We start from the raw sequence: 56,852 nt of genomic DNA, 5'->3' as shown, positions 1-56,852 counted from the left end.
CGGCGCTCATTTCCACGGCCGGTTGTAGGCGCCCAGCGTCTGCTGTTGCCCTTCCGACACTTTGTTCAGCGCCTGGTGCCAGGCCGGACGCGGCTGGAAGCGCGCGCCGTCGCGGGCGGCGGCATCCAGCGCTTCGCGCAGCGCGCGCGTCACCTGGGCCACGTAGGCCGGGCTGCGCTGGCGGCCTTCCACCTTGATCGCGGCCACGCCGCTGGCGATGATTTGCGGCAGCATGTCCAGCACATTGAGGCTGGTGGGTTCTTCCAGCGCGTAATAGGTTTCGTCGCGCACCTGGAAGCGGCCCTTGCACAGCGTCGGGTAGCCGGCGGGTTCGTCGTCGCGGTAGCTGTCGATCAGGATGTGGTTGAGGCGGGCGTTCATGCTTCGCTCGCCCGGTTCCCAGCGCACGAATTTGGCCGGCGAGCACACGCCGTGGGTGTTGGGCGATTCGCCGGTGGCGTAGCTGGACAGCTGGCAGCGGCCTTCCACCATCACGCACAGGCTGCCGAAGCCGAAGACTTCGATCTCGACGTCGGTGTGCTCGATCACATGGCGCACCTGGTCCAGGGTCAGCACCCGCGGCAGCACCGCGCGGCGGATGCCGAACATGTCGCGCGCCAGGTTGATGGCTTCGTAATTGGTGGCCGAGCTTTGCACCGACATGTGCAGGCGCAGCTGCGGATGGCGCTCGGCGGCGTAGGCCATCAGGCCCAGGTCGGCCAGGATCAGCGCGTCGGCGCCCAGCGCCGCGCCCTGGTCCACCGCCGCGCGCCAGCGGCTGGAGTCGCCGCCCTGGGCGAAGGTGTTGATCGCCATCAGCACTTTGCGGCCGTGGCGGTGCGCGTAGGCGATGCCTTCGCGCGCGCTGGTGTCGTCGAAATTCAGCCCGGCGAAGTTGCGGGCGTTGGTCTGGTTTTTAAGGCCTAGGTAAACGGTGTCGGCGCCGTTGTCCACCGCGGCCTTGAGCGCCGGCAGGCTGCCGGCGGGGCAGACCAGCTCGGGCAGGAATGTGTGCAGAGCCATCTTGGTCGGTCCGGTTCAAAACCCGCCGACGATAACAAGCCCCGCGTCGCGGGGCCTTGTTCTGGGTCAAGCGCAGGCGGAGGGCCTAGAAGAAAGGGAAGACCAGCTTGGTCTTGGCCACCAGCACAATGTAGAACACCGTCGCCAGCGCGCAGAGGAAGGCGATCAAGCGGGTTTGCGGGGTTTTGCCGCGGCGCAGCGCGATGGTGCCCAGCGCCACGTACAGCACCAGGCCGACGATCTTGGCCAGCAGCCAGGGGCTTTGCAGAATGGGCCAGCCGCCCATGACCACCAGGGCGATGGCACAGCCCAGCAGCAGGGTGTCGACGACATGGGGCAGGATGCGCACCGGTTTCAGCGCCAGGATGTGCTGCTTGCCGCCCAGCATCAGGCCGCCGCGCACGGCGAACAGCAGGATCGATAGATAGGCGAAGCCCATATGGGCGTGTTTGACGATCAGATAAGGGTACATAGGCGTCCAAAGTTGAGGAGTGAGAACGGGTTTACGCTCTGGCAAGGCATGGCGGATCGTAAACAGGCTCTTAGACGGCGCTTAACGATAGCGCGCCCATAATACCCGGGCCGCGCCCGTTTGCGGGTTCGGCGTGCCGCCGCCGCCTTCGCCCGGCAATCCGTTCTGACCGCTGATGTCGATCACGGTTTCCGCGCCCAGGCTGTTCAGCGGCCGGGAGGGCGGCGGCGCGCCGGGCGGGCGGCTTTGCAGCCCCGCGCTGACCGGGCCGAAGATATGGGTGCTGCCGGCGGTGTCCAGGGTGTCGCCGGCCAGCACCGCGCCGTGGATGCGGTTGCTGGCGCCCAGCCGGATCTTGCCGCCGCCGAAGGCCTGGGCGGCGTCGTAGCCGCCGGCCAGCAGGGCGATGCCGAGCAGCGGGGATTCGCGCAGCGAGTTCCGGTCCGCGGCGCAGTGGTTCAGCGGATAGACGTCCGGGAAGTCCGGGCTGCGGCACACGCGCGCCGCGCCGGCCTGGCGCAGGCTCCACAGTTCCACATTGCTGCTGGTTTCAATGTGGCCGGTGGCGAGAATGGCGTTGTCCAGCCGGCCGTACAGCGACAGATTGCCTTCGAACAGCGCCACGCCGGGCAGCATGCCTTGCGGCGGCTTGAGGCGCAGCAGCCATTGCTGCGCGGTGCTGCCGGACAAGCAGCTCTCCGCGTCGCTCTCGCACAGCCGCAAGGCCGGCTGGCCGGCCACCGGGGCGCAGCGCCTGCCGTCGGCCTGCAAGGCCGGGCACAGATCGTTGCGCTGCCAGTCGTCGGCCCGCTGCCGGCCCAGCCGGTAGACCGCGCCGTCCGGCACGCCGGCCACATGTTGCAGCCGGACGCGGATGCGCTGCAGCGCGTCGGCGGAACGGTCCGCCGCATCCCAGTAGACGATGAGGTTGGCGGCGTCGCGGTAATCGTTGGCGTTGACGCGGGTCGCGCCCAGGCGGAACTCCGGCACCGGCTCCAGCGGCACTTTCAGCCCGGTCTGATGGCGCACCCGCACGGTGTTCGGCGGCGGCTGGCGCGCTTGGCCGGCGGCGTCGAAGATCTGCGCGCCGTTGTGGGTGAAGGCGCCGCCGATGAGGCCGTCGTCGATATTGGCGTTGCCGCGACTGTCCAGCAGGCCCTGAGCGCGCAAGGCGTTCAGCCGGTTGCTGCTGCTGGTGCGCACATCGCCCTGGCTCAGCAATTGCGCGGAAACGGCGACGTTGCCGGCCAGGGTCACGTCGCCGATGGCGGACAGCCGGCCCACTCGTTCGCCGCTGCTGCCGACCGAGCCGTTGGCGGCGGCGGTCTCCACGTCGCTGCCGCTGCCCATGACGATGTTGCCGCGCGCTTTCAGCGTCAGGAACTGGCCGCTGTTGACGCGGATGTCGCCGTTGCTCCACAGGCTGAGCGGGGCCTGGCCGTCGCCGCGGGCCGGATTGCCCTGGAACAGGATGTCGCCGGTGGCCTGGATCGCGCTGACGCCGCTCAGGCTGCCGCTGGTGTCCACCGCGCCTTCCACTTGCAAGAGCGCGTCCTTGGCGCCGGTGACCACAATATTGCCGCTGGTGGACAGGCCGCCGCGGATTTGCGCCGCGGCGTTGGCGGCCGGCGGCGTCGGCGCGCCGTTCAATTGGTAGACCACCTCCAGCGTCACCGTGGCGTCGCCGCTGCGGGCGGTGATCCAGGCGGCGACCTTGTCGTCCTCTATCACGGCGCCGGCGGCGCGCGGCGCCGGCAGCAGCTTGATCTGGAGGGCGTCGGCCAGCGCCTGGCTTTCCGGCGGCAAGCTGGCGCGCTCCAGATTCAGCGCCGCGCCGTCCAGCTCCAGCGCCTTGATTTGCGCCGGTGTCAGCGCCGACAGGTATTGCCGCGCCAGTTCCGCGCCGGTCCAGGCGCGCCATTGCGCCTCGCTATTGCCGCGCAGCGAGCGGGTCAGTTCCTGCTGGCCTCGCAGATGATGCATGCCGCCCAGCGCCAGCGCGGTCAGGGCCATGCCGGTGAGCAGTACCATCAGCACCGCGGCGACGCCGCGCTGCCGGCGCGGCGGGAGGGAACGGGCCTTCATGCGGGGGCCGCCAGATTGGTCAGACAGCTGGCGAAGCTGCGGCTCTCGCCTTGCAGCGTGTTGTCGTAGTTGAGCAGCAGCTGCGGAAAGGTCTGGCTCGCCGCCGCGGCGACGGCGTAGGGCCAGCAGGCTTGTTCCAGCCGCAAGGCCATGCCGAGCTTGTGCCGCGGTGGCAGCGGGCCGGTCAGCGTCCGCGCCCGCCATTGCGAGGGCTGGGTCAGCGCGTCGGCGATGGCCGCGCAGTCGTCCGCCTGCAACTGGTACAACACGCTGCTCTGGCCGGCGCCGTCCACGCTGGCTACGCCGCGGCAGGCGTAAGCGCCGGCGTCCAATTGCGGACGGTAACGCCAGACCGCCGCGTTGGCGGCGCCGGAAGCCGCCGGCGCGGCGCTAAGCGCGGAGACGGCGCCGTCGGCGTCGACGCTCAAATCGCTTATCGACAGCAGTTGCAGGTTTTGTTCGCGGCCGCCGGCGGCGCCGAAACCGGCTTCCTGCGCCTGCTGCTGCACGCTGAGCAGCGCCGCCATCAATTGGCCGTCCCGTTGCGCCAGCTTGGCGCTGCCCTGGTCCGGATCGAACACGCTGCGCGCGGTCTGGCGGTACAGGGTCAGCATCGCCAGCGTGGTGATCAGCGCCAGCAGCATGCCGATCAAGAGCTCCAGCAGACTGAAGCCGGCGGCGCGCTTATTCATGATTGCTCAGACTGAGGGTGGAGGAGGCCGCGTCCCGCAGCTGCAAGGTTCGGCCGCTCAGCGCGGCCTTGGCGCTGATGTCCGCGCCGCCGTTCTGCGGCTGTCCGCGCAGGGTCACCGCGGGCGCGGAACTGCAGCTCAGCCGCGCGGTGGCGCTGACGCCGCTGGCCAGCGGCCAGTCGTTGGCGCTGTCGCAGGGCAGGCCGCCCTGTTGCAGTTGTTCCCGCGCCTTGCTCAGGGCCAGCGCGTGCTGTTGCAGCTGCTGTTGACTGCCCAGGCTGCGCGCGTTGACGAAAACAATGCCGAGGCCGGTCAGCATCAGCAGCAACATGGCGATCAGGCTTTCCAGCAGGCTGACACCGCTTTGCGTTTTACAAATCACCGCTGAGCTCCTGCTGCGCGCCGCGGATGCAGTAGGCCGGCCGCGTGCCGCAGGCGACGCCGGCCGCCTGCGCCGCCAGCGGCTGGCCCTGGTTGTTCAGGGCCAGGCATTGCGCGGCCGGGGTCGCCAGGCAGCTTTTTCCCAGGCTCACCGGACGCGGCGCGGCGGCGCGCCACAGCGCCGCGCCGTGGCAACGCTCGCCCTGGCTGCCGCTGGCCGGCGCGCCGGCGAAGACGCACAGCTGGCCTTCAGCGCTGGACATCAGCACCGCGGCGGGCTGGTCCGGCGCGGCCGCCAGCGGATTGCTCAGCGCCGCGGCCTGGGTTTGGGCGTAGGCCCGCGCCAGTTGGCTGCGGCCCAGCGCCAGTTTGTGGGCGTCGCTCCAGCCTTGCGCCAGCGGCACGCTGAGCAGCGCCAACAGGCCGATCAGCGCCAGCGTCGCGCACAGCTCCATCAGGGTCAGGCCGCGCTGGCGGCGGGGCGGGGTCACCATTGGGTCCGGCAGTCGGCGCTGCTGGTGTTGGCGCTTTGATCCGCGCCGTCGAGCTTCAGCACGCAGCCGGACAGCTGCGGGCTGACGCCGCTGGCGGTGAGCAGGAAGCTGCCGCCTTGCGGCTGGTAGCGATAGTTGAATTCAGGCTGCGCCGGCTGCCAGCTGTTATTGCCCAAAGCGGCGCGGATGGCGCTGGCGTTGTCCGCGCTGGCGGCGGGATAGGCCAGGTGCAGCAGTTTGTGGTTTTCCAGCGCCAGGCTCAGGGCCATCAGATCGCTCTTGGCGGTATTGGCCTTGGCCGCCTGCACATGGCGCTGATAAGACGGCACCGCCACCAAGAGCAGGATGCCGACGATGGCGGCCACCACCATCATCTCGATCAGGGTGAAGCCGGAATGGCCTTGCGGCCGGACGGATGCGCTCACGACATCGCCTTGCTAAATAAACGTCATATTTTAGCGTTATTGGACTCACATTGGTATTGATTGGCATCAATATGCTTTGTAAATATCTTGGCGAGAAGCAAGCCGCCGTCTGAGCGTCGCCTCGCGGCATAATCTGCCGCGCGCGGCGTATGCGGCCGATCCGGGCCGCGGATGCTACACTTGGGCTGATTTCACCTACCGCCTATCCCCGCATGCTGCTTCTTTACCAGTCCAACCGCTTGGAGCAATTGGGTCAGCTGTTTTGCGGCATGAGCCAGAGCCTGCCGCTGTCCGACTCGTTCGCGCCGGAAACCGTGATCGTGCAGAGCCGCGGCATGGGGCGCTGGATCACGCTGGACCTGGCCCGCAGCAACGGCGTGGCCGCCAATCTGGACTTCGTGCTGCCGGCCGCCTTCGCCTGGCGGCTGATGCAGCGGGTGATGCCGGATCTGCCGCGCAAATCCTCGTTCGCGCCGGAAGTGCTGTGCTGGCGGCTGATGGAGCTGCTGCCCACGCTGGAGGGCGAGCCTTTTCTCGCTTTGTCGCGCTATCTGGAGGGCGGCGAGGCCGCCTGTTTCGAGCTGGCCGGCAAGGTGGCCGACATCTTCGACCAATATCTGGTGTTCCGGCCGGATTGGATCCGCGCCTGGGAGGCCGGCCAGTTGCTGGGCCTGGGCGACGACGAGGCCTGGCAGGCCGCCTTGTGGCGGCGGCTGGCCGACAGCGATCCCAGCCGCCACCGCGTGCGCATGCTGGACGAGTTCTTCGCCGAACTCAGGGCCGAGCATCTGCCGGAGCGGGTGACGCTGTTCGGCATCGCCAGCTTGGCGCCGATGTATCTGGCCCTGGTCAAGCGCCTGTCCCAGCTTACCGACGTCTGCCTGTTCACCCTCAATCCCTGCGAAGCTTACTGGGGCGACATCGTCGACGCCCGCCGCAAGCTCAAGCTGCAGCAGAAGGGGGATTTGTTCGCCACCGAGGGCCATCCCTTGTTGGCCTCGCTGGGCAAGCAGGGCCGCGATTTCTTCGAACTGATCGCCGAAGACAGCGAGCTGGACGCGCGGCCCCTATTCGACATTCCCCGCGGCGACGCGCTGCTGGCGCGCTTGCAGCGCGACATCCTGCAATTGAACGATCCCAAGGACGCGCCGCGTCCGCTGGCGGCGGACGACGATTCGGTGCAGATCCACGCCGCCCACGGGCCGATGCGCGAACTGGAAGTATTGAAAGACCGCTTGCTGACGATGTTCCGCGAGGACCCCGGCCTCAATCCCGCCGACGTGGCCGTGCTGACCCCGGACATCAATAGCTACGCGCCTTATATCGACGCGGTGTTCGGCGCTCGTCCGCAGGAGGACGCGGCGCCGGACATTCCCTACAGCATCGCCGACCGCCGCATCGCGCGCGAAGAACCGCTGCTGGCCAGCTACGCGGCCTTGCTGGACCTGGCCGACTCCCGCTTCGCCGCCGATCAGGTGCTGGCCTTGTTGGACGCGCCGGCCTTGTTGCGCCGCTTCGGCCTGGACGACGCCGACGTGCCCTTTGTGCAGCAATGGGTGCGCGAGGCCGGCATCCGCTGGGGACGGGACGCCGCGCACAAGGCGGCGCTGGGTTTGCCGGCGGACCCGCTGTTCACCTGGCGTTGGGGCCTGGACCGGCTGTTGCTGGGTGCGGTGCTGCCGCCGGCCTTGGCCGGCGACGACAGCGGCCTGTACGCCGGCCTGCTGCCGCACAGCAGCGCTCAGGGCCAGTTGGCGGAAGCGCTGGGGCGCTTTTCCGCCTGCTATCGCGAACTGGAGCGCGTGGCGGAGGAGTGGGCGCGTCCGGCTGCTCCGGCCCTGTGGGCGGAGCGCTTGCAACAGGCTTGCGAGCGGCTGTTCGACGCGGACGCCGACGACGAGAAAGCGCTGGAGGTATTGCGCGCCGCGTTGGCGGAACTGGCGGAGGACGCCGCGCTGGCCGGCTTCGAGCAAGAGGTGGGCCTGCCGGCGGTGCGGGATTGGCTCAAACGCAAACTGACCCTGGCCTCGCCGCTGGGCTTTCTGTCCGGCGGCGTCACCTTCTGCGCGATGGTGCCGATGCGCTCCATTCCCTTCCGCGTGTTGTGCCTGATCGGCATGAACGACGGCGCTTATCCGCGCGACGAACGCCCGGTCAGCTTCGACCTGGTGGCGCGCCATCCGCGCCGCGGCGACCGCTCGCGCCGTTTCGACGACCGCTATCTCTTCCTGGAGGCCATTCTCTCCGCGCGGGAAAAGCTCTATCTGTCCTATGTGGGCCAGTCCGCCCGCAGCGGCGAAACCCTGCCGCCCTCGCCGCTGATCGCCGAATTGCTGGATTGCTTCTCCGCCATGTGCGGCCAGGATCTTGGCCGGGCGCTGACGGTGCGCCACCCGCTGCAGCCGTTCTCGCCCGCCGCCTACGACGGCGCGGACCCGCGGCTGGCCAGCTTCGAGCCCACTTTCGCCGCCGCCCTGTCGCAGCCGGAGGCCGCGCCGCGGCCGTTCGCCGAAGCCTTGCCGCCGGCGGCGCTCAGCGGCGTGGTCAATCTGCACGACTTCATCCGTTTCTGGCGCAATCCGGTGCGCGCCTGGCTGGCGGACCGGCTCGCCATCCGCCTGTTCGGCGGCGACGAGGAGCTGCCGGTGCGCGAGCCTTTCGCCGTGGACGGCGACGCCAGCCAGGCGGTGCGCAGGCAGTTGGTGGACGCCATGTTGCATCGCCGTCCGCAAGCGCCGGTGCGCGAGCGCGTCGCCGCCGCCGGCCTGCTGCCGCCGGCCGCGCTGGGCCGGGCCTGGCTGGTGGAGGAGGCGCGTTCCAGCGTCAAGCTGGCGGCGCGGCTGCCGGCCGCGCTGAGCCGGGACGTTCTGCCGCCGCAGCCAGTCCATCTGCATGCGGCCGGCCTCACCCTGGTGGGCGAGCTCACTGGGCTGCGCCCCGAAGGCCAGCTGGATTTCGTCGTCGGCAAGATCAACGCCGCCCAGCGCGTGGCCCTGTGGCTGAGCCATCTGATTCTGTGCGCGGCGCGGCCGCCGGGCGTGGTCTGCCGCACCGCCTGCTACGACGACACGGGCAGCCTGCTGCTGGAGGACGAGCCGGAGGCCTTGGCCTTGCTGGAGCCGTGGCTGGCGCGCTGGCGTCAGGGCCAGGACCAAGCCTTGCCCTGGTTCGGCCGCACCAGCTGGGCGTATGCCGAAGCTTTGGCAGCGGAGCCGGAGCGGCGCGACAAGGCGATGCGGAAAGCGCTGGAAAAATGGGACCCCGGCTTTGTCCGCGAAGGCGGCATGGCGCAAAAGGACGAGGCGGCGATCGCGCTGGCCTTCCGCAATCAACAGCCTCTGGACGATCCTCTGTTCGCGCAACTGGCGGAAACCCTGCTGTCGCCGCTGGCGGAGCGGCTGCAGGGCGGCGGCGCGGAGTGAGGCGGCCGGCGCCGGCTCATTCCTCCGGATACGGCGCTTCGAAGTAGCGCTGATACAGCGTCTGGATCGAGCCGTCGCGCCGCATGCCGGTCAGGGCCTGCTGGAAGGCGTCCACTACCGGCTGCGGCACGCTGCTTTTGCTGAAGATGAAATAAGCGCCGCCGATATTCCAGACCGGCGCGAGCGGTACGATCTCCGCTTCCGCCGGCTGGGCCTGCAGCGCCGTGCGCATGGTGATGCTATTGGCCAGCAGCAGGTCCAGCCTCCTTGCCCGCAGTTTTTGGATATTGATGTCCTGAGTCGGCCCGCTGTCCACGCTGACACTTGGCGGCGGGAGTTTCAGCCAAGCGTCGATAATGGTTCCGTAGCTGTCGCCGCGGGTGACGCCGAGCACCAGCTTGCCATATTTGTCCAGATCGGCCAGGCGGTGTATCGGCCAGCGTGCGGCGTTGCTGCTAAGGCTCCAGATCCGCACCGTGGTTGGGTTGTAGGCCCAGACAAAGTGGGCAAACTGCTCGCGCTCGGGGGTTTTCAGCGCGTTCATAGCCATGTCCACTTGCCCATTTTTCAAGTTCAGCAAATTACGGGCCCAGGGCATTTGCTGGTAGTTGAGAGGGCAGCCGGCGCGGCGCGCGGCCTCGTTGAGCACGGCGATGGAATAGCCGTCCAGCTGTTGGTGCGCGGACTGGTAATGGTAAGGAGGCCTGGTGTCCCAGCCTACGCTCAATTCCCGGTTACAGGCGCCGACGACCGGCGGAGACGAAGCTTGACCCGGGCCGGCATACAGTGCTGCGGCGCAGATCAGGCCGTGGACGGCGAGGCGGAAAAGTCGGCGCATGAGGAGGCTCCGGCGGGGGATGCTTTACTATAGCCGGGCGGAGGCTGGGGATAACTTCGCGTAGCCGTGCGGATCTGTGGATAAACGGGAAGGGGCCGAAGGCGGCGGGAATGCGAAAAGGGTCAGCTTGCGCTGACCCTTTTCATTTTGGTGGCGAATCAGGGACTCGAACCCCGGACCTGCGGATTATGATTCCGTCGCTCTAACCGACTGAGCTAATTCGCCGTGAAGACTTGTCGAAAACAACTCTTCGCAAACTGTGGTGGCGAATCAGGGACTCGAACCCCGGACCTGCGGATTATGATTCCGTCGCTCTAACCGACTGAGCTAATTCGCCACGTTTTTCGATGCACGAGTGCACCGAGACGCGAAATATACGCAGCCGAAAGCCGGCTGTCAACAAGATTCTCGCGGCCGCCGGCTTACAGGGTGTAGCAGCGGTCGCCGCGCAGGAAACCGCTCCAGTCTATGCTTACCCCCTTGCCGAAGCCTATGGCCTTGAACAACTCGCCCATTTCCGACGGCGACAGCAGCTTCTGCACCGCGGCGGCCTGCGGCAGATAGCCGGCGGCGTCGGCCGGGTCCAGCTGCTCCAGCAACTGGGTGATGCCGGCGTTGATCAGGAATTGAGCCTGGGTGGTGTAGCCGATCAGGTCCAGGCCGGCGTCTATGCCGGCCTGGGCCACCGTGCTGAAATCGACGTGGCAGGTCAAGTCCATCAGGCCGGGCAGGAAGAAGGGGTCGTCCACGGTGTGGTGGCGGTAATGACCGATCAGCGTGCCCATATGGCGCTGCGGGTGATAGTACTCGGCGGCGGGGAAGCCGTAGTCCAGCAGCAGCACGGCGCCGCGATCCAGTTTTTGCGCCAGGGTGTGGAGGAAGCCGATATTGGCCGGGCTGATTTCGGAAACATAGTCGTCGTGCCGCGGCTGGATGGCCTGGGCCAGTTGCAGCAGCCGCGGGTCCTGAATGGCGCGGTCTTCCCAGACGAAGCGCTCGCCGTCCAGCGCCACGCCGCGCCGTTGGGCTTCGGGGGTCCAGCGGATCAGCTCGCAGGGCATGGCGTCCAGCACTTCGTTGCCGATGATCACGCCGTCCAGCCGCTCCGGCAGCTGGCTCAGCCACTGCACGCGCTCGGCCAGTTGCGGCAGCGCCTGGCGGATATTGCTTTGCTGGCGTTCGATCAGGTCTGGCGACAGATCGACGATGCAATAGCGTTCCGGCAGCGCGTCCAGCGCTTGCAGTTCGCTGAGAATGTCGATGGCCAGCTTGCCGGTGCCGGCGCCGAACTCATAGACCACATTGGCGGTTTGCGGCAGCAGTTCCGCCAGCTGGCGCGCCAGCGCGCGGCCGAACAAGGCGCTCATTTCCGGCGCGGTGGTGAAGTCGCCGGCCGCGCCCAGTTTGCGGCTGCCGGCGGCGTAATAGCCCAGGCCGGGCGCGTACAGCGCCAGCTCCATGTAGCGGGAGAACGGCATCCAGCCGCCCTGCTGGCGGATTTCCGCCTGAATGGCGTGGACAAGGCTTTGGCTGGTGGCCAGCGCGTCGGCGCTGGCGGCGGGTAAGGTGGTCATGGCGGTCATCCTGCTACAATGTGCCGCGATTGTGGTGGAAACTGAGGGACAGGAGAAGAGGGTGAGCGGATTTTACCGTTGGATGGCCGGCTGCGCGGGCGGCCTGTTGCTGGGGCCGGCGCTGGCGGTGCCGCAGTGGGCGGTGTCGAAGCCGTATCCGGACAATCCTTTGCAAGTGGCCAGCCTGGACGGCGAGGCGACGGTGGGACGCAGCCGCTTTCCGGCGCGTTTGGACGTGGCTTGCCGCGCGGACAGCCCGCCCTTGCGGCTGTCCTTGCACGTGTCGGATCAATTGGGCGGCTGGGACGTGCGTCCGTACGAGGGGCCGGGCGGCCTGGGCGAGCGGCGCAAGCTCAAGCTGAACCTGGCCGGTTTGCGCCGCGGCGTGGACAGTCATTTCGCCGGCTGGTACGAGGAGAGCGGCCGCTTCGTGTTCGAGTGGCCGTCGCGGGGCGAGTTCTTCGCCTGGCAGTCCGCCGCGCACAAGGAACTGCTGGTGACGATAGACGGCGCCAGCCGCAAGCACGGCAAGCTGGTGGCGCGTTTCGTCTTGCCGCCGTCCAGCCAGGCGGCCTTGGCGGCGGCCCAGCCGTGCATGGGCAAGAAATAGAGCGCGCGGCCGGCGTCATCGCGGCGTAAGGCGCGTGTGGGAGCCTGCGGCGGCGGGCGAAGATTCAGAGGAGCGGAAATGGCGGATCAGGGGACGACAGGAGAGCAGCGGGTGGCGCTGATCAGCGGCGCGGCGCGGCGCGTGGGCGCGGGCATCGCCCGGCATTTGCACGCGCGGGGCCTGCGGGTGGTGTTGCACTATCGCGGTTCGCGCGGCGAGGCGGAGGCCTTGGCGGCGGAACTGAACGCGGCGCGGTCGGATTCCGCGCGCTTGCTGCAGGGCGATTTGCTGGACACGGCGGCGTTGCCGGCGCTGGCGGCGCGGGCGGTGGCGGCGTTCGGCCGGCTGGACGGCCTGGTCAACAACGCGTCCAGCTTCTTCCCCACCGAGGTGGGTCGGATCGACGAGGCGGCCTGGCACGATCTGATGGGCAGCAATCTGAAGGCGCCGCTATTCCTGTCCCAGGCGCTGGCGCCTGAGCTGGCCAAGCGTCGCGGCGCCATTGTCGGCATCGCCGACATCCACGTGGAGCGGCCGATGGCCCGCCATGTGGTGTACAACCTGGCCAAGGCCGGCCACGCGCAGCTGATCCGCAGCCTGGCGATAGAGCTGGCGCCGGCGGTGCGGGTCAACGGGGTCTCGCCCGGAGTGAATCTGTGGCCGGAGGACGACGCGTCATTCGACGCGGCGGAGCGCGCGGCGATCGAGGCCAGCATTCCCTTGCGCCGCACCGGAGTGCCGGAGGACATCGCCCGGGCGGTGGCCTTTCTGCTGCTGGACGCCGGCTACGTCACCGGTCAGATTCTGGCGGTGGACGGCGGCCGCAGCGTGGTGTTGTAGCCGCTGCGCGCGCGCGCCTTGTTCGCCGTCGTGGATTTCGCCGCGGAAAAAAAGTAAAATCGCCTGTTTTTCAATTTCTTAGCCGTACTCCATGTCCGAAGCAAGCAGCGTCCTCGACGACAAGGCCAAAAAGGCCGTGTTTGAAGGCAATAAACTGGCCAAGCGCCTGCGCCACCATGTGGGTGACGCCATCAATGACTTCAATATGATAGAAGAGGGCGACCGCGTGATGGTCTGCCTGTCCGGCGGCAAGGACAGCTACACCTTGCTGGACATTCTGCGCGGCTTGCAGAAGTCCGCGCCTATCGATTTCTCCATCGTGGCGGTCAATCTGGACCAGAAACAGCCGGGCTTCCCCGAGCACGTGCTGCCGGAATACCTGGATTCCATCGGCGTCGAATACCGCATCGTCGAAGAAGACACCTATTCCATCGTCAAGCGCCTGGTGCCGGAAGGCAAGACCACTTGCAGCCTGTGTTCGCGGCTGCGCCGCGGCATTCTCTACCGCGTGGCCGACGAACTGGGCGCGACCAAGATCGCGCTGGGCCACCACCGCGACGACATTCTGCACACCCTGTTCCTGAATATGTTCTACGGCGGCAAGCTGAAGTCCATGCCGCCCAAGCTGGTGTCCGACGACGGCCGCCACATGGTGATACGCCCGCTGGCTTACTGCCGCGAAAAGGATATCGAGCGCTACGCCGCGCTGCGCGAATTCCCCATCATTCCTTGCAATCTGTGCGGCTCGCAACCCAATTTGCAGCGCCAGGTGGTCAAGGACATGGTCAATGACTGGGACCGCCGCTTCCCCGGCCGTTTGGAGAGCATGTTCCGCGCGTTGCAGAACGTGGTGCCGTCCCATCTGGCCGACACCGGCCTGTTCGACTTCGCCGGCCTGAAGACCGGCGACGCGCCGTTCGAGGACGGCGACACCGCTTTCGACAAAGAAGAATTCCGCGATCCGCCGCCGCAGGACGACGAGGCCGACGCGGCGCCGAAGAAACGCACCATCAGCATTCTGGATTCGCGCAAACCGGCGGGAGAGGACTCGGGCTGTGGCGCGTAGGGCCTTGCATCCGTTCCGCCGCCGCGTGCGCCCCGCGGTGGAGGAAATGCCGGAGGTGGAGATCTCGGAGGCGGACAATATCCGTTCTTTGCACCTGGGCTCGGAAACGATACAGAGTTCCATGGATCTGGACGACCCGGCCGACCTGGTGCTCAGTTACAGCCGGGCGATGATGGGTTTTCTGCTGTGGAACGACGCGCCGCAGCATATTTTGCAGATCGGCCTGGGCGGCGGCTCCTTCGCCCGCTTCATCGATGAATACCTGCCGGACGCGGTCAGCGTGGCGGTGGACATCAATCCGCAGGTGATCGCGGTGGCGCGCGCCTTTTTCCAGCTGCCGGAGGAGGGCGATTTCTTCGAGATCGTCGAGGCCGACGGCGCCGATTACGTGAAGATCTTCCGCGGCTCCACCGACGCCATCCTGGTGGACGGCTTCGACGGCCTGCAGATCGTCGACGCGCTGACCACCGAGGACTTTTTCGAGGACTGCAAGCGCGCGCTCAGCCCCAAGGGCGTGTTCGTCACCAATTGGTGGAGCGGGGACAAGCGTTATCAGTCCTTCATCGAGCGCCTGTTGAACGTGTTCGAGGGCCGGGTGTTGGAACTGCCGGCGGCCAGCCACGGCAATGTGGCGGTGATGGCTTTCCGCCAGAGCCCGACGCTGACGCAGTGGGAGGCCTTGAAAAAACGGGCCGACGAACTGGAGGGGCGCTTCGGTCTGGAGTTCGTCGATTTCGTCAGCCGTTTGAAAATGACCAATCAGCACACGGCGGGGCATTTACTGGTCTGAAGCGGGGCGTCTGCGTACATTTGCTTACCCAATGACGCGCGGGAAGAGGCGTATAATGCCGGCATTACGGCCACGCCGGCTTGGGACGGATGGCGCGCTGCGCGAAACGAGTTCGGATGCAGAGAGCTCTGAGGCAGATCAGTACGGACAGAAACGGAAAACGGCAAGCTGGCTTGCCGTTGAATGAACTTTATGGCGGTGGACCGGACAGTTTAGGACAGGCGCGGCGCGGGCGATTTCGCTTCCGCGCCGCTCGTTCTGAATGTCCGGTCCGCCGCTATCGTATTTACATACTGTTGGGACTTACACCGTGATCAAGCAGCAACTGCTCAATCGGATTGCAGACAAATCCGCCGTCATCGGCATCGTGGGCCTGGGCTATGTCGGCCTGCCGCTGATGCTGCGTTTCGCTGAAGTCGGCTACAAAGTGCTGGGCTTCGACATCGACCAGGGCAAGGTGGACGCCCTGATGGCCGGCCAAAGCTATATCGAACATATCTCCGCCGACAGCATCGCCACCGCGCTGGAGCGCGGCTTCGAGGCTACCACCGACTTCAGCCGCGTGCCGGAAGCCGATACCCTGATTCTGTGCGTGCCGACGCCGCTGAACAAATACCGCGAGCCGGACCTGTCCTTCGTGCTGGACACCATGGACAGCCTCGTGCCCTATCTGCGCGAAGGTCAGCTGGTGTCGCTGGAGTCCACCACCTATCCGGGCACCACCGATGAAGAACTGCTGCCGCGCATGGAGTCGCGCGGCCTGAAGGTGGGCGACAACGCCTTCCTGGTGTTCTCGCCGGAGCGCGAAGATCCGGGCAACCCCAACTTCACCACCCGCACCATTCCCAAGGTGTGCGGCGGCGTGACCCCGGCCTGCCAGGAAATCGGCGTGGCGTTGTACAGCGCGGTGATCGACAAGGTGGTGCCGGTGTCCTCCACCCGCGCCGCGGAAATGACCAAGCTGCTGGAAAACATCCACCGCGCGGTGAACATCGGCCTGGTCAATGAGATGAAGATCGTCGCCGACAAGATGGGCATCGACATCCACGAAGTGATCCGCGCCGCGGCCACCAAGCCTTTCGGCTTCGTGCCCTATTATCCGGGCCCGGGCCTGGGCGGCCATTGCATTCCGATCGACCCGTTCTACCTGACCTGGAAAGCGCGCGAATACGGGGTCAACACCCGCTTCATCGAGCTGGCCGGCGAAGTGAACAGCAATATGCCGGACTACGTGGTGTCCAAAGTGGCCGCCGCGCTGAACCTGCGCAAGAAGGCGATCAACGGCAGCCGCGTGCTGGTGTTGGGCATCGCCTATAAGAAGAACGTCGACGATATGCGCGAAAGCCCGTCGGTGTTCCTGATGGAAAAGCTGCGCGATCTGGGCGCGGAAGTGGCTTACAGCGATCCGCACGTGCCGGTGTTCCCCAAGATGCGCGAGCACCGTTTCGAGCTGTCCAGCGTGGCGCTGAGCAATGAAGCCATCGCCGGCTACGACTGCGTGCTGCTGGCCACCGACCACGACAAGTTCGACTACGCGCAGATCAAGGCGCACGCGCAGCTGGTGGTGGATAGCCGGGGCAAGTATCTGGAGTCGGCGGACAATATCGTCAAGGCCTGATTGTTTTTAGCCACGGAAGCACACGGAAAAACACGGACAAAGCCGGAACCTGCAAATCACGGTGACTTGAGGGCACTCTCGTATCTTGGGTATTTGGGGGTTTCCGTGTTGTTCCGTGTGCTTCCGTGGCTCACTGAATTTAGGGTTTAAACTCATGCACACTCTGCACCTTCCCCCGATTACCGACCGCAAGATCCGCTTTGCGCTGGTGGGCTGCGGCCGCATCGCCCAGAACCACTTCGGCGCGCTGGAAAAGCACGCCGACCGCGCCGAGCTGGTGGATGTCTGCGACATCGACCCGGCCGCCTTGAAGGCGGCGGTGGAGCGCACCGGCGCGCGCGGCCACGCCAATCTGGCCGACATGCTGGCCAAGTCCGACGCGGACATCGTGATCCTGACTTCTCCGTCCGGCCTGCATCCCAGCCAGAGCATCGCCTGCTCGGAAGCCGGTTTCCACGTGATGACGGAAAAGCCGATGGCCACCCGCTGGGAAGACGGCCTGGAAATGGTCAAAGCCGCCGACCGCGCCAACAAGCATCTGTTCGTGGTCAAGCAAAACCGCCGCAACGCCACCTTGCAGCTCCTGAAGCGGGCAATGCAGGAGAAGCGCTTCGGCCGCGTCTACATGGTCAACGTCAATGTGTTCTGGACCCGTCCGCAGGAGTATTACGACGCGGCCGGCTGGCGCGGTACCTGGGAGTTCGACGGCGGCGCCTTCATGAACCAGGCCAGCCATTACGTGGATCTGCTGGACTGGCTGATCGGCCCGGTGGAAAGCGTGCAGGCCTACACCGCGACGCTGGCGCGCAATATCGAGGTGGAGGACACCGGCACCGTCAGCGTCAAATGGCGCAGCGGCGCGCTGGGCAGCATGAACGTGACCATGCTGACTTACCCGAAGAACCTGGAAGGCAGCATCACCATCCTGGGCGAGAAGGGCTCGGTGCGCGTCGGCGGCATGGCCGTCAACGAAATCCAGCACTGGGAGTTTTCCGAGCCGCACGCGATGGACGAGGACATCAAGCAGGCCAGCTACGCCACCACCAGCGTTTACGGTTTCGGCCACCCGCTGTACTACGACAATGTGATCAAGACCATGCGCGGCGAAGCCGAGCCGGAGACCGACGGCCGCGAAGGGCTGAAGTCGCTGGAGTTGTTGATCGCGATGTATCTGTCCGCCCGCGATGGCCGCCGCGTCAGCCTGCCGCTGGATTATTGAGTTATTTTTAGCCACGGAAGCACACGGAAAAACACGGAAAACGCAGCTTCTGCATAGCTAAAAACACGGAAGGGAAGCGCGCAATGTCGCCTCTAATCGATGAGGATCTGACGTATCGTATCCAGGGCTGTGTTTTTGAGGTTTTCCGTCAGCTGGGCCACGGCTACCTGGAAAAAGTGTATGAGAATGCTTTGTTGCAGGAGTTGAATAGCGCGGGCTTGGCTACCCGGTCGCAGGTCCCGCTATTGGTGCGTTATAAAGGGCAGGTGGTCGGAGAGTACTGTGTTGATTTGCTGGTTGAAGAGCGCGTTGTATTGGAGTTGAAAGCGCAGGAAAAGCTGGCCGCCATTCATGAGGCTCAATTGTTGAACTATATGAGGACTAGCGGTTTGAGACTGGGTCTGTTGATTAATTTTTGGCACCCCAAGGCCGAGGTCAGGCGCTTTGTCTTGTAGTTGACCTATTCCGTGTCTTTCCGTGTGGTTCCGTGGCTAAACTAAAGGTTTTAATTAAGATGCATCCTATCATCCACCCCAGCGCCATCGTCGACGACGGCGCGCAGATCGGCGAGAACACCCGCGTCTGGCACTGGGTTCATATTTGCGGCGGCGCGCAGATCGGCGCCGGCTGTTCCTTCGGCCAGAACGTGTTCGTCGGCAACGACGTGCTGATCGGCGACAACGTCAAGGTGCAGAACAATGTGTCCATCTACGACGCGGTGACGCTGGAGGACGACGTGTTCTGCGGCCCGTCGATGGTGTTCACCAATGTCAACAATCCGCGCAGCCACGTTGCGCGCAAGCATGAATACCGCCGCACCCTGGTGAAAAAAGGCGCGTCCATCGGGGCCAACGCCACCGTGGTGTGCGGCCACACCATAGGCGAGTACGCGTTTATCGGCGCCGGCGCCGTGGTGACCCGCGACGTGCCGGCCTACGCGCTGATGGTGGGCACGCCGGCCAAGCGCATTGGCTGGATGTGTTCCTGCGGCGAACGGCTGGCCAACGATATCGGCACCCATAGCTGCCCGGCCTGCGCCAAGCATTACGAGGTGGGCGGCAATCACTGCTCGCCGCTCAAGAACGACTGACAAGCCCCCTGATGCGGCCTGGCTTCAGGGCGCTTCTCCGTCGTTCCGCGTGTCGCTATATGGGCGATATCTTTCAAAAATTGATTTGGGGTTGATCCTCTTATGTCCATCCAGTTCATTGATCTGAAAGCGCAATACCAGCACCTGAAAGCCGATATCGACGCCCGCATCCACGCGGTGCTGGACCATGGCCAGTACATCATGGGGCCGGAAGTGAAGGAGGTGGAGCAGGGGCTGGCGGAATACACCGGCGCCAAGCACGCCATCGGCGTTTGCGACGGCACCAAGGCGCTGCTGATCGCGATGATGGCTCTGGACATCGGCCCCGGCGACGAGGTGATCACCACCCCGTTCACCTTCATCGCCACCGGCGAGATGATCGCGCTGCTGGGGGCCAAGCCGGTGTTCGTCGACATCGACCCGATCAGCTACAACCTGGACCCGGCGCTGCTGGAAGCGGCGATCACGCCGCGCACCCGCGCCATCATGCCGGTGAGCCTGTACGGCCAGTGCGCCGATTTCGACGCCATCAACGCCATCGCCGCCAAGCACGGCATCGCGGTGATCGAGGACGGCGCGCAGAGCTTCGGCGCCGGCCAGCGCGGCAAGAAGTCCGGCAATCTGTCCACCATAGGCTGCACCAGCTTCTTCCCGAGCAAGCCCCTGGGTTGCTACGGCGACGGCGGCGCCTGCTTCACCAACGACGACGCGCTGGCCAAGAAAATGCGCGAGATCCGCGTGCACGGCCAGGATCGCCGCTATCACCATCCCGTCATCGGCCTCAACGGCCGGCTGGACACGATACAGGCGGCGGTGTTGCTGGCCAAGCTGCCGAGCTTCGCCGACGAAGTGGCGGCGCGCGAACGCATCGGCGCGCGCTACAGCGCGCTGCTGCGCGAGGTGGCGCGGGTGCCGGTGATCGCCGAGGGCAACAGCCATGTCTACGCGCAGTACACTATCGAGGTGGACGATCGCGAGGCGGTGCAGGCCAAGCTGAAAGAACTGGGCGTGCCCACCGCGGTGCATTACCCGATTCCGCTGCATCTGCAGCCGGCCTTCGCGCATCTGAACCTGCCCGAGGGCAGTTTCCCGCTGTCCGAGGCCGCCGGCCGCCGCGTGATGAGCCTGCCCATGCACCCCTTCCTGGACGAGGCGACGCAAGACGCCATTGTCGCCGCGGTCAAGCAGGCTCTGGCCTGAGCGCATGGGCCTGTTGCTGTCCCGCCTGCCCAAGAGCGGCTTCATCCGCCACATCGTCACCCTGATCACCGGGGCGGCGGTGGCGCAGGTGATTCCGCTGTTGGTGTCGCCCCTGATCACCCGCCTGTACAACCCGCACGAGGTGGGGGTGCAGGCGGTCTACGTCTCCTGGCTGTCCACGCTGGCGGTGCTGGCCACCGCCCGTTACGAGATGGCCATCGTGCTGCCGGCCGAGGAGAGGCGGGCCGGCAATCTGATGGGCCTGTCCATCGCCTGCGCGCTGGCCTTGTCCTTGTTGGTGGGCGTGGCGGTGGCCTTCGACGGCCATGCCCATATCGCCCGCCATCTGGGCGCGCCGGAGCTGGAGCCCTGGCTGCTGCTGCTGCCGCTGTCCGTCGCGCTGGCGGGCTTGATGCAAGCCTGGACCAACTGGAACAACCGCCACCGCCGCTACCAGGCCAACGCCAACGGCCGCATGCTGCAGTCGCTGAGCATGGCGGCCACCCAGGTCGGCTTGGGTTGGGCGGGGGCGGGCGCCGCCGGCCTGATCCTGGGCCAGCTGGCCGGCCAGTTCGGCTCTTTGCTGGCGCAAACCTGGCAGGACCTCAAGGGCCGCTTCGCCTGGCGTCACGAACTCAGCCGCGCCGGCATGCGCGAGGTGGCGCGCGCTTATATCGAGTTTCCCAAGATCAACGCGCCGCACGCCTTGAGCACCGCCTTGCTGGATTCGGCGACGCTGGTGGCGCTGACCATGCTGGCCGGCACCGCCTCGGTGGGCTTTTACGGCCTGATGATGCGGGTGCTGAAGCTGCCGGCGGCCCTGATCGGCCAGGCCGTGGCGCAAGTGGCCTACCGCGAGCTGGCCGACGCCCGTAATCAAGGGCAGCCGCTGCGCCCGATTTTGCGCAAGATGATGCTGACTTTGAGCGGCATGGCCTTGCTGCCCTTCCTGGTGATACAACTGGCCGGGGAACCCCTGTTCTCGCTGGTATTCGGCCAGAACTGGGCCACCGCCGGCCGCTACGCGGAGGCGATGTCGCTCTACATCCTGTTCCACTTCGTCGCCTCGCCGTTGGGCATGGTGCCGCCGGTGATCAACCGCCAGCGTCAGGCCTTCCTGTGGTCCTTGCTGCAGGCCCTGTTGTTCCTGGGCACGATGTGGGCGGGTTTTTCGCTGTGGAACGACGCGGTGCCCACCTTCCAACTGGTGTCGGTGGTGATGGCCGCTTATTTCCTGGCTTATTTTGCATGGCTTTACAAGGCAGCCCGATGAATTGGCACGCTCTATTCAGCCGCATCCGTTTCCGCCTGTCGGCGTGGGTGCAGCCCAGAATGGTGTATGGATTCACCCGCGGCGACGGGGTGTTCCTCAAACGCACCCGGGTGTCCAACATGACCCGAATCGAACATGTCGGCAAGCTGATGGTGGACGACAACGTCTACATCGGCCATTTCAATCTGATCGACGCCTCCGGCGGGCTTTACATCGGCGAAGGTTGTCAGATCACCAACTACGTGTCGCTGCTGACCCACTCCAGTCATGTGGCCATTCGCCTGTACGGCGACCGCTACCTGGAGAGCAACAATCACGTCGGCTATCTGAAAAAGCCCACCAAGCTGGGTCCGTACAGCTTCGTCGGCCCGCACTCGGTGCTGATGCCGGGCGTGGAGCTGGGCAAGGGCAGCATGGTGTCGGCTTACAGCTATGTGCCGGCCGGCGTGTATCCCGATTTCGCCATCCTGTCCGGCAATCCGGCGCGGGTGGTGGGCGATACCCGGGAGATGGACGCCAAGTGGCTGGACGAACATCCCGAGCTGCTGGCCTTGTACGAGGCCTGGGCGCATGACTGAGCCGGTGAGGGACAAGATCGCCAGCGTCGCGGTGCTGGCTTCCGCCTCGGTGCACACCTGGCGTTTCCTGCGCGGCATCGCGCCGCATGTGGACCAGCTCTACCTGGCCTGCAACGGCGAGGTTCCGGCCGACGTGGCCCCCTTGCTGGCCGGCAGCCTGCGCGTGGATTTCCGTCTGGCGGCGCTGGGCACGGTGTCGCGTCTGCGCGCCTGGCTGCGCGAAACGCGGCCGCAGCTGCTGCACATCCATCAGGCCAATAGCGTGGCCTGGCACGGCAGCCGCGCCGCGGTCAGCCTGGACTTGCCCATGGTGCTGACCGCCTGGGGCTCCGACGTGCTCTTGCTGCCGGAGCGCAGCCGGCTGATGCGGGCGATGGTGCGCGCCAATCTGGCCGCCGCCGACGCGATCACCTCGGATTCGCTGCACATGGCGGCGAAAATCCGCGAGCTGGCCGGCGAGGGCTGCCGCATCCGCCTGCTCAATTACGGCATGGACGCCATGCCGGAGCCGGCGGCCAGCGCGGACAAGGGCAAGAGGGTGCTGTCCTGCCGGCTGCACAAGCCGCTCTATCGCATCGACGCCATTCTGCGCGCCTGGCAGAGCGTGGAGCTGTGTGAGCGTTTCGGCGATTGGCGCCTGACCGTGGCCGCCAGCGGCAGCGAGACCGAGGCCCTGAAGCGCCTGGCCGCCGAGCTGAGCCTGAGCCGCGTGGACTTCGCCGGCTTCGTCGACAGCGCGACCCTGGGGCGGATGTACGCCGAATCCCGGGTCTTCGTCAGCGTGCCGCGTTCGGACGCCACCAGCGTCAGCCTGCTGGAGGCGATGGGCCACGGCTGCCTGCCCTTATTGTCCAATCTGCCGGCCAACGGCGAATGGGTGATCGACGGCCTCAACGGCGTGATCGCCGAGGACGTCGGGCGTTTGGGCGAGGAACTGCTGCGCGCGATGGAACTGGCCGGCGAGGATGCGCGGCTGGACGAAATCGCCGCGCTCAACCGCCGGCTGGTGGCGGACAAGGGTTTGCATCAGCCGAATATGGCCGGCTTCGCCCAGTTGTACCGGGAGCTGATTTAAGGAATGAATTTAGCCGCGGAAGCACATGGAAAGACAGGGACCAAACGGCATCGCCATCTCCAGGCCATGCTGGCCTTGCCGCAGGCAGGATGCGATGTAAAGCCGAAGTCCCTTCTGTGTGTTTGCGTGGCGTAAACAAGGTTTACCCATGAAAATTGCCCATCTCACTTCCGCCCATCCGCGTCACGACATCCGCATCTTCGTCAAGGAGTGCGCGAGCCTGGCCGCCGCCGGGCATGAGGTGACGCTGATCGTGGCCGACGGCCAGGGCGAGGAGATCAACCGCGGCGTGCGTTTCCACGACGTCGGCCCCAAAACCGGCGGCCGTCTGGCGCGGATGACCGGCACGGTCAAGCGCGTGTATCAGGCGGCGCTGAAGCTGCGCCCTGACGTGGTCCACTTCCACGACCCGGAACTGATTCCCGCCGCGCTGCGCCTGAAACAGGCCGGCATCAAGGTGGTGTACGACGTGCATGAAGACGTGCCGCGCCAGATCCTGGCCAAGCACTGGATACCCGGCGCGGTGCGCCCCCTGGTGTCCAGCGGCTTCGAGACGCTGGAAGATTGGGCGGCGCGCCGCTTCGACGCGGTGGTGACCTCGACGCCGCACATCCGCAAGCGCTTCGAGAAGCTGGGTGCGCGCGCCTTGGACGTGTGCAACTTCCCCATCCTGGAAGAACTGGTGCGCGACACGCCGTGGGAGCAGCGCCGCAACGAGCTGTGCTATATCGGCGGCATCTCGCGCATCCGCGGCATCGAACCCATTGTCGAGGCCTTGCCGGACACCGCGACGCGGCTGAACCTGGCCGGGCCGTGGAGCGAGAGCGATTTGAAGGCCCGGGTATCGGCGCGGCCGGGTTGGGCGCGGGTCAACGACCTGGGCGTGCTGGACCGCAAGGGCGTGGCCGAGGTATTGGCCAAGAGCAAGATCGGCCTGGTGACTTTGTTCCCTACGCCGAACTACGTCGACGCCTTGCCGATCAAGCTGTTCGAATACATGGCCGCCGGCATGCCGGTGATCGCGTCGGACTTTCCGGTGTGGCGCGAGATCGTGGACGACGCCGGCTGCGGCCTGCTGGTGGACCCGCAGGACCCGGCCGCCATTGCTGCCGCCGTCAACGAACTGATGGCCGACGAGCCGCGCATGCGGGCGTTGGGCGAGTCCGGCAAGCAGGCGGTATTGAACAAATACAGCTGGGCGGCCGAGGCCGACAAGCTGGTCAAGCTGTACGCAACCTTGTAAACCATGAAAATTCTTTACATCAACCACTATGCCGGCAGCCCCCGGCACGGCATGGAATTCCGTCCCTACTATCTGGCGCGGGAATGGGCGCAGGCCGGCCATGAAGTCAATATGCTGGCCGCCGATATCTCCCATCTGCGCCAGACCCATCCGCAAGTGGACGGCAAATACCGGGACGAAGACATAGACGGCATCCGCTACACCTGGTGCAAGACCCGCCCTTACGAGGGCAACGGCATCGGCCGCGTGCTCAATATCTTCAGCTTTCTGGCCCGGGTGATGGGCTTGTCCGGCCGCTATCTGAAGCAGTGGAAGCCGGACGTGGTGATCGCCTCGTCCACCTATCCGCTGGACACCGTGCCGGCGGCCTGGATCGCCGCCAAGACCGGCGCGCGGCTGGTGTACGAGGTGCATGATCTGTGGCCGCTGACGCCGGTGGAGGTGGGCGGCATGTCGCCCAAACATCCCTTCATCCGCCTGCTGCAATGGGCCGAGGATTTCGGCTACCGCAAGGCCGACACCGTGGTGTCCATGTTGCCCTGCGCCAAGGACTATATGGTGGCGCACGGCATGGATCCGGCAAAGTACGCGGTGATCCCCAACGGCGTCGACGTCGCCGAATGGCGCGGCGAGGCCGAGGCCCTGCCGGCCGAGCACCGGATGCGGCTGGCGGAGCTGAAAGCGCAGGGGCGCTTCCTGATCGGCTACGCCGGCGGGCACGGCCTGGCCAATGCGCTGGATTACCTGCTGGAGGCGGCGGCGCTGATGCGGGACGCGCCGGTGACTTTCGTTCTGGTCGGTGACGGTCCGGACAAGGAGGTTTTGGCGGCGCGCGCGGCCGAGCTAGGGCTGGACAATGTGATGTTCCTGCCATCCATCGCCAAGCGCGCGGTGCCGGGCTTCCTCGCCGAAATGGACGCTTTGTTCATAGGCTGGCGCAAGCTGCCCATCTACCGTTTTGGCATCAACCCCAATAAACTGTTCGACTACCTGATGGCCGCCAAGCCGGTGATCCATTCGGTGGAGGCCGGCAACGATATGGTGAAAGACGCCGGCGCCGGCATCAGCGTGGGCGCCGAGGATCCGGCCGCGATTGCCGACGCGGCGCAGCGGATGGCGGCGACGCCGGCCGAGGAACGCGCGCGCATGGGCGCGGCGGGTCAGGCCTATGTGCTGGAGCACCATGATTACGCGGTGCTGGCGCGGCGGTTTTTGCAGGCGGTGCTTGCTCGCGAGTGAGTGATCAGCGTTTTTTCATCGCGGGGTGTGTGAAGGCCGTCTGCCGTTGGACTGGGCAGGGGGCGAGAGAGATGGTGTGTTTGGGGAATGAGCATGGTGCGTGGGCAAGCTTTTGAACTTGTCCATCCTACCGGGTTTGCAAGGTCGCTTGGACAAGTCTGGACGAGTCCGCGCGCTTAACTGATAGCGAAGAATACTATGAGCGAAACAAAATTCCTGCCTTTCGCCTTGCCGGACATCGGCGAGGACGAAATCAACGAAGTGGTCGATGCGCTGCGCTCCGGCTGGGTCACCACCGGTCCCAAGACCAAGCAGTTCGAGGCCGACTTCGCGCAGTTCATCGGCGACGGCGTCGAGGCGATCGCGGTCAACTCCGCCACCGCCGGCTTGCACCTGGCGCTGGAAGCGATAGGCATCGGCCCCGGCGACGAAGTCATCGTGCCCAGCTACACCTTCACCGCCACCGCCGAAGTGGTGCGCTACCTGGGCGCGGACCCGGTATGCGTGGATATGGACGCGGCCACCTTCAACATCAGCCCGGACGCGATCCGCGCGGCGATCACCGCCAAGACCAAGGCGATCATGCCGGTGCACTTCGCCGGCCTCGCCTGCGAGATGGACGAGATCATCGCCATTGCCCGCGAGCACGGGCTGAAGGTCGTTGAAGACGCCGCCCATGCGTTGCCCACTTATTACAAGGGCAAGCTGGTGGGGACCCTGGACTCCGACGTCACCGTGTTCAGCTTCTACGCCAACAAGACCATGACCACCGGCGAGGGCGGCATGGTGGTGTCCAAGAACAAGGACATCATCGCGCGTTGCAAGGTGATGCGTCTGCACGGCATCAGCCGCGACGCCTTCGACCGCTACGTGTCCAAGACACCGGCCTGGTTCTACGAAGTGGTGGCCCCGGGCTTCAAATACAATATGCCGGACACCGCCGCGGCGATGGGCATCCACCAGTTGAAGAAGATCCGCCGCTTCCAGGAATTGCGCGAGGCGATGGCCCAGCGTTTCGACCGCGAGCTGGCCGACCTGCCGCTGATCCTGCCGGCGCGGCCGAAGGACGCGGGCAGCAACCACGCCTGGCATCTGTATCCGGTGCGCATCAAGCCCGAGGCCGGCGTCAGCCGCGACGACTTCATCGCCCGGATGGCGGAAAAGGGCATCGGTTGTTCGGTGCACTTCATCCCGCTGCATCGTCAGCCGGTGTGGCGCGACGGCTATCAGCTGACGCGCGAACAGTTCCCGGTGACCGACGCCGCCTTCGAGGCCGAAGTGACCCTGCCGCTATACACCCGGATGACGGACGATGACCAGAGCCGGGTGATCGCCGCGGTGCGCGAGATCCTGAGCGCATGAGCGAGCGGGGTTCAGACAGCGGCGGCTTGCTGCCGCCGTGCTGCCGTCCGCGTCGCCACGGTTCGCGGCTGCTGAAGCACGGCTTCGACATCGTCGCCGCGGGCCTGGGCCTGGCCGCACTGGCGTTGCCGCTGCTCGCGGTGGCGTTGTGGGTGAAGCTGGATTCGCCGGGGCCGGTGTTTTTCCGCCAGGTGCGGGTAGGGCGGAACGGCACGCTGTTCCGCATCCACAAATTCCGCACCATGCAAGTGGACACCGAGCGCCACGGCCAGCTGACCGTGGGCGCCGACGCGCGCGTCACTGGCGCCGGGCGCTTGCTGCGCAAGACCAAGCTGGACGAACTGCCGCAGTTGATCGATGTGTTGTTCGGCGATATGAGCTTGGTCGGCCCGCGGCCGGAGGTGCCCAAATACGTCGCCCACTACCCGGACGAAGTCCGCGACATCGTATTGTCGGTGCGCCCCGGCATCACCGATTGGGCGTCGATCAAGATGATAGACGAGAACGAAATCCTGGGTCGGGCCGAGGACCCGGAGCGCGCCTACATCGAGCAGGTGTTGCCGGAAAAACTGGCCTATTACGTGCGCTATGCCGAAAGCCACAGCCTGGCGGAGGATATCCGCATCATCGTCGCCACGCTGATGAAGATCGTCAGCCGATGACGATTTCCATCCGCTTGACCGAACCCGGCGATGCCGTCGCTTTAACGGACATTTATCTGGCCTGCCGCCGTGAGATGAGCTACGCGCCGCTGGCGCATAGTGATGCGGCGGTGCAGGCCTGGTTCGCCAATGCGCTGCTGCCGGCGGGCGATGTCTGGCTGGCGGAGCGGCATGGCGATATCGCCGGCTTCGCCGCCGCATCGCTGCAAGACGGTGTGTTATGGCTGGATCAGCTTTATGTCGGCGCCGAGCATCGCGGTGTCGGAGTGGGCGCGGCTTTGCTGGATCGGGTGCTGACGCCGCCGGCGCCGGCCTGCCGGCTTTGGGTGTTCCAGGCCAATGCGGGCGCGCGCCGCTTCTACGAGGCGCACGGCTTCGCGCTGCTGAGCCTGGGCGACGGCCAAGATAATGAGGAATGTTGTCCGGACGCGCTGTATCAACGGCCGTCGGACGCGAAAGAATGACCATGTTTGAAAAACTGCTCGCCTTCTCCCGCCACAACAAGATGGCGATGCTGGCGCTGATGGACGCGCTGCTGCTGCCGCTGGCGCTGTGGAGCGCGGTCTTCCTGCGCCTGGGCGGATACTGGGATCCCAAGCTCAACCCGCATTTGTGGATCTTCATCGTGCCGCCGCTGTGGGCCATCCCCATCTTCATCAAGCTGGGCCTGTACCGCGCGGTGCTCAAATATCTGGACGACAAGATCATCCTGACCGTGTTCTCCGGCGTGACCTTGTCGGTGCTGGTGTTGCAGGCGGTGCTGCAGATGGCTCACATCTGGGCGATGCCGCGCACCTCGGTGATCATCTTCTGGGTGTTCGCCATGGCCTATATCGGCGGCAGCCGCTTTCTGCTGCGCGGCCTGGTGCGCCGCATCGACGCGGTGGACGCGCCGCGCGAGCACGTGATCATCTACGGCGCCGGCCATGCCGGCGTGCAACTGATGCTGGCCCTGCAGGCCGGCCGCGAATATCGGCCGATGGCCTTCGTCGACGACAGTCCCGAACTGCATCGCCGCACCTTCCGCGGCGTGGCGGTGCATCCGCCGCGGGATCTGCCGCAGCTGGTCAAGGACCTGGAGGCCAAATGCATTCTCTTGGCCATGCCCTCGGTCAGCCGCAGCCGCCAGCGCGAGATACTGGAAACCCTGGAACTGCTGCGGGTGCCGATCAAGCGGCTGCCGGGCATGGCGGACCTGGTGTCCGGCGAGGCGCGGGTGGAGGAGCTGAAAGAGGTCGAGATTGAAGACCTGCTGGGCCGCGACCCGGTGCCGCCCAAGCCCGAACTGCTGGCGCGCAATATCCGCGGCAAGGTGGTGATGGTCACCGGTGCCGGCGGTTCCATCGGCTCGGAACTGGTGCGCCAGATCGCCAAGAACCAGCCGGCGCGTATCATCCTGTTCGAGCAGTCCGAATACGCGCTGTACGCGATAGACCAGGAACTGGGCCGCGCCGCCGCGGCGCCGGCGCGCACCCCGGTGCTGGGCTCGGTCACCGACTACCAGCGGCTGGTCCAGGTGATGCGGGCCTTCAAGGTGGACACCGTCTATCACGCCGCCGCCTACAAGCATGTGCCCATGGTGGAGCACAATCCGGTGGCCGGCATCGTCAACAATGTGTTCGGCACCGACACCACCGCGCGCGCGGCCGAGGATTGCGGCGTGGACACCTTCGTGCTGATCTCCACCGACAAGGCGGTGCGCCCCACCAATGTGATGGGCGCCACCAAGCGCATGGCGGAACTGACGCTGCAGACCCGGCACGCGCGCGGCAGCGCCACCCGCTTCGTGATGGTGCGCTTCGGCAATGTGCTGGGCAGCTCCGGCTCGGTGGTGCCGCTGTTCCGCGCCCAGATCAAGGCCGGAGGGCCGATCACGCTGACCCACGCCGACATCACCCGCTACTTCATGACCATTCCGGAGGCGGCGCAACTGGTGATCCAGGCCGGCGCGATGGGCGACGGCGGCGACGTGTTCGTGCTGGACATGGGGCAGCCGGTGCGCATCATCGATCTGGCGCGGCGCATGGTGCATCTGTCCGGTCTGGAGCTGAAGGACGCGGCCCGTCCCGGCGGCGACATCGAAATCCGCATCACCGGTCTGCGGCCGGGGGAAAAGCTGTACGAGGAGTTGCTGATCGGCGACAACGTGCTGGCCACCGATCACGAACGCATCATGCGCGCTCAGGAATACTGCTTGTCGGACGCGGAGATGCGGGATCTGTTGGCGAGCATGGACGAGGCCTGCGGGCGGCTGGACGCGCCGACGGCGTTTGCTTTGCTGCAACAGGCCGTGCGCGAGTTCCGCGCCGCCGACGCCACTCAGGACTGGGTGACGCGGGCGAACGCGGCGTCTTGAGGAGGGGGCGGCTCACCATTTGCAGCCGTCCTCGCGCGCGCTCTGCACCGCCAGCACCGGGATGGCCAAGAGGCCCAGCCCGGCGTAACTCGTTTTGCAATCCGGTTTTTCGGCCCGCTCGATCGAGCGGGCCAATTTCGTTTTGGCGGGGTCGGCCGGCAGCGGGGCGATTTTTTCCGGCGCGGCGGCGGCTTGCTCGCGCACTTGCTGCCGCAGGCCGCCCAAGGTCAAGGCCGTGGCGGGCGCCGAAGCGTCGCGCCCGCTTGGGACGCTGCGTTTGCCGGGGCCGGCGGCCGCGATGTGCGTCGCCGCGTTTGAATGCCGCGGGGCAGCGGCCGATTTTCGGGCAGAGGGGTCGGGCGCGGCGGGGCGCGTCGGCGGCGGGACGACGGCCGGCGCCGGCGGACGCAGTTGTATCCGCAGCGGCGGGGCCGCGGCGGCGTCCGGGCGGCCGCCGGGTTTGCTCAGCCACAGCAGCGCGCCATGGGCCAACAGGCTGAGCAGCAGCGCGGCGGCGACGCCGCGGGAGCGGGGAAGGAGCGGGGCGGTCAGAGCGGTCATGCCGCCCACGATAAGGAAAGTCGCCCGGCGGGTAAAGCTTCAGCCGGAGATCACTACCCGATTGCGCCCGGTCTGCTTGGCGCGGTACATGCGGGTATCGGCCAAATCCACCAAGGCTCGCCAGTCGGCGCTGCCGTCTTGAAACAACTCCGCCACGCCGATGCTGGCGGTCAGCGCATGGCCTTCCGGCCGCTCGCCCAGGCCCTGGGCGCGCAGCCGGGCGATGACCTGGGCGGCGTGGGCCAACTGCGCGCCGGGCATCAGCAGCACGAACTCCTCGCCGCCCCAGCGCACCAGCACGTCGCTGCGTCGCAGCCTGCCTTCCATCAGCTCGGCGAAATGACGCAAGACCTGATCGCCGGCCAGGTGGCCGTAGTGGTCGTTGATCGCCTTGAAGTGGTCCAGGTCGATGAAGGCCAGGCTCAGCGGCTGCCGGCTGCGCTGAGCCTGCAACTCCAGCAGGCCCAGCATTTCCTCGCCGCTGCGGCGGGAGAAGACCCCGGTCAACGGATCGCGTATCGCCTGGTGGACCAGCACGATGATGAAGGCCAGCTGGCTGATGCCGGCAATGGCGGAGACGCCTGCCAGCAAGGACAGCAGCCAGAATTCCCCGCCGAAGCCGGGCAGATTGTCGCCGTTCAGGTCCAGCAGGCTGGTCAGCACGAAGCCGAACAGCGCCGGGCTGGCGAAAGCCAGGCTTTCCAGCAGGGTCAGCGGGAAAATGGCCAGCCCGGCCAGCAGCACGAAGGGCAGGAAGGCGTAACCGGCGCCGATGGCGGCGGACAAGCCTTCCAGATGGTAGCGACGCAGCAAGAGGTGGGAGGCGATGTAGAACAGGGTGGGGATGGCGAACAAGAGCGCGATGCCGCGATAGGCCGAGCGCAGGCGGCCGTCCATAGGCTGCCAGACCGCCAGCGCGACGAAGGCGACAGACACCAGCAGGCGCAGGGCCGCCAATTGCAGGGACAGCGGATAGGGCAGGGTCAGCAAGTCGATCAAGGCCCAGGCCGGCGTCAGCGCGGAAAACAGGATGGCGAACAGCCGGCAGCGGTTGACCAGCATCAGCGCGCGTCGCTGCGCCAGCAAGGGCATGTGCTGGCGAGGGCTCAGCAGCCAGAGCGTATCGCCGCTCTGGATCTCGCCGGGCGCCATGCCCAGCAGCTTCTGCCAGATGAAGTGAGTAATATGCATGCGGATGGTGCCAGGTAGTTGCGTCATTCTACCGCGGTTTATGACTTTGGGTTTGCAACAGGTCAACATCGCCGGCTTGGAGGCGGCGCTCTCCGTGTCGGGTTTCAGGCGGCGCGGCGGATCGTGAACAGATTCTTGGGCCGCGTTTAGGCTACTATCCCAGCTCCTGATCACTCTGGCGGAAGCGCGCGATGGAAACTCGGTGGCTTGAAGACTTCCTGGTGCTGGCGGAAACCGGCAGCTTTACCCGCGCGGCGGAACTGCGCCACCTGACCCAGCCGGCGTTCTCGCGGCGGATCAAATCGCTGGAGAGCTGGTTGGGGGCCGGCCTGATCGATCGTACCACCTATCCGACGCGGCTGACCGAGGCCGGCGCGCTGTTCCGCGAGCAGGCGGTGGCCATGCTGTCCCAGCTCAACACCAGCCGCGCCTTGCTGCGCGGCTTGCAGCCCTTGGCCGCGGGCACGCTGGAGTTCGCGGTGCCGCACACCCTGTCCTTCTCCTTCTTTCCCAAATGGCTGTCCCAGGCGCAGCGCGGTTACGGTGCTTTGCCCTGTAGGCTGCAGGCCAGCAATGTGCACGACGCGCTGCTGGCCTTCGTGGAAGGCGGCAGCGATCTATTGATGTGCTACCACCATCCCAAGCAACCGGTGGAACTGACCGACGCCCGCTATCAGGGGCTGAAGCTGGGCGTCGAGCGGCTGAGGCCGTTCTCGATCGCGGAAGCCGGCCGGCCGCGCTACCAACTGCCCGGCAGCGCGCAGCAGCCCTTGCCCTTTCTCGGCTACGCCAGCAACGCCTATTTCCGGCTGATGAGCGACCTGATTCTGGAGTCCGCGCCGCAGCCGGCCAAGCTGGCGCTGCGCTATGAAACCGATATGGCGGAAGGGCTCAAGCACATGGTGCTGGAAGGGCACGGCCTGGCCTTCCTGCCGGAAAGCTCGGCGCGCCGGGAGGCGCAGGAGGGCTTGTTGGCGGCCGCCGGCGACGAGTCCTGGCAGGTGGAGATGGAGATCCGGCTCTACATCGATCAGAAGCGACAGCGTCCGGCCTTGAAGGCCTTCTGGGACTATCTGACGCATCAATACCCGGCCTGCTGAGCGGGGGTGCCGGGGAACGCGCGCCCCCCGTCAAGGTTATGCATTTCCCGCATGACCCTATCGGCATTTCGAATTGGCCAGCCGCCGCGGCATGGCATAGAGTGCGCTGCTTCAAGCCACGCGAGCGCGTGGCGTCATCCGCATCAGGAGAAGCATCCATGACGACCCGCATAGAACATGATCTGCTAGGCGATCGTGAAGTGCCCGCCGACGTTTATTGGGGCGTGCACACCTTGCGCGCAGTCGAAAACTTTCCCATCACCGGCCAGAGCATCGCCGGCTACGGCGATCTGATCCGCGCGCTGGCCTGCATCAAGCAGGCCGCGGCTCAGGCCAACCGCGATCTGGGCTTGCTGCCGGGGCCTGTCGCTCAGGCCATCATCGCCGCCTGCGAGGAAATCCGCGCCGGCCGCTGGCATGAGCAGTTCGTGGTGGATGCGATCCAGGGCGGAGCCGGCACCTCGACCAATATGAACGCCAACGAGGTCATCGCCAACCGCGCGCTGGAACTGATGGGCCACGCCAAGGGCGAGTACCAGTACCTGCATCCCAATGAACACGTCAATCTGTGTCAAAGCACCAACGACGTTTACCCGACCGCCTTGCGCTTGGCGGCGTTCTGGGGCGCCAACAAGCTGCTGACCCGGATGGCGACGTTGCGCGAGGCCTTCGCCGCCAAGGCCGACGAGTTCAAGGACTACCTGAAGATGGGGCGCACCCAGCTGCAGGACGCGGTGCCGATGACGCTGGGCCAGGAGTTCATGACTTATGCGGTGATGCTGCAGGAAGACGAGCAGCGCTTGATGGAAGCCAGCGCGCTGATGCTGGAAATCAATCTGGGCGCCACCGCCATCGGCACCGGCATTACCGCGCACCCGGATTACGCGCGCCTGGCTTGTCTGCATCTGTCCGAGCTCAGCGGCCACACCCTGCTGACCGCGCCCAATCTGATCGAAGCCACCCAGGACTGCGGCGCCTTCGTGCAGTTGTCCGGCGTGCTCAAGCGCATCGCAGTCAAATTGTCTAAGAGCTGCAATGATTTGCGCCTGCTGTCCTCCGGCCCGCGCGCCGGTTTCGGCGAGATCAATCTGCCGGCTCGCCAGGCCGGTTCCTCCATCATGCCGGGCAAGGTCAATCCGGTGATTCCCGAGGTGGTGAGCCAGGTGGCTTACGAGGTGATAGGCAACGACGTCACCATTACCATGGCGGCGGAGGCCGGGCAGCTGCAATTGAACGCCTTCGAGCCGGTGATCGCTTACAGTCTGTTCCGCAGCATGGGCCACCTGGCGGCCGCCTGCGCCACGCTGACCGACAACTGCGTCACGGGCATCACCGCCAACCGCGAGCGCCTGCACGCCAGCGTGGAGAACTCCATCGGCCTGGTGACCGCGCTCAATCCCGTCATCGGCTACGCCGCGGCCACCAATGTGGCAGCCCAGGCCCACGCCACCGGCGCCAGCGTCGCCGACATCGTGCTGGAGCAAGGCTTGCTGAGCCGCGAGCAGCTGGATCTGCTGCTGAAGCCGGAAGAGCTGACCCGGCCGCGCTGGGTGACCGTGTAATTGCTTTCCCTTGTCTGACTTATCGTTGTGAGCGTTTCAACTTGATCAGGCCGCCTTGCGCGGCCTGTTTTTTTATCGGGGCCGGCCGCGCTTGCGGCGGGCGCGGAATGCGGGTATAAAAAATTGTGCAATGCACAATGAAAGGGCGACGAATGCATGCTGCGCTATGGTGGGGTCTGGAGTTTCCGCGCGGCCTGTGCGCGCTGGGCGCCGAACAGTGGCGCGTCCGGCGGCAATGGCTGCGCTCGGGCTGTTTTCACGGCACCACGGTGTGGCGCGGCGCCGCGCCGTGGCCGGACAAGCTGCGCCGCGTGTTGACGCGCGCGGGGTCGGACTGGCTGGCGCTATGCTTTGACGACAGCCAGGCGGCGGAGGCCTTGCTCAGCCAGATGCGGGCGCATCCCCTCTGGCGCGGCGAGGCCGGCGACCGGCTGCTGGCCTGGCAATTGAACGGCCAGCGCCAGTGGCGGGCGGGCCTGTTGCAATGGGGACGGGCGCTGTCCCTTTAGCCGTGCGCGGGGAAACCGCTTCCAGCATCGGCGAATAGCCGCCATAATCGCGGCTTTCCATCGCACAGGGCGGCACGCCATGGCCAATCATTCCTTGTTGACCCCCGCTCAACTGCAAACGCTGGCTCCGCAATTGCAACAGTACGCGCAAGACCAGTTCGGCATCGAGCTGGGGCAGTTCGACGCGCAATTCCTGTTGGACTTCGTCGCCGACAAAATCGGCAGAGACATTTACAACAAGGCGCTGGACGACGCGCAGCTGGCGCTCGCCGCGCGGATGGAGTCCCTGCAGGCGGCGATTTGGGAATTGGAGAAGTAGGCGCGGAGCGCGCGGCCTTGCCGCTTGCATCCGGTTTGCGGGTACAATCGGCGTTCCACCCTTCACTTGCGGTACCCATGCTCTACTTGCGTTTGATGTTGAAAGGCTTTGTGCTGGCGATTTTGCTGGTGGTGCTGGGCTTCAGCTACGTGGCCTGGAGCATCGTCGATTTCGGCGGCAGCGCAAACGAACCGCAAGCCGACGCGGCGCTGGTGTTGGGGGCGGCGGCCTGGGGCAAGCGCCCGTCGCCGGTGTTCCGCGAGCGCATCAATCACGCAGTCAAATTGTACAAGTCCGGCAAGGTGCGCTGGATTGTGTTCACCGGCGGCACGCCGGAACCGGGTTATCCGTCCGAAGCCGACGTCGGCCGCGACTTCGCCGCCAAGCAAGGCGTGCCGATGACGGCGATGCTGGCGGAAAACCAGTCGCGCACCACCTGGCAAAACCTGGAAAACGCGCGCGAATTGAGCAGCCAGTTCGGCATCCGCTCCTTCCTCTTGGTCAGCGATCCGCTACATATGCGCCGCTCGGTGCTGATGGCCACCGATATCGGCCTGACCGCCTATCCCGCGCCCACGCAATCCAGCCGCTACCGCACGCTGTCCAGCTGGTCCCGCTTCCTGGCCAGGGAAACCTGGCTCTATATCGGCTACCGGGTGTTCCGCAAGCTGTCCTGATCGCGCCCGCGGCTCGAAGCGTCCAGGCATAAAAAAACCGGCGACAAGCCGGTTTTTTCACGTCGGACGGAAAGGGATCAGCGGCTGTGCCACAGATCGATCAATTCGCCGCCTTCCACCGATTTCACTTCGGCGCGGGCTTGCAGCCAGGACAGCAGTTGCAGGCGCAGCTCGTCGCTGATCTTGACCTCGCCCACCGGGAAGGCCACGCCTTCCAGCTTGCCGGCGCCGTCGAAATGGCCGCCGAAGCTGATGCCGGCCTCGTCCACCTGGATTAGCCAGGCGTCCAGCAGCGCCTCGGAATCCGCGCCGTCGTGCAGCATGGAGATCAGATGAAAGCCCAGCTCGCGGAATTCGCCTACGCGCATTTTCTTGCGTTGGCGGGTTTTCAGACGGCTCAGGCGGTGCGGGGAATTGGGGTTGCGCAGGGACATGACTGCTCCTTATTCAAAGACCTGGCGATGATAGCAGGCTTGCCGGCTTTGCGCTCCGCCGGCTGCGCGTAGGTTTCTGTCACTCTAACTAAACAAATATCATATAAAAAGGTAATTATTTGCCGTAGTCATTGCCATTGGAATGGAATTAGTATTTTTTCTCATTCTCAATACATGAAATGGATGACTACAGGGATGAAAAGCACAAAAACAATATTGGCTGTGTCCGTGATGTCCGCGTTGCTGAGCGCATGCGGCGGCGGTGGCGGCGGCGGTAACGCCGGCAGCGGCGGTTCCAGCGTCGGAACGTCGGCATCTGGCAGGATGCTGGCGACGGACGGCGCGGAAGTGGCGGCGCTGACGTGCTCGGGCAATGTGTGCCGCTTGCCGGCCTCGGCCGGCAGGGCGCAGTCCGGCTCCGTCTACCAGTACACCAATACCGGCGCGCAGGCGCAAACGGTGTCTATCAGCGGCAAGCCCTTGAGCGCCGCCTGGCAGATGGTGGTGTCGCGCATCAGCTCCGGAGACACTTCGGGCCAGGCCAAGCTGGCCGCTTCCGGCCTGCGCGGCGGGTCGGACGCCGCCGCGGAACGCTTGGAGGCGGAGAGCCAGGCGGTGATGGCCGCGGTTGGCGCGTCGGCCCGCTCCGGCGCCTTGTCGCTGCGTGGCGCCGGTTCGCACCGGCTGCTGGCGGAGCAGGCCAGCTTGCAGGCGGCCAGCTACGCGATTGGCGACAAACGGGTCTGGCACGATATGGACGGCGATAGCGCCACCAGCCTGCAAGCCATGCGCGATTTGCCCAACGGCGGCGGCAAGGTTTACGTCTGGGCGCAGGACGGGCTGGACGTCAGCGTGGGCAGCGATCAGGCCGACGCGCTGGCCGAGCGCTTCGCCAACAGCGTCTATCCCTTGGAAGCCTCGGTCGTCAGCGAGCCCTGGGGCAATGACATCGATCCGGGCTGGCGCGCGCTGGCGCTGCCCGGCGACACCAAGGACGTGCACCTGGTGTTGAGCCGGCTGAACGATCCGAATCAGACCGGCGGCGGCCGCTTGCTCGGCTATGTGCGCTGGACCAATGCCTTGCTGGCGTCGGCCGCGCCTGCCATGTGCGGCGGCGACCAAGAGTGCCGCGACGTGGTGGGCAAGAGCAATCAGGCCTTGGCCACCTTCGTGGACCTGGACACCTTCGCCCAGGCCGATCCGGGCCGCAACTGGAATATGAAGGGCAATGGCCCCAGCCTGGCCCTGTCCACGCTGGCGCACGAATACCTGCATGTGCTCTACGCCTACAACAAGATCCTGCGCAAACCGCCGGGTTCCGGTCAGCCTACGGTATGGGAAAACGAGCTGGCGGCCCAGACCATGGGCTATCTGGTATCGGCGGACACCTTCACCGGCGGTCGCGGCAGCGACGCCAACTCCCATCCGGACCTGCGCCGCGGCGGCGATTTCGAAAGCTTTCTGCGCCGGCCGGCTTGCAATTTGAAGGGCTGGAGCGTGGCGGCGTCGAATTACACCTGCTACCCGAAAGCGCTGGCGGCGGGCATGCAGATGCTGCATCAGTTCGGCGCGGGCGTGATGAAGCCGTGGGTGACCGGCGCCAATACCGGCGAAGCGGCCTTGAACGACGGTTTGCGCGCGGCGGGGGCCGGCGATTACAGCAGCCTGATGCTGCGTCTCAACACCACGCTGGCGCTGGGCGGCAATCCGGCCAGCGGTTACGGCTTCCCGGCCAAGACGCTGAGCCTGCCGGCCAACCAGTATTTCCCGAACGGCAAGAGTTTGTTGTTGCCGGCGGTGCCCTTCCAGGCGCAGGAAATCGGCTGGAGCGCGTTGGCGACGGCGGAAACCTATAAGCAGAGCCTGCCGCTGTCGCGCGGCGTGGCGCGGGTGACGGTGCCGGCCAACAGCCATCTGATCCTGCTCAAGCCATGATGCGCGGGCTGCTGCTGTGGCTCGGCCTTTGCGCCGGCGCCGGCGCGATGTCGCTGCCGCCGTGGGAGGAGGGCACCCTGGTCGCCGTCGGCGCGCCGCCGCTGGTGCGCTTGGGGGTGGAAAAGGGGGATGGCGGCACCTTCGTCATCCAGCCCGCTGCCGACGGCCAGGGCCTGGGGGCCGCGGAAGTGGCCGCGTTGAAGCAGCGGACCGGTTCGCGCATTCGCTATCGGGCCGGGCCGTTCAAAGCCCATCCGCTGCTGGGGCGCGAGGCCGTGCTGCTGCAGGCGGAAGTGCTTGAGACGCGTTGAGTCGTAAAAACCGCCTGGCTTCGAAGAAGCCAGGCGCTTGTCTTCCGCGTCTACAGACCCAAATCCCGCCACATCGCGTCTACGCGCTGTTTGACTGCCTGGTCCATCACGATGGGCACGCCCCACTCGCGGTTGGTTTCGCCCGGCATCTTGTTGGTGGCGTCCAGGCCCATCTTGCCGCCCAGGCCGGACACCGGGCTGGCGAAGTCCAGATAATCTATAGGCGTATGTTCGATCAAGGTGGTGTCGCGCACCGGGTCCATGCGCGTGGTGATTGCCCAGATCACTTCCTTCCAGTCCCGGGTGTTGACGTCGTCGTCCACCACCACGATGAACTTGGTGTACATGAACTGGCGCAGGAAGCTCCAGCATCCCATCATCACCCGCTTGGCGTGGCCGGGGTATTGCTTCTTGATGCTGACCACCGCCATCCGGTAGCTGCAGCCTTCCGGCGGCAGGTAGAAATCGACGATTTCCGGAAACTGCTTTTGCAGAATGGGCACGAAGACCTCGTTCAGCGCCACGCCCAGCACCGCCGGCTCGTCCGGCGGCTTGCCGGTGTAGGTGCTGTGGTAGATCGCGTTTTCGCGCAGGGTGACGCGGTCCACGGTCAGCACCGGGAAGCGGTCCTGCTCGTTGTAATAGCCGGTGTGGTCGCCGTAAGGGCCTTCCATCGCGGTGTCGTCCGGATGGATATGGCCTTCCAGCACGATCTCGGCGCGCGCCGGCACTTGCAGATCCGAACCCAGGCATTTGGTGAGCTCGGTGCGGCTGCCGCGCAGCAGGCCGGCGAACTGGTATTCGGACAGGGTGTCCGGCACCGGCGTCACCGCGCCCAGGATAGTGGCCGGGTCGCAGCCCAGCACCACCGCCACCGGGTAAGGCTCGCCGGGATGCTGTTGGCAGAATTCGCGGTAATCCAGCGCGCCGCCGCGGTGGGCCAGCCAGCGCATGATGACGCGGTTGCGGCCTATCAGCTGTTGGCGATAGATGCCCAGGTTCTGGCGTTTCTTGTTGGGGCCGCGGGTCACGGTCAGGCCCCAGGTGATCAGCGGCGCCACGTCGCCGGGCCAGCAGTGCTGGATAGGCAAGCGCTCCAGATCGACTTCCGCGCCTTCCCATACGATTTGCTGGCATGGCGCTTTGCCGACCTCCTTAGGCGCCATCGACAGCAATTGCTTCAGCAAGGGCAGCTTGTCCCAGGCGTCTTTCAAGCCCTTGGGCGGCTCCGGTTCTTTCAGGTAGGCCAGGGTCTTGCCGATCTCGCGCAACTGCATCACATCGGCGGCGCCCATGCCCAGCGCCACGCGCTCGGGCGTGCCGAACAGATTGGCCAGTACCGGGTAATCGAAGCGTTTGCCGTCCTTGACTGCCTGTTCGAACAGCAGCGCGGGACCGCCGGCTTTCAGTACCCTGTCGCCGATCTCGGTCATCTCCAGATGCGGGGAGACCGGGGCCGCAATTCGTTTCAGCAGGCCTTGTTGTTCCAATTGGGAGACAAACTCCCGTAAATCTGCATATTTCATGACCATCTCATGATCTGGCGCAAAGTTTGATATTAGGTGCTTGGATAATCTGCCACCGGACGCCGAACGCTACTGCTGCCCGCAGTCAAAGTCAACGATGGCGGCAAGCGCCAGGCCTGCATTCGACCAAACATGACAGGAGAACCCAATATGAAAAAGCTCGCTCTCGCCGCAATGATCGGCCTGGTTTCCGCTAGCGCCTTCGCCGCTCAAGGCGACATCCTGGCGCGCTTCCGCGTGATCAATGTCAACCCCGACGCCAGCTGGAGCAACTCTGGCGTAGTGTCGGGTTTGAATGTCGACGCCAAGGACAGCTGGGCGCCTGAGGTCGACTTCACCTACATGATCACCAACAATATCGGCGCCGAGCTGATTCTGGGCACCACCCGTCACGAAGTCACCACCAACACCTTCGGTTCCGTCGGCAAGGTATCGGTGTTGCCGCCGACCTTGACCCTGCAATACCACTTCGCTCCTGACGCCACCTTCCGTCCCTATGTGGGCGCCGGCATCAACTACACCCGCTTCTACAATGAAGGCCTGAAAGCAGGTAGTGCGACAGATCTGAGCGTGAAGAAAAACAGCTGGGGTCCGGCGCTGCAACTGGGCGCGGACTACGCGATCAATAAGAACTGGTTCGTCAACCTGGACGTCAAAAAAATCTGGATCAAGACCGACGTGACCGCGGATCAGCTGGGCGGCGCCAAACTGGGCGAACTGAAGATCGACCCGTGGGTATTCGGCATCGGCTTCGGCACCAAGTTCTGATCGGCTCGCCGCTTTGAATCCAAAACGCCCTACGGGGCGTTTTTTTCTTGCTTGTCGCGTTAGAATGGCCGATTGAGAACTTTCCGACACTGGAGAAGCAAGATGACTGATTGGGTTGCCCAGGCGGTGCGCAAGATAGAGGCCGATTTCAATCGCTCCAGCGACACCCATTTGATCCCGCTGCCCATCCCCGGCGCGCCGGAGATACAGCTCTATTTCAAGGACGAATCCACCCATCCCACCGGCAGCCTCAAGCACAGGCTGGCGCGCTCGCTGTTTCTGTATGGCTTGTGCAATGGCTGGATACGCGAAGGCAGCACCATCATCGAGGCTTCCAGCGGCAGCACCGCGGTGTCCGAGGCTTATTTTTCCCGCTTGCTGGGCCTGCCCTTCATCGCGGTGATGCCCAAGAGCACCTCGCAGGAAAAGATCCGCGCCATCGAATTCTACGGCGGCCGCAGCCACCTGGTGGACGATCCCGCCACCATTTACGACGAATCCAAACGCCTGGCGGAAGAGTTGAACGGCCATTACATGGACCAGTTCACCTATGCCGAGCGCGCCACCGACTGGCGCGGCAACAATAATATCGCCGACACCATTTTCACCCAAATGGCCTATGAGCCGAATCCGGTGCCGGACTGGATCGTATGCGGCGCCGGCACCGGCGGCACCTCGGCCACTTTCGGCCGCTATGTGCGCTACCAGAAACTGCCGACCAAGGTCTGCGTGGTGGACCCGGAAAACTCGGTGTTCTACGACTGTTTTCATACCGGAAGCATGGACTGCCGCTGCGAAGGTGGCTCCGGCGTGGAAGGCATAGGCCGGCCTCGGGTGGAACCCTCCTTCATTCCCACAGTCATCGACAATGTGATCCGGGTGCCCAACGTCGCCAGCTACGCCGCCATCCACTTCCTGGAGGAAGTGCTGGGACGCCGCTGCGGCGGTTCCACCGGCACTAATTTCTACGGTGTTTGCGAACTGGTGGGCCAGATGCGCAGCCAGGGCCGCAGCGGCTCCATCGTCACCTTGATCTGCGACGACGGCAACCGCTACCAGGGCAGCTATTACAACCACGATTGGCTGCAGGCCAACGGTTTCGATATCTCGAACTGGGTGGAGCGCTACCGCCGCTTCTTCAATGAAGGGCAGTGGTAAGCGCTGTTTGGCGGCGCGTAGACGGCGAGATGCCGACAGTTGTTGTCAAAAAGCATCAATTATTTGAATTGAAACCATGTTGCGCCGCACCGAAAACCCAGCGTGCGGCGCGCGGTTTTCTGCTGAGAAAATAGCAACTTACCGGCCCGGCCCGAACGCCCGGTTCGCACAATGGAAAAAATGCGCTGAGGTCTTGAATTTTCAAGGGATTTCAACGGCCCCAGCTTTATCTTTTTTGTTAAACTGGCGCCCTTTTTCTTGGGCGGGGAAGACAATGGCTCTCCTTGAAATCAAAAATGTCGTCAAGCGCTTCGGCGACTACACGGCGGTCAACAATGTCAGCCTGTCGGTAGAGGCAGGCGAGTTCTTCACCCTGCTCGGGCCCTCCGGTTGCGGCAAGACCACCTTGCTGCGCATGCTGGCCGGCTTCGAGCAGCCGGATTCCGGCCAGATCCTGCTGGACGGTCAGGACATGTCGCAGGTGCAGCCGGAAAAACGTCCGGTGCACACCGTGTTTCAAAGCTATGCCTTGTTCCCACACATGACGGTGCGCGAGAACATCGCCTTCCCGCTCAAAATGGCCAAGTGGGACAAGGCCAAGATCGCTTCCCAGGTGGACGAATTGCTGGAAGACGTGCGCCTGACCCAGTTCGGCGACCGTTACCCGCACGAGATGTCCGGCGGCCAGCGCCAGCGCGTGGCCATCGCCCGAGCGCTGGTGGACCGTCCGCGGCTGCTGCTGCTGGACGAACCGCTGTCCGCGCTGGACGCCAAGCTGCGCGAAGAAATGCAGCTGGAACTGATCAATCTGCAAAAAGAAGTGGGCATCACCTTCGTCTACGTCACTCACGACCAGGGCGAAGCGCTGGCGCTCAGCCATCGCATCGCGGTGATGAGCCACGGCCAGGTGGAACAGCTGGACGCGCCGGAAACCATTTACAGCAAGCCCAAGAACCGCTTCGTCGCGGACTTCCTCGGCCAGTGCAATGTGCTGGAAGGCAAGGTCAAGCGCGTGGACGGCGACACCATGCTGGTGGACCTGAAAGGCTGCGGCGAAGTGCGCTGCCTGACTGTGCCGGACGTGCGCGAAGGGCAGACCGGCTGGCTGGCGTTGCGTCCGGAAAAGGTCAAGCTGGACAAGAGCCTGCCGGCCCACGACGACGAAGCCTATTTCAAAGGCCGCGTTCACGATTGCCTGTACCTGGGCGACGTTACCCTCTACGTGGTGGAAGTGGGCGAAGGCGTGATGGTGGAGGCGATGCTGCCCAACAGCATTCCGGGCGTCGCCAAATTCTTTGACGACAACGACATCGTGGAACTGGCCTGGCGCTTCGACGCCGGCAGCTTCCTGACGGAGTAAACGCGCATGGCGATTCGAGATCGATTCGGCAAGTGGGCGCTGTCGTGGCCGCCGCTGGTCTACCTGATCCTGTTTTTCCTGGTGCCGTCGCTGATCATGGTGGTGGCGGCTTTCCGCAATCCGGGCGATTACGGCGGCCTCGCGCCGATGTACTACCTCGAGGAAGGCAAGCTGGTCTGGGATCTGACGCTGGACAACTTCCGTCGCTTGGTGGAAGAGCCGCTCTACATCGAGCTGTTCATCAAGTCCGCCGGCTACGCGGGGATCACCACCGTGGTTTGCCTGTTGATGGCCTATCCGCTGGCCTGGCTGATCGCCCGCTCCGGCAAGAAATACCGCGACCTGATGCTGCTGCTGGTGATCCTGCCGTTCTGGTCCAACTTCCTGATCCGCATCTACGCCTGGATGATCATCCTGGGGCCGCAATCGGCGTTCACCAAGATGCTGAACGTGGTGGTGACCTCGCTGGGTTTTGAACCGGTGCGTCTGCTGTTCACCCCGTTCGCCGTCATCGTCGGCCTGGTCTATGTGCACCTGCCCTTCATGGTGTTGCCGTTATACGCCAATCTGGAAAAACACGACATGGCCTTGCTGGACGCGGCGCAGGATCTTGGCGCCAACGCCTGGCAACGCTTCTGGCGTGTGACCTGGCCGCTGAGCCTGCCCGGCGTGTTCGCCGGCTCCGCGCTGGTGTTCATCCCGGCGCTGGGCATGTTCGCCATTCCGGACATTCTGGGCGGCACCGACTCCATCATGATCGGCAACCTGATCAAGCAGCAGATACTGGACACCCGCGACTGGCCGTTCGGTTCGGTGCTGTCCATCATGCTGACCGGCGGAGTGTTGTTGATCGCGGCCTTGGGCGCGATGGTGGGCAGAGGAGGCAAGAAACGTGGCTAAGAAACAATCCCGCTGGTTGTGGGCGTCGGCGCTGCTGACCTATCTCTTCCTCTATCTGCCGCTGGTGATCGTGGTGCTGTACTCGTTCAACGATTCCAGACTCAACGCGGAATGGGTGGGCTTCACCCTCAAGTGGTACGACAAACTGTTCCACAACGAGAAGATGCTGAGCGCGGCGGCCAACTCGCTGATCATAGGCATCATCGCCAGCGCCTGCGCCACCGTGTTGGGCACGCTGGCGGGCATCGCCATGCATCGTTACAAGCTGCGCTTGCTGCCCTTCCTGGTGCTGACGCCCATCGCCATCCCGGAATTGCTGATGGGGGTGTCGCTGGTGATCTTCTTCGTCATCGTCAACCAGCTGATCGGCATTCTGGAACTGGGCATGATCACCATCCTGCTGTCCCACGTCGCCTTCTGCATCGGCTTCGTCGCCATCGTGGTGCGGGCGCGGATGCAGGGCATGGACGACAGCCTGGTGGAAGCGGCGCGCGATCTGGGGGCGACGCCGTTCCAGGCCTTCCGCCTGATCACCCTGCCGGTGATCAAGCCGGGCATCATCGCCGGCGCCCTGATGGCCTTTACCTTGTCCATCGACGACTTCGTGATCACCTTCTTCACCGCCGGCGCAGGCGCCAGCATGCTGCCGCTGGAGATTTACTCGATGATCAAGATCGCGGTGACGCCGGAAGTGAACGCCGTTTCCAGCTTGCTGATGCTGTTGACCCTGGTGCTGATCGTCATTGCTTCGCGCGTGTCGCCCAGCGCGCTGCGGGCCAATGGCTGAGAGCCTGTTTAAGTAGTAGGGCCCCGGCCGGGCAACAAGGGAGCCGGCCGGTTTTTCATGTAGTCGCAACGCACTCGTGCGAATAGAAGGAAAAACGCAATGAAAAAAGTCCTGGTGACGCTTGCCCTGGCCGTATCTGCACAAGCGTACGCAGCGGAAGAATTGCACCTCTACAACTGGAACAACTACCTGTCGGAAAGCACCGCCAAGAGCTTCGAGGCTTATTGCAAGTGCAAGCTGGTGCAAGACTTCTACGGCGACAACGAAGAAATGCTGGCCAAGCTGGCCGCCGGCGCCAAGGGTTACGACATCGTGGTGCCGACCGGCTTCGCGGTGGAAGCGCTGATCAAGCAGGGCAAGGCGCAGCCGCTGGACAAAAAACAGCTGCCCAACTTCAAGAACCTGAACGCAGGCTATCTGAACAGCTTCTTCGACAAGGGCAACCAGTACTCGGTCCCCTACGCCTTCACCACTACGCTGCTGGGCTACAACGAAACCAAGCTGAAAGAACTGGGCTTGCTGGACAAGGCCAATAGCTGGGCGCTGATCTTCGATCCGGCCGTATTGGCCAAGCTTAAGGGCAAGATCACCGTGCTGGACTCTCAGCGCGAGCTGGTGTCCGCCGCCTTGATGTATCTGGGCAAGCCGGCCAACTCCACCAATCCGGCGGACTGGAAGGCGGCGCGCGACGTGATCCTGAAGGCCAAGCCCTACTGGGCCGCCTTCAACAACCAGAGCTATATCAAGGAACTGACCGTAGGCAACATCTATGTCGCGCTGGGCTATTCCAACGATATGTACCAGGCGCAGCAGGACGCCAAGAAGGCCGGCCGCAAGTTCGGCGTCAATTTCGGCTTGCAGAAAGAAGGCAACACCCTGTCGCTGGACAACTTCGTGGTGTTGAAGGACGCGCCGCGCAAGGACCTGGCTTACAAATTCATCAACTTCATGCTGGACGGCAAGAACGCCTCCGGTCTGACCAACGAGATGGGCTCGGGCAACCCCAATGCCGCCGCCGGCAAGTTCGTCAAACCGGAACTGACCAAGGTGCATGCGATCTTCCCGACCGCCGGCGAACTGCCGCGCCTGCAACAGCTGAAGGACTTGAACGCCAAGGACCGTCGCGAGCTGAACAAGGTGTGGTCCGAGATCAAGCTGAAGTAAGCGGGATACTCTATATAGGAAAAGGCCGGGATTCCGGCCTTTTTTTATTTCAGTCCCAGCGACGGCGCGCCAGCTCGCCGATGGAGGCGATGCGGATATCCACATGCGCAGGCCGCCGCACCTGCTTGCTGACCCAGACCGTTTTCATGCCCAGCTTCTTCGCCGTCAGCAGATTGGGCAGCGAGTCCTCCACCATGATGCAGTGCCGCGGATCCAGCCGCTCTTGCGCCAGAACTTTACGAAAGGCGCCGACATGCGGCTTGGGCACGTAGTCCACTTGCTCGACGCCATATATAGAGTGGAAGTGCCGCTCTATCGCCAGGCGCTGCAAAATGCCTTGCACATAATGGTGCGGGCCATTGGAGAAGATCAGCTTGCGGCCCGGCAGCGCGCTCAGCGATTCCGCCAGATTGTGCTCGGCGAACAGCCATTGCTCCAGTTCTTCCAGCTTATGGGTTTCCAATAGGAAGTCATGAGGGTCGATGCCGTGGTGGGTGACCAGCCCATGCATGGTGGCGCCGTATTGCGCCCAATAGCGCTCGCGCAGCAAGCGGGCTTCCACCGCGTCCACTTGCAGATGTTTCATCATATAAGCGGACATCGCGTGGCTGATATGGGCGAAGATGCCGCCGCTGGCGTGGTGCAGCGTGTCGTCCAGGTCGAAAATCCAGGTTTTGTTGCGCATGATTGTGCTTCTAGAAGGGCGGACGAGGAGGGGAATTATCGTTTTTTCAATCCGGAAACGACAGTCCCTACCAGTGCATGGCGGCTACGCTGAAATTCTTCATATGGATGATTCAATATAAATCATGGGGATAGCTTGCGAGAGGCCTCTTTTGTCAAAAATCTTTCACGAAAGATGTTGACGAGTTTAGGGGGCTGACGTATAGTTCGCCTCCTCAGCAGACAACGCAGCGACGGAAACGAAACGCAGCGATCTGCACCGATCTTTAACAGAACGAATAACCGATAGGTGTAAGTGCTCGGTCGATGACCAGACACTTGCACTGCAAGACGAGAAATGTCTCGATGTTTCTTTGATCTTGCGTGCCAGAAAATTTGCTTGGAATTGAACTGAAGAGTTTGATCCTGGCTCAGATTGAACGCTGGCGGCATGCTTTACACATGCAAGTCGAACGGTAACAGGGTGCTTGCACCGCTGACGAGTGGCGAACGGGTGAGTAATGCATCGGAATGTACCGTGTAATGGGGGATAGCTCGGCGAAAGCCGGATTAATACCGCATACGCCCTGAGGGGGAAAGTGGGGGACCGAAAGGCCTCACGTTATACGAGCAGCCGATGTCTGATTAGCTAGTTGGTGAGGTAAAGGCTCACCAAGGCGTCGATCAGTAGCGGGTCTGAGAGGATGATCCGCCACACTGGGACTGAGACACGGCCCAGACTCCTACGGGAGGCAGCAGTGGGGAATTTTGGACAATGGGCGCAAGCCTGATCCAGCCATGCCGCGTGTCTGAAGAAGGCCTTCGGGTTGTAAAGGACTTTTGTCCGGGAGCAAATCCTAGTGGTTAATAACCGCTGGGTCTGAGAGTACCGGAAGAATAAGCACCGGCTAACTACGTGCCAGCAGCCGCGGTAATACGTAGGGTGCAAGCGTTAATCGGAATTACTGGGCGTAAAGCGTGCGCAGGCGGTTGTGCAAGTCTGATGTGAAAGCCCGGGCTTAACCTGGGAACGGCATTGGAGACTGCACGACTAGAGTGCGTCAGAGGGGGGTAGAATTCCGCGTGTAGCAGTGAAATGCGTAGAGATGCGGAGGAATACCGATGGCGAAGGCAGCCCCTGGGATGACACTGACGCTCATGCACGAAAGCGTGGGGAGCAAACAGGATTAGATACCCTGGTAGTCCACGCCCTAAACGATGTCAACTAGCTGTTGGGGGTTTGAATCCTTGGTAGCGTAGCTAACGCGAGAAGTTGACCGCCTGGGGAGTACGGCCGCAAGGTTAAAACTCAAAGGAATTGACGGGGACCCGCACAAGCGGTGGATGATGTGGATTAATTCGATGCAACGCGAAAAACCTTACCTGGTCTTGACATGTAACGAACGCCGCAGAGATGTGGTGGTGCCCGAAAGGGAGCGTTAACACAGGTGCTGCATGGCTGTCGTCAGCTCGTGTCGTGAGATGTTGGGTTAAGTCCCGCAACGAGCGCAACCCTTGCCATTAGTTGCCATCATTAAGTTGGGCACTCTAATGGGACTGCCGGTGACAAACCGGAGGAAGGTGGGGATGACGTCAAGTCCTCATGGCCCTTATGACCAGGGCTTCACACGTCATACAATGGTCGGTACAGAGGGTCGCGAAGCCGCGAGGTGGAGCCAATCTCATAAAACCGATCGTAGTCCGGATCGCACTCTGCAACTCGAGTGCGTGAAGTCGGAATCGCTAGTAATCGCAGATCAGCATGCTGCGGTGAATACGTTCCCGGGTCTTGTACACACCGCCCGTCACACCATGGGAGTGAGTTTCACCAGAAGTGGGTAGGCTAACCGTAAGGAGGCCGCTTACCACGGTGGGATTCATGACTGGGGTGAAGTCGTAACAAGGTAGCCGTAGGGGAACCTGCGGCTGGATCACCTCCTTTCTAGAGAAGGTTGTTGATCGAGTACTTACAGCCTATCGGTTATTTGTAGTTAAGGGCGTCAGCCAGCGATGGCTGAACAAGAAATGGGTTTGTAGCTCAGCTGGTTAGAGCACCGTCTTGATAAGGCGGGGGTCGTTGGTTCGAGTCCAACCAGACCCACCAGAATTTCTGTTGTCGGAGTAATCCGGCCGCACAAATAAAGCTGAAAGGCAAGGCGAAAGGCGGCGAAGTGTGCTGATGCACACGAGGCGCGTTTCAATGCGGCATTTCAGGTTTAGAGGGGGATTAGCTCAGTTGGGAGAGCACCTGCTTTGCAAGCAGGGGGTCGTCGGTTCGATCCCGTCATCCTCCACCACAACTCAAACACAAGCGAGTTTGCAAGATAGCTTGATTGTGTTTGCGTTGTATTTTTAACGCCCGATCTTTAACAAACTGAAGAAGCCGAATATATAAAGACGGCGAGAAGGAAGCGTAGAGTTAACTCTTTACGCGGACGGATCGTCATCTTGGGTATTTGATTGTATCTAGGCTACGTCGCCATATCAAAAGGGGCGGTGTAGTCGTCGCACAAACACACTTGTTGTTTTGGTGATCTAGGTTACTGAAATGATAGGGTCAAGCGACTAAGTGCATCTGGTGGATGCCTTGGCGATCATAGGCGAAGAAGGACGTGTAAGCCTGCGAAAAGCGCGGGGGAGCTGGCAATAGAGCTTTGATCCCGCGATGTCCGAATGGGGAAACCCCTCCGCAAGGAGATCCCAGACTGAATCCATAGGTCTGAGGAGGCGAACGCAGCGAACTGAAACATCTAAGTAGCTGCAGGAAAAGAAATCAACCGAGATTCCGTTAGTAGTGGCGAGCGAACGCGGAAGAGCCTGTACGTGTTATGGATTGTGTTAGTGGAAGGTTCATGGAAAGGACCGCCATAGTGGGTGATAGCCCGTACACGAAAACGCATTCCAAGGACTAGGCGTACGATAAGTAGGGCGGGACACGAGAAATCCTGTCTGAAGATGGGGGGACCATCCTCCAAGGCTAAATACTCATGATCGACCGATAGTGAACCAGTACCGTGAGGGAAAGGCGAAAAGAACCCCGGGAGGGGAGTGAAATAGAACCTGAAACCGGATGCATACAAACAGTGGGAGCGGACTTGTTCCGTGACTGCGTACCTTTTGTATAATGGGTCAGCGACTTACGTTCAGTAGCGAGCTTAACCGAATAGGGGAGGCGTAGGGAAACCGAGTCCGAATAGGGCGCTTTAGTTGCTGGGCGTAGACCCGAAACCGAGTGATCTATCCATGGCCAGGATGAAGGTGCGGTAACACGCACTGGAGGTCCGAACCCACTAGTGTTGCAAAACTAGGGGATGAGCTGTGGATAGGGGTGAAAGGCTAAACAAACTCGGAGATAGCTGGTTCTCCCCGAAAACTATTTAGGTAGTGCCTCATGTATCACTTCCGGGGGTAAAGCACTGTTATGGCTAGGGGGTCATTGCGATTTACCAAACCATGGCAAACTCTGAATACCGGAAAGTGCGAGCATGGGAGACAGACGGTGGGTGCTAACGTCCATCGTCAAGAGGGAAACAACCCAGACCGCCAGCTAAGGTCCCAAATGATCAGTTAAGTGGTAAACGAGGTGGGAAGGCATAGACAGCCAGGATGTTGGCTTAGAAGCAGCCATCATTTAAAGAAAGCGTAATAGCTCACTGGTCGAGTCGTCCTGCGCGGAAGATGTAACGGGGCTCAAACTGATAACCGAAGCTGCGGATTTGCACGTAAGTGCAGATGGTAGGGGAGCGTTCTGTAGGTCTGTGAAGGTGTCTCGTAAGGGATGCTGGAGATATCAGAAGTGCGAATGCTGACATGAGTAGCGATAAAGCGGGTGAAAAGCCCGCTCGCCGAAAGCCCAAGGTTTCCTACGCAACGTTCATCGGCGTAGGGTGAGTCGGCCCCTAAGGCGAGGCTGAAAAGCGTAGTCGATGGGAAACGGGTTAAAATTCCCGTACTTTTATGCAGTGCGATGTGGGGACGGAGAAGGTTAGGTCATCAGACTGTTGGAATAGTCTGTTTAAGCCGGTAGGCTGGGGAGGTAGGCAAATCCGCCTTCCCTTAAGGCCGAGACGTGATGACGAGGGTCTACGGACCTGAAGTGACTGATACCACGCTTCCAGGAAAAGCCACTAAGCTTCAGCTGCATAAGAACCGTACCGCAAACCGACACAGGTGGGCAGGATGAGAATTCTAAGGCGCTTGAGAGAACTCAGGAGAAGGAACTCGGCAAATTGATACCGTAACTTCGGGAGAAGGTATGCCTCTTAGAGTGAATCCCCTGCGGGAGGAGCTTTGAGAGGTCGCAGAGAATCGGTGGCTGCGACTGTTTAACAAAAACACAGCACTGTGCCAACACGAAAGTGGACGTATACGGTGTGACGCCTGCCCGGTGCTGGAAGGTTAAGTGATGGGGTGCAAGCTCTTGATCGAAGCCCCAGTAAACGGCGGCCGTAACTATAACGGTCCTAAGGTAGCGAAATTCCTTGTCGGGTAAGTTCCGACCCGCACGAATGGCGTAACGATGGCCACACTGTCTCCTCCTGAGACTCAGCGAAGTTGAAGTGTTTGTGAAGATGCAATCTCCCCGCTGCTAGACGGAAAGACCCCGTGAACCTTTACTGTAGCTTTGCATTGGACTTTGAACAGACTTGTGTAGGATAGGTGGGAGGCTATGAAGTGGGAACGCTAGTTCTCATGGAGCCGTCCTTGAAATACCACCCTGGTGTGTTTGAGGTTCTAACCTTGGTCCGTGATCCGGATTGGGGACAGTGCATGGTAGGCAGTTTGACTGGGGCGGTCTCCTCCCAAAGTGTAACGGAGGAGTTCGAAGGTTACCTAGGTACGGTCGGAAATCGTGCTGATAGTGCAATGGCAAAAGGTAGCTTAACTGCGAGACCGACAAGTCGAGCAGGTGCGAAAGCAGGACATAGTGATCCGGTGGTTCTGAATGGAAGGGCCATCGCTCAACGGATAAAAGGTACTCCGGGGATAACAGGCTGATACCGCCCAAGAGTTCACATCGACGGCGGTGTTTGGCACCTCGATGTCGGCTCATCACATCCTGGGGCTGTAGCCGGTCCCAAGGGTATGGCTGTTCGCCATTTAAAGTGGTACGTGAGCTGGGTTCAAAACGTCGTGAGACAGTTTGGTCCCTATCTGCAGTGGGCGTTGGAAGTTTGACGGGGGCTGCTCCTAGTACGAGAGGACCGGAGTGGACGCACCTCTGGTGTACCGGTTGTGACGCCAGTCGCATTGCCGGGTAGCTAAGTGCGGAAGAGATAACCGCTGAAAGCATCTAAGCGGGAAACTCGCCTGAAGATGAGACTTCCCTGAGGGCTTGACCCTCCTGAAGAGTCGTTCGAGACCAGGACGTTGATAGGTCGGGTGTGGAAGCGCTGTGAGGCGTTAAGCTAACCGATACTAATTGCTCGTGAGGCTTGATCCTATCATTTGAGTGGCTTGGGAAACCGAGTGACGAGATAGTGTTGTGCGACACAATTGAATACCGAATATATGCGGGGTGGTGTAGACCATCCCAGGCTTCTTCAAGTTTGTACCAGTTTATGTCTGGTGGCCATAGCGAGGTGGTCCCACGCCTTCCCATCCCGAACAGGACCGTGAAACGCCTTAGCGCCGATGATAGTGTGGCATTCGCCATGTGAAAGTAGGACACCGCCAGACGCCCCATTGCAAAGCCCAGCTCACACGAGCTGGGCTTTATGCATTGCGCTGCCGGACGGAACTAGAAGCAAGCCTCCCCAAAGGGAGGCTTTGTTGCGTCTGGACGGCTAGAAATCCGCGCGCATGACCAGGCGCGGATCGTTGTCGCCGAAGTAATGAGGCTGATGCTCGACGACGACAAAGCCAAGCTGCTGGTACAGCCTGACCGCGGGGTTGTCGGGGTGGACTGTCAGTTTCGCGTGGCTGGCCTGGCGCGCCCGCAGCGCCTGCAGCAAGGCCTGCAGCAGTTGCTTGCCTACGCCTTGTCCGCGGCAATGCTCGTGGACCGCCAGCGACATGATCCAGAATTCGCCTTGCCCGCTGCCCGGCGCGCCGATGATGTAGCCGCCCAGTGCCCCGTCTTGCGCGCCCGGCGCGACGAAGAACAGGTCCGGCCACAGGTCGTGAGCCTGGCGGAAGAAAAAGTCCGGGTAGACGTGGTGGCCGAATACCGCTTGCTCGATCTGGAAGACCGGGGCGACGTCTTGGAGTTGCGCCGGGCGTGCCGTCATCTGAAAACATCCTCTTCTGTGGTGCGTTTGAGCGGGCAAGCCTACTGCAATGCCCGGCGCTTGCAAAGCGCGGGGCAAGAAAAAAGCCGCGCTGCGCGCGGCTTGGCGGGAGCGCGGCGGCTCACCACATCACTTTGACCTTGTCGTTGCCCAGCCAGTCCTGCAGCGCCAGCAACAGCCCGTCGTCCAGCCGGACGCCCCAGGGCGGGGGCAGCATTAGGTCGCCGCTGGCCGCGCCGTTGTTGTAATGGATGCGCACCGGGCAGCCGGCGTCTTCGCTGCGGAACGGGTGCAGCTGGGCCTTGAGTTTGCTGACGTCCACCTTGCCGGCCAGTTTCAGCGACAGGCTGCGCGCGTAGCGGCTGCGCGCCTCGCCCAGCTCATAGACTTTGTCTGCGATGATGCGCAGGCCGCCGGAGAAGTTGTCCTCGCTGACCTTGCCTTCTATCACCAGCACCACGTCGTCTTTCAAGCGGCTGCGGTTGGCTTCGAAGCTTTCCGCGAACAGGCTGACTTCCAATTTGGTGCTGCCGTCGTCCAGCTGCACGAAGGCCATTTTGCCGCGGTTGCCCACTTTGACGCGGATGCCGGTGACGAAGCCGGCCAGCAACTGGGGCTCCTTGCGCGGGCTGAGCCGGGACAGCGGGGTCTTGATGAAGCCGCGGATTTCCTTGGCGTAGGCGGCGAAAGGGTGGCCGGACAGGTAGAAGCCGATGGCCAGCTTTTCTTCCGCCAGCTTGACCGCGTCGCTCCACGGCTTGATCTCGACCATTTCCACGCTGGGGGCGACGTCGTCGCCGAACATGTCGAACAAGCCGCCCTGATTGGCGTTGGCGTGCTCCTGTTCGGCGGCGTCCATCGCCAGCCCGACGTTGCCGAACAGCTTGGCCCGGTTGGGCTCTATGCTGTCGAAGGCGCCGGCGCGGATCAGCGCTTCGATCACGCGCTTGTTGACGATCTTCTTGTCGGTGCGGCTGCAGAAGTCGAACAAGTCCTTGAACGGCCCGGACGCGGCGCGGACCGCGACGATGTGGTCGACGGCGGCTTCGCCGGTGCCCTTGATCGCGCCCAGCGCATAGCGGATGTGCTTGCGGTCCACGGGCACGAAGCGGTAGTAGCTCTGGTTGACGTCGGGCGGCAGGAAGATCAGGCCGTTTTTGCCGTCCACGCTGTCGTCGTAGAACACCTTGAGCTGGTCGGTGTTGTCCAATTCCGAGGACATGGTGGCCGCCATGAAGGCCGCGGTGTGGTGGGCCTTGAGCCAGGCGGTCTGATAGGAGACCACGGCGTAGGCGGCGGTGTGCGACTTGTTGAAGCCGTACTCGGCGAACTTGGCCATCAGGTCGAACAGCATTTCGGCGAGCTTGGGGTCGTAGCCCTTGGTGGCCGCGCCCTGGGCGATCTTGCCGCGGTGCTCGGCCATTTCCTCCGGTTTTTTCTTGCCCATCGCCCGGCGCAGCATGTCGGCGCCGCCCAGGGTGTAACCGCCGATGATCTGCGAGATCTGCATCACCTGTTCCTGGTAGACGATCACGCCGTAGGTCGGGTCCAGGCAGGCCTGCAGGTCCGGGTGGTAGTAGTCGACCTCTTGCTTGCCGGCCTTGCGCAGGATGAAGTCGTCCACCATGCCGGAGCCGAGCGGGCCCGGACGGTACAGGGCCAGCACAGCGATGATGTCTTCGAAACGGTCGGGCTTCAGTTTTTCCAGCAGCCGCTTCATGCCGTCCGATTCAAGCTGGAAGACGGCGGTGGTATTGGCCTGCTGCAGCACTTTGTAGGCGGCGGCGTCGGTGAACTCGAGCAGATTGAGGTCGGTGTCGAAGCTGGGGTCCAGGTCCTTGATGTAGCCGACGGCCAGTTCGATAATCGTCAGGTTGCGCAGGCCGAGGAAGTCGAACTTCACCAGGCCCACTTTTTCCACATCGTCCTTGTCCAGCATGGACACCGGCACCGAGCCGTCGCCGCTGGCCTGGTACATCGGGCAGAAGTCGGTGATCTTGCCCGGCGCGATCAAGACGCCGCCGGCGTGCATGCCGATGTTGCGAGTCAGGCCTTCCAGCTTCTTGGCCAACTCCCACAGCTCGCGCAGTTCCTCCTCGTTTTCCAGCCGCTCGCGCAGCACCGGCTCCATTTCCACAGCGTCGTCCAGCGAGTATTGCTTGCCGGGCGCGGCGGGAATCAGTTTGGAGATGCCGTCGCAGAACATATACGGCAAGTCCAGCACCCGGCCGACGTCGCGTACCACGGCCTTGGCCGCCATGGTGCCGAAGGTGGCGATCTGCGACACCGCTTCGGCGCCGTATTTCTGGCGCACGTATTCAATCACGCGGTAGCGGTTGTCCTGACAGAAGTCGATGTCGAAGTCGGGCATGGAGACCCGCTCGGGGTTGAGGAAGCGTTCGAACAGCAGCGCGTAGGCCAGCGGGTCGATGTCGGTGATGCCGATGCTGTAGGCCACCAGCGAGCCGGCGCCGGAGCCGCGGCCGGGACCCACCGGGCAGCCGTTGTTCTTGGCCCAGTTGATGAAGTCCGCCACGATCAGGAAGTAGCCGGGGAAGCCCATCTGGATGATGGTGTCGCACTCGATCTTCAAGCGCTCGTCGTAGCGCGGCCGCTCTTGGGCGCGCGTTTCCGGATCGGGATAGAGCTTGGCCAGCCGTTCTTCCAATCCTTCCTGGGACAGGTGCACCAGGTAGTCGTCCAGCGTCATGCCGTCCGGCGTCGGGAATTGCGGCAGGTAGTTCTTGCCCAGTTGCACGCTGATATTGCAGCGGCGGGCGATTTCCACCGAGTTTTCCAGCGCCTCGGGGATGTCGGCGAAGCGCTCCAGCATCTGCTCGGTGGACAGGAAGTATTGGTTTTCCTCGAAGCTGCGCGGCCGGCGCTTGTCGCCCAGGGTGAAGCCCTCGGCGATGCAGACGCGGGCCTCGTGGGCCTTGAAGTCGTCCGGGTCCATGAACTGGATGGGGTGGGTGGCCACCACCGGCAGGCCGGTCTCGCCGGCCAGCCACAGCGAGGCTTGCAGCGCGTGCTCCACCTGCGGGTTGTTCAGACGCTGCAACTCCAGGTAGAAGCTGTCCGGGAAGCAGCTCTCCCAATATTCGGCGCGGCGGCGCGCCTCGTCGCGCTGGCCCATCAGCAGGGCCTGGCCCACATCGCCCATGTGGGCGCCGGACAGGCAGATCAGGCCGCTGTTGTCGCCGTTTTCCAGCCAGGCGCGCTTGAGTTCGGCGCGGCCGCGGTACTGATTGTGGGTGTAGGCGTCGGCCAGCAGTTCGCACAAGCGCCCGTAGCCCTGGCGGTTCTTCACCGTCAGCATCAGGCGATAGGGTTTGTCGCGGTCATCCTCGTTTTCCAGCCAGACATCGCAGGACACGATGGGCTTGACGCCTTTGTCCCGGCAGCCCTTGTAGAACTTGACCATGCCGAAGATGTTCATCAGATCGGACATGCCCACCGCGGGCATATTGTCCTTGATGGCGCGCTTGATGGCGTCATCCAGGCGTACGATGCCGTCGGTGATGGAGAACTCCGAATGGAGGCGCAGATGGATAAAACGAGGTGAGTTCATCGCGTCATTTTACCTGCCGAGCGGTTGCGACACCATCGCCGGGCGCAATTGGCGGCGCTGGTATTTTGCTGCTATGCAGCATTAGAATGATGGCATCTAGGAGGAATCCCCATGGACTGCGACATCAAGAGCTTGCCGCCGGAGGCGGTCTACCCTTTGCTGGTGGGCAGCGTGCAGCCCCGGCCCATCGCCTGGGTCAGCACTCAGGACTTGCGGGGCGTGGCCAATCTGGCGCCGTTTTCCTTCTTCACCGTGGCCAGCGTGAAGCCGCCGGTGCTGGCGCTGAGCATTCTGACGCCGGCCAGCGGCGGCGAGAAGGATACCCTGGCCAATATCCGCGCCACCGGCGAGTTCGTCGTTAATGTGGTGCCGGAGCGCTTGGCGGAGGCGATGAACCTCAGCTGCGGCCCTTATGCGCCGGAGGTGGACGAGTTCGATCTGGCCGGCGTGAGCAAGGCGCGCAGCCGGCAGGTGAGGGCGCCGGGCGTGGAACAGGCGC

The 56,852-nt window shown here is 63.7% G+C and carries 49 protein-coding genes, 4 tRNA genes and 3 rRNA genes (1 of these 56 cut by a window edge); 38 read left to right on the top strand and 18 right to left on the bottom strand.

Annotated elements, in window-relative coordinates:
* Window positions 1–6 precede the first annotated feature (6 nt).
* From HQN78_RS15375 to HQN78_RS15345, 7 genes are all read right to left on the bottom strand, one after another.
* On the bottom strand, window positions 7–1,023 hold the full coding sequence (locus HQN78_RS15375; protein WP_235084753.1) for a peptidase U32 family protein: 1,017 nt from the start codon (window positions 1,021–1,023) through the stop codon (window positions 7–9).
* Window positions 1,024–1,108: 85 nt separating this feature from the next.
* Entirely contained in the window at window positions 1,109–1,495 is a 387-nt protein-coding gene (locus HQN78_RS15370; protein ID WP_107797977.1) for a SirB2 family protein, read from the bottom strand.
* Between the two features lie 81 nt (window positions 1,496–1,576).
* On the bottom strand, window positions 1,577–3,580 hold the full coding sequence (locus tag HQN78_RS15365) for a hypothetical protein (RefSeq protein WP_235084751.1): 2,004 nt from the start codon (window positions 3,578–3,580) through the stop codon (window positions 1,577–1,579).
* Window positions 3,577–4,272: a hypothetical protein gene (locus HQN78_RS15360; protein ID WP_235084748.1), complete on the bottom strand. Its 696-nt coding sequence runs from the start codon at window positions 4,270–4,272 to the stop codon at window positions 3,577–3,579. The genes HQN78_RS15365 and HQN78_RS15360 overlap by 4 nt, the downstream gene beginning before the upstream one ends.
* The gene (locus HQN78_RS15355) at window positions 4,265–4,654 is read right to left on the bottom strand and encodes a hypothetical protein (RefSeq protein ID WP_227106640.1); all 390 of its coding nucleotides are present in this window, start codon (window positions 4,652–4,654) and stop codon (window positions 4,265–4,267) included. Before HQN78_RS15355 ends, HQN78_RS15360 begins: the two co-directional genes overlap by 8 nt.
* A complete protein-coding gene (locus HQN78_RS15350; protein WP_235084746.1) occupies window positions 4,644–5,147 on the bottom strand; it encodes a prepilin-type N-terminal cleavage/methylation domain-containing protein in 504 nt (167 codons plus the stop codon). The genes HQN78_RS15355 and HQN78_RS15350 overlap by 11 nt, the downstream gene beginning before the upstream one ends.
* Window positions 5,141–5,572 carry a type IV pilin protein gene (locus HQN78_RS15345; RefSeq protein WP_227106644.1) on the bottom strand — a complete coding sequence of 144 codons (432 nt, stop codon included), beginning with the start codon at window positions 5,570–5,572 and terminating at the stop codon, window positions 5,141–5,143. Before HQN78_RS15345 ends, HQN78_RS15350 begins: the two co-directional genes overlap by 7 nt.
* A 212-nt stretch (window positions 5,573–5,784) precedes the next feature.
* On the opposite strand from HQN78_RS15345, the gene recC reads away from it, so the two are divergent.
* Window positions 5,785–8,994, top strand: coding sequence for an exodeoxyribonuclease V subunit gamma (gene recC / locus HQN78_RS15340; protein ID WP_235084743.1), 3,210 nt, complete (start codon window positions 5,785–5,787; stop codon window positions 8,992–8,994).
* A 16-nt stretch (window positions 8,995–9,010) separates the two neighbouring features.
* On the opposite strand, the gene HQN78_RS15335 is transcribed toward recC, so the two are convergent.
* From HQN78_RS15335 to HQN78_RS15320, 4 genes are all read right to left on the bottom strand, one after another.
* Window positions 9,011–9,832: an ABC transporter substrate-binding protein gene (locus HQN78_RS15335; protein ID WP_235084740.1), complete on the bottom strand. Its 822-nt coding sequence runs from the start codon at window positions 9,830–9,832 to the stop codon at window positions 9,011–9,013.
* Window positions 9,833–9,980: 148 nt separating this feature from the next.
* Window positions 9,981–10,057, bottom strand: a tRNA-Met gene (locus HQN78_RS15330).
* 35 nt (window positions 10,058–10,092) lie between these two features.
* Window positions 10,093–10,169: transfer RNA gene (locus tag HQN78_RS15325), tRNA-Met, on the bottom strand.
* Window positions 10,170–10,254: 85 nt separating this feature from the next.
* Entirely contained in the window at window positions 10,255–11,406 is a 1,152-nt protein-coding gene (locus tag HQN78_RS15320; RefSeq protein WP_235084737.1) for a class I SAM-dependent methyltransferase, read from the bottom strand.
* Between the two features lie 61 nt (window positions 11,407–11,467).
* Between HQN78_RS15320 and HQN78_RS15315 the strand changes: the two genes are divergently transcribed.
* The 18 genes from HQN78_RS15315 to HQN78_RS15230 all read left to right on the top strand — a co-directional run bounded on the left by HQN78_RS15315 (window position 11,468) and on the right by HQN78_RS15230 (window position 29,627).
* Window positions 11,468–12,016, top strand: coding sequence for a hypothetical protein (locus HQN78_RS15315; protein ID WP_235084735.1), 549 nt, complete (start codon window positions 11,468–11,470; stop codon window positions 12,014–12,016).
* A gap of 78 nt (window positions 12,017–12,094) precedes the next feature.
* On the top strand, window positions 12,095–12,856 hold the full coding sequence (locus HQN78_RS15310) for a pteridine reductase (RefSeq protein ID WP_235084733.1): 762 nt from the start codon (window positions 12,095–12,097) through the stop codon (window positions 12,854–12,856).
* Window positions 12,857–12,947: 91 nt separating this feature from the next.
* Entirely contained in the window at window positions 12,948–13,922 is a 975-nt protein-coding gene (gene ttcA / locus HQN78_RS15305; protein ID WP_235084731.1) for a tRNA 2-thiocytidine(32) synthetase TtcA, read from the top strand.
* Window positions 13,923–13,968: 46 nt separating this feature from the next.
* A complete protein-coding gene (locus tag HQN78_RS15300; RefSeq protein WP_233246777.1) occupies window positions 13,969–14,712 on the top strand; it encodes a polyamine aminopropyltransferase in 744 nt (247 codons plus the stop codon).
* Between the two features lie 313 nt (window positions 14,713–15,025).
* Window positions 15,026–16,330, top strand: a complete 1,305-nt coding sequence (locus HQN78_RS15295) for a nucleotide sugar dehydrogenase (RefSeq protein WP_235089832.1) — start codon at window positions 15,026–15,028, stop codon at window positions 16,328–16,330.
* Between the two features lie 154 nt (window positions 16,331–16,484).
* Window positions 16,485–17,549, top strand: a complete 1,065-nt coding sequence (locus HQN78_RS15290) for a Gfo/Idh/MocA family protein (protein ID WP_107797990.1) — start codon at window positions 16,485–16,487, stop codon at window positions 17,547–17,549.
* Window positions 17,550–17,632: 83 nt separating this feature from the next.
* Entirely contained in the window at window positions 17,633–18,004 is a 372-nt protein-coding gene (locus HQN78_RS15285; protein ID WP_107797991.1) for a GxxExxY protein, read from the top strand.
* 59 nt (window positions 18,005–18,063) lie between these two features.
* Entirely contained in the window at window positions 18,064–18,639 is a 576-nt protein-coding gene (locus HQN78_RS15280; RefSeq protein ID WP_235084728.1) for an acyltransferase, read from the top strand.
* A 102-nt stretch (window positions 18,640–18,741) separates the two neighbouring features.
* A complete protein-coding gene (locus tag HQN78_RS15275) occupies window positions 18,742–19,839 on the top strand; it encodes a DegT/DnrJ/EryC1/StrS aminotransferase family protein (protein ID WP_235084725.1) in 1,098 nt (365 codons plus the stop codon).
* 4 nt (window positions 19,840–19,843) lie between these two features.
* Window positions 19,844–21,112 (top strand): lipopolysaccharide biosynthesis protein, encoded by a 1,269-nt coding sequence (locus tag HQN78_RS15270; protein WP_235084721.1) that lies wholly within the window; start codon window positions 19,844–19,846, stop codon window positions 21,110–21,112.
* Complete coding sequence (locus HQN78_RS15265) at window positions 21,109–21,690, top strand: acyltransferase (RefSeq protein ID WP_107797995.1); 582 nt, start codon at window positions 21,109–21,111, stop codon at window positions 21,688–21,690. The genes HQN78_RS15270 and HQN78_RS15265 overlap by 4 nt, the downstream gene beginning before the upstream one ends.
* Window positions 21,683–22,765, top strand: a complete 1,083-nt coding sequence (locus HQN78_RS15260; RefSeq protein ID WP_235084719.1) for a glycosyltransferase family 4 protein — start codon at window positions 21,683–21,685, stop codon at window positions 22,763–22,765. The genes HQN78_RS15265 and HQN78_RS15260 overlap by 8 nt, the downstream gene beginning before the upstream one ends.
* A 148-nt stretch (window positions 22,766–22,913) precedes the next feature.
* Entirely contained in the window at window positions 22,914–24,008 is a 1,095-nt protein-coding gene (locus tag HQN78_RS15255) for a glycosyltransferase family 4 protein (RefSeq protein ID WP_231464241.1), read from the top strand.
* A gap of 3 nt (window positions 24,009–24,011) precedes the next feature.
* On the top strand, window positions 24,012–25,247 hold the full coding sequence (locus HQN78_RS15250) for a glycosyltransferase family 4 protein (protein ID WP_235084717.1): 1,236 nt from the start codon (window positions 24,012–24,014) through the stop codon (window positions 25,245–25,247).
* A gap of 198 nt (window positions 25,248–25,445) precedes the next feature.
* Window positions 25,446–26,609, top strand: coding sequence for a DegT/DnrJ/EryC1/StrS aminotransferase family protein (locus HQN78_RS15245; protein ID WP_227106665.1), 1,164 nt, complete (start codon window positions 25,446–25,448; stop codon window positions 26,607–26,609).
* Window positions 26,606–27,271: a sugar transferase gene (locus tag HQN78_RS15240; RefSeq protein WP_304502817.1), complete on the top strand. Its 666-nt coding sequence runs from the start codon at window positions 26,606–26,608 to the stop codon at window positions 27,269–27,271. The genes HQN78_RS15245 and HQN78_RS15240 overlap by 4 nt, the downstream gene beginning before the upstream one ends.
* Window positions 27,268–27,735, top strand: a complete 468-nt coding sequence (locus HQN78_RS15235; RefSeq protein WP_107798000.1) for a GNAT family N-acetyltransferase — start codon at window positions 27,268–27,270, stop codon at window positions 27,733–27,735. Before HQN78_RS15240 ends, HQN78_RS15235 begins: the two co-directional genes overlap by 4 nt.
* A gap of 2 nt (window positions 27,736–27,737) precedes the next feature.
* Entirely contained in the window at window positions 27,738–29,627 is a 1,890-nt protein-coding gene (locus HQN78_RS15230) for a nucleoside-diphosphate sugar epimerase/dehydratase (protein ID WP_107798001.1), read from the top strand.
* A gap of 12 nt (window positions 29,628–29,639) precedes the next feature.
* Here the strand turns inward: HQN78_RS15230 and HQN78_RS15225 are convergent, their stop codons facing one another.
* Window positions 29,640–30,188 (bottom strand): hypothetical protein, encoded by a 549-nt coding sequence (locus HQN78_RS15225; RefSeq protein WP_235084713.1) that lies wholly within the window; start codon window positions 30,186–30,188, stop codon window positions 29,640–29,642.
* A gap of 39 nt (window positions 30,189–30,227) precedes the next feature.
* Window positions 30,228–31,379 carry a diguanylate cyclase gene (locus HQN78_RS15220; protein WP_107798003.1) on the bottom strand — a complete coding sequence of 384 codons (1,152 nt, stop codon included), beginning with the start codon at window positions 31,377–31,379 and terminating at the stop codon, window positions 30,228–30,230.
* Between the two features lie 191 nt (window positions 31,380–31,570).
* Between HQN78_RS15220 and HQN78_RS15215 the strand changes: the two genes are divergently transcribed.
* The 5 genes from HQN78_RS15215 to HQN78_RS15195 all read left to right on the top strand — a co-directional run bounded on the left by HQN78_RS15215 (window position 31,571) and on the right by HQN78_RS15195 (window position 35,546).
* Window positions 31,571–32,479, top strand: a complete 909-nt coding sequence (locus tag HQN78_RS15215; RefSeq protein WP_107798004.1) for a LysR family transcriptional regulator — start codon at window positions 31,571–31,573, stop codon at window positions 32,477–32,479.
* A gap of 158 nt (window positions 32,480–32,637) precedes the next feature.
* A complete protein-coding gene (gene aspA, locus HQN78_RS15210; RefSeq protein ID WP_107798005.1) occupies window positions 32,638–34,041 on the top strand; it encodes an aspartate ammonia-lyase in 1,404 nt (467 codons plus the stop codon).
* Window positions 34,042–34,193: 152 nt separating this feature from the next.
* The gene (locus HQN78_RS15205; protein ID WP_235084710.1) at window positions 34,194–34,550 is read left to right on the top strand and encodes a hypothetical protein; all 357 of its coding nucleotides are present in this window, start codon (window positions 34,194–34,196) and stop codon (window positions 34,548–34,550) included.
* Window positions 34,551–34,629: 79 nt separating this feature from the next.
* Window positions 34,630–34,869: a DUF2164 domain-containing protein gene (locus tag HQN78_RS15200; RefSeq protein ID WP_107798007.1), complete on the top strand. Its 240-nt coding sequence runs from the start codon at window positions 34,630–34,632 to the stop codon at window positions 34,867–34,869.
* 77 nt (window positions 34,870–34,946) lie between these two features.
* Window positions 34,947–35,546, top strand: coding sequence for a YdcF family protein (locus tag HQN78_RS15195; protein ID WP_019103655.1), 600 nt, complete (start codon window positions 34,947–34,949; stop codon window positions 35,544–35,546).
* Between the two features lie 77 nt (window positions 35,547–35,623).
* Here HQN78_RS15195 and HQN78_RS15190 read toward each other — a convergent pair whose 3' ends face one another.
* A complete protein-coding gene (locus HQN78_RS15190; RefSeq protein WP_107798008.1) occupies window positions 35,624–35,980 on the bottom strand; it encodes a 50S ribosome-binding protein YggL in 357 nt (118 codons plus the stop codon).
* A gap of 324 nt (window positions 35,981–36,304) precedes the next feature.
* On the opposite strand from HQN78_RS15190, the gene HQN78_RS15185 reads away from it, so the two are divergent.
* A complete protein-coding gene (locus HQN78_RS15185) occupies window positions 36,305–37,915 on the top strand; it encodes a hypothetical protein (RefSeq protein ID WP_227106677.1) in 1,611 nt (536 codons plus the stop codon).
* A complete protein-coding gene (locus tag HQN78_RS15180) occupies window positions 37,912–38,226 on the top strand; it encodes a hypothetical protein (protein WP_235084707.1) in 315 nt (104 codons plus the stop codon). Before HQN78_RS15185 ends, HQN78_RS15180 begins: the two co-directional genes overlap by 4 nt.
* A 50-nt stretch (window positions 38,227–38,276) precedes the next feature.
* On the opposite strand, the gene ubiD is transcribed toward HQN78_RS15180, so the two are convergent.
* Complete coding sequence (gene ubiD / locus HQN78_RS15175; RefSeq protein ID WP_235084704.1) at window positions 38,277–39,752, bottom strand: 4-hydroxy-3-polyprenylbenzoate decarboxylase; 1,476 nt, start codon at window positions 39,750–39,752, stop codon at window positions 38,277–38,279.
* Window positions 39,753–39,902: 150 nt separating this feature from the next.
* Here ubiD and HQN78_RS15170 point away from each other — a divergent pair, with 150 nt between their 5' ends.
* The 6 genes from HQN78_RS15170 (at window position 39,903) to HQN78_RS15145 (ending at window position 45,889) form a co-directional block, all read left to right on the top strand.
* The gene (locus tag HQN78_RS15170) at window positions 39,903–40,520 is read left to right on the top strand and encodes an OmpW family protein (RefSeq protein ID WP_107798014.1); all 618 of its coding nucleotides are present in this window, start codon (window positions 39,903–39,905) and stop codon (window positions 40,518–40,520) included.
* Window positions 40,521–40,622: 102 nt separating this feature from the next.
* Window positions 40,623–41,678, top strand: a complete 1,056-nt coding sequence (locus HQN78_RS15165) for a PLP-dependent cysteine synthase family protein (protein ID WP_227106682.1) — start codon at window positions 40,623–40,625, stop codon at window positions 41,676–41,678.
* 274 nt (window positions 41,679–41,952) lie between these two features.
* Window positions 41,953–43,038 carry an ABC transporter ATP-binding protein gene (locus HQN78_RS15160; protein ID WP_107798016.1) on the top strand — a complete coding sequence of 362 codons (1,086 nt, stop codon included), beginning with the start codon at window positions 41,953–41,955 and terminating at the stop codon, window positions 43,036–43,038.
* A gap of 6 nt (window positions 43,039–43,044) precedes the next feature.
* Complete coding sequence (locus HQN78_RS15155; protein ID WP_227106683.1) at window positions 43,045–43,938, top strand: ABC transporter permease; 894 nt, start codon at window positions 43,045–43,047, stop codon at window positions 43,936–43,938.
* Entirely contained in the window at window positions 43,931–44,725 is a 795-nt protein-coding gene (locus HQN78_RS15150; RefSeq protein WP_227106685.1) for an ABC transporter permease, read from the top strand. Before HQN78_RS15155 ends, HQN78_RS15150 begins: the two co-directional genes overlap by 8 nt.
* A gap of 99 nt (window positions 44,726–44,824) precedes the next feature.
* The gene (locus HQN78_RS15145) at window positions 44,825–45,889 is read left to right on the top strand and encodes a PotD/PotF family extracellular solute-binding protein (protein WP_107798018.1); all 1,065 of its coding nucleotides are present in this window, start codon (window positions 44,825–44,827) and stop codon (window positions 45,887–45,889) included.
* 49 nt (window positions 45,890–45,938) lie between these two features.
* Here the strand turns inward: HQN78_RS15145 and HQN78_RS15140 are convergent, their stop codons facing one another.
* A complete protein-coding gene (locus HQN78_RS15140; protein ID WP_107798019.1) occupies window positions 45,939–46,574 on the bottom strand; it encodes a pyrimidine 5'-nucleotidase in 636 nt (211 codons plus the stop codon).
* A 386-nt stretch (window positions 46,575–46,960) separates the two neighbouring features.
* Here HQN78_RS15140 and HQN78_RS15135 point away from each other — a divergent pair.
* The 5 genes from HQN78_RS15135 (at window position 46,961) to rrf (ending at window position 52,231) form a co-directional block, all read left to right on the top strand.
* Window positions 46,961–48,494 (top strand): 16S ribosomal RNA (locus HQN78_RS15135).
* A gap of 85 nt (window positions 48,495–48,579) precedes the next feature.
* Window positions 48,580–48,656: transfer RNA gene (locus tag HQN78_RS15130), tRNA-Ile, on the top strand.
* 117 nt (window positions 48,657–48,773) lie between these two features.
* Window positions 48,774–48,849 (top strand) — tRNA-Ala (locus HQN78_RS15125).
* Window positions 48,850–49,107: 258 nt separating this feature from the next.
* A 23S ribosomal RNA gene (locus tag HQN78_RS15120) occupies window positions 49,108–51,995 on the top strand.
* 121 nt (window positions 51,996–52,116) lie between these two features.
* Window positions 52,117–52,231, top strand: a 5S ribosomal RNA gene (rrf, locus tag HQN78_RS15115).
* The 16S, 23S and 5S rRNA genes sit together here with 2 tRNA genes alongside, the layout of an rRNA operon.
* A gap of 107 nt (window positions 52,232–52,338) precedes the next feature.
* Here the strand turns inward: rrf and HQN78_RS15110 are convergent.
* Both HQN78_RS15110 and dnaE read right to left on the bottom strand, forming a co-directional pair.
* Complete coding sequence (locus HQN78_RS15110; protein WP_107800826.1) at window positions 52,339–52,782, bottom strand: N-acetyltransferase; 444 nt, start codon at window positions 52,780–52,782, stop codon at window positions 52,339–52,341.
* Window positions 52,783–52,903: 121 nt separating this feature from the next.
* The gene (gene dnaE / locus HQN78_RS15105; protein WP_235084701.1) at window positions 52,904–56,353 is read right to left on the bottom strand and encodes a DNA polymerase III subunit alpha; all 3,450 of its coding nucleotides are present in this window, start codon (window positions 56,351–56,353) and stop codon (window positions 52,904–52,906) included.
* Window positions 56,354–56,464: 111 nt separating this feature from the next.
* Between dnaE and HQN78_RS15100 the strand changes: the two genes are divergently transcribed.
* Window positions 56,465–56,852, top strand: partial view of a flavin reductase family protein gene (locus HQN78_RS15100; RefSeq protein ID WP_235084698.1) — the 5' portion only. The gene runs 221 nt beyond the window's last position; 388 of the gene's 609 nt are visible here — the first part of the coding sequence; its start codon is at window positions 56,465–56,467; the stop codon falls past the right edge of the window.

It is taken from the genome of Chromobacterium sp. Beijing, from assembly GCF_021496765.1.
GTDB lineage: Bacteria > Pseudomonadota > Gammaproteobacteria > Burkholderiales > Chromobacteriaceae > Chromobacterium.
This window is presented reverse-complemented; position numbering and strand designations above follow the sequence as displayed.

Bases quoted from the DNA above. Each gene is read 5' to 3' on its own strand.
- HQN78_RS15370 (WP_107797977.1), bottom strand. From the start codon at position 1,495: ATGTACCCTTATCTGATCGTCAAACACGCCCATATGGGCTTCGCCTAT.
- HQN78_RS15180 (WP_235084707.1), top strand. From the start codon at position 37,912: ATGATGCGCGGGCTGCTGCTGTGGCTCGGCCTTTGCGCCGGCGCCGGC.
- HQN78_RS15190 (WP_107798008.1), bottom strand. From the start codon at position 35,980: ATGTCCCTGCGCAACCCCAATTCCCCGCACCGCCTGAGCCGTCTGAAA.
- HQN78_RS15375 (WP_235084753.1), bottom strand. From the start codon at position 1,023: ATGGCTCTGCACACATTCCTGCCCGAGCTGGTCTGCCCCGCCGGCAGC.
- HQN78_RS15350 (WP_235084746.1), bottom strand. From the start codon at position 5,147: ATGGTGACCCCGCCCCGCCGCCAGCGCGGCCTGACCCTGATGGAGCTG.
- HQN78_RS15270 (WP_235084721.1), top strand. From the start codon at position 19,844: ATGGGCCTGTTGCTGTCCCGCCTGCCCAAGAGCGGCTTCATCCGCCAC.
- HQN78_RS15225 (WP_235084713.1), bottom strand. From the start codon at position 30,188: ATGACCGCTCTGACCGCCCCGCTCCTTCCCCGCTCCCGCGGCGTCGCC.
- HQN78_RS15160 (WP_107798016.1), top strand. From the start codon at position 41,953: ATGGCTCTCCTTGAAATCAAAAATGTCGTCAAGCGCTTCGGCGACTAC.
- HQN78_RS15195 (WP_019103655.1), top strand. From the start codon at position 34,947: ATGCTCTACTTGCGTTTGATGTTGAAAGGCTTTGTGCTGGCGATTTTG.
- ttcA (WP_235084731.1), top strand. From the start codon at position 12,948: ATGTCCGAAGCAAGCAGCGTCCTCGACGACAAGGCCAAAAAGGCCGTG.
- ubiD (WP_235084704.1), bottom strand. From the start codon at position 39,752: ATGAAATATGCAGATTTACGGGAGTTTGTCTCCCAATTGGAACAACAA.
- HQN78_RS15255 (WP_231464241.1), top strand. From the start codon at position 22,914: ATGAAAATTGCCCATCTCACTTCCGCCCATCCGCGTCACGACATCCGC.
- HQN78_RS15300 (WP_233246777.1), top strand. From the start codon at position 13,969: ATGCCGGAGGTGGAGATCTCGGAGGCGGACAATATCCGTTCTTTGCAC.
- HQN78_RS15110 (WP_107800826.1), bottom strand. From the start codon at position 52,782: ATGACGGCACGCCCGGCGCAACTCCAAGACGTCGCCCCGGTCTTCCAG.
- HQN78_RS15290 (WP_107797990.1), top strand. From the start codon at position 16,485: ATGCACACTCTGCACCTTCCCCCGATTACCGACCGCAAGATCCGCTTT.
- HQN78_RS15200 (WP_107798007.1), top strand. From the start codon at position 34,630: ATGGCCAATCATTCCTTGTTGACCCCCGCTCAACTGCAAACGCTGGCT.
- HQN78_RS15245 (WP_227106665.1), top strand. From the start codon at position 25,446: ATGAGCGAAACAAAATTCCTGCCTTTCGCCTTGCCGGACATCGGCGAG.
- HQN78_RS15360 (WP_235084748.1), bottom strand. From the start codon at position 4,272: ATGAATAAGCGCGCCGCCGGCTTCAGTCTGCTGGAGCTCTTGATCGGC.
- HQN78_RS15320 (WP_235084737.1), bottom strand. From the start codon at position 11,406: ATGACCACCTTACCCGCCGCCAGCGCCGACGCGCTGGCCACCAGCCAA.
- dnaE (WP_235084701.1), bottom strand. From the start codon at position 56,353: ATGAACTCACCTCGTTTTATCCATCTGCGCCTCCATTCGGAGTTCTCC.
- HQN78_RS15145 (WP_107798018.1), top strand. From the start codon at position 44,825: ATGAAAAAAGTCCTGGTGACGCTTGCCCTGGCCGTATCTGCACAAGCG.
- HQN78_RS15235 (WP_107798000.1), top strand. From the start codon at position 27,268: ATGACGATTTCCATCCGCTTGACCGAACCCGGCGATGCCGTCGCTTTA.
- HQN78_RS15165 (WP_227106682.1), top strand. From the start codon at position 40,623: ATGACTGATTGGGTTGCCCAGGCGGTGCGCAAGATAGAGGCCGATTTC.
- HQN78_RS15285 (WP_107797991.1), top strand. From the start codon at position 17,633: ATGTCGCCTCTAATCGATGAGGATCTGACGTATCGTATCCAGGGCTGT.
- HQN78_RS15215 (WP_107798004.1), top strand. From the start codon at position 31,571: ATGGAAACTCGGTGGCTTGAAGACTTCCTGGTGCTGGCGGAAACCGGC.
- HQN78_RS15310 (WP_235084733.1), top strand. From the start codon at position 12,095: ATGGCGGATCAGGGGACGACAGGAGAGCAGCGGGTGGCGCTGATCAGC.
- HQN78_RS15230 (WP_107798001.1), top strand. From the start codon at position 27,738: ATGTTTGAAAAACTGCTCGCCTTCTCCCGCCACAACAAGATGGCGATG.
- HQN78_RS15275 (WP_235084725.1), top strand. From the start codon at position 18,742: ATGTCCATCCAGTTCATTGATCTGAAAGCGCAATACCAGCACCTGAAA.
- HQN78_RS15220 (WP_107798003.1), bottom strand. From the start codon at position 31,379: ATGCATATTACTCACTTCATCTGGCAGAAGCTGCTGGGCATGGCGCCC.
- HQN78_RS15170 (WP_107798014.1), top strand. From the start codon at position 39,903: ATGAAAAAGCTCGCTCTCGCCGCAATGATCGGCCTGGTTTCCGCTAGC.
- aspA (WP_107798005.1), top strand. From the start codon at position 32,638: ATGACGACCCGCATAGAACATGATCTGCTAGGCGATCGTGAAGTGCCC.
- HQN78_RS15185 (WP_227106677.1), top strand. From the start codon at position 36,305: ATGCTGGCGACGGACGGCGCGGAAGTGGCGGCGCTGACGTGCTCGGGC.
- HQN78_RS15205 (WP_235084710.1), top strand. From the start codon at position 34,194: ATGCATGCTGCGCTATGGTGGGGTCTGGAGTTTCCGCGCGGCCTGTGC.
- HQN78_RS15250 (WP_235084717.1), top strand. From the start codon at position 24,012: ATGAAAATTCTTTACATCAACCACTATGCCGGCAGCCCCCGGCACGGC.
- recC (WP_235084743.1), top strand. From the start codon at position 5,785: ATGCTGCTTCTTTACCAGTCCAACCGCTTGGAGCAATTGGGTCAGCTG.
- HQN78_RS15335 (WP_235084740.1), bottom strand. From the start codon at position 9,832: ATGCGCCGACTTTTCCGCCTCGCCGTCCACGGCCTGATCTGCGCCGCA.
- HQN78_RS15140 (WP_107798019.1), bottom strand. From the start codon at position 46,574: ATGCGCAACAAAACCTGGATTTTCGACCTGGACGACACGCTGCACCAC.
- HQN78_RS15155 (WP_227106683.1), top strand. From the start codon at position 43,045: ATGGCGATTCGAGATCGATTCGGCAAGTGGGCGCTGTCGTGGCCGCCG.
- HQN78_RS15280 (WP_235084728.1), top strand. From the start codon at position 18,064: ATGCATCCTATCATCCACCCCAGCGCCATCGTCGACGACGGCGCGCAG.
- HQN78_RS15365 (WP_235084751.1), bottom strand. From the start codon at position 3,580: ATGAAGGCCCGTTCCCTCCCGCCGCGCCGGCAGCGCGGCGTCGCCGCG.
- HQN78_RS15265 (WP_107797995.1), top strand. From the start codon at position 21,109: ATGAATTGGCACGCTCTATTCAGCCGCATCCGTTTCCGCCTGTCGGCG.
- HQN78_RS15260 (WP_235084719.1), top strand. From the start codon at position 21,683: ATGACTGAGCCGGTGAGGGACAAGATCGCCAGCGTCGCGGTGCTGGCT.
- HQN78_RS15240 (WP_304502817.1), top strand. From the start codon at position 26,606: ATGAGCGAGCGGGGTTCAGACAGCGGCGGCTTGCTGCCGCCGTGCTGC.